46 protein-coding genes (1 of these 46 running past the window's edge) are annotated in these 57,671 nt (G+C 41.3%); 22 read left to right on the plus strand and 24 right to left on the minus strand.

Translation table 11 applies throughout. The features are described from left to right. Positions 1-139 precede the first annotated feature (139 nt). Entirely contained in the window at positions 140-1,918 is a 1,779-nt protein-coding gene (locus K1X76_06170) for a hypothetical protein (protein MBX7148654.1), read from the minus strand. A 368-nt stretch (positions 1,919-2,286) separates the two neighbouring features. Here K1X76_06170 and K1X76_06175 point away from each other — a divergent pair, with 368 nt between their 5' ends. The 3 genes from K1X76_06175 to K1X76_06185 all read left to right on the plus strand — a co-directional run bounded on the left by K1X76_06175 (position 2,287) and on the right by K1X76_06185 (position 4,463). After that, on the plus strand, positions 2,287-2,850 hold the full coding sequence (locus K1X76_06175; GenBank protein MBX7148655.1) for a hypothetical protein: 564 nt from the start codon (positions 2,287-2,289) through the stop codon (positions 2,848-2,850). Between the two features lie 85 nt (positions 2,851-2,935). Beyond that, the gene (locus K1X76_06180) at positions 2,936-3,151 is read left to right on the plus strand and encodes a hypothetical protein (protein MBX7148656.1); all 216 of its coding nucleotides are present in this window, start codon (positions 2,936-2,938) and stop codon (positions 3,149-3,151) included. A 127-nt stretch (positions 3,152-3,278) separates the two neighbouring features. After that, positions 3,279-4,463, plus strand: a complete 1,185-nt coding sequence (locus K1X76_06185; protein MBX7148657.1) for a S8 family serine peptidase — start codon at positions 3,279-3,281, stop codon at positions 4,461-4,463. Positions 4,464-4,496: 33 nt separating this feature from the next. Here the strand turns inward: K1X76_06185 and K1X76_06190 are convergent, their stop codons facing one another. Beyond that, the gene (locus K1X76_06190; GenBank protein ID MBX7148658.1) at positions 4,497-6,644 is read right to left on the minus strand and encodes a hypothetical protein; all 2,148 of its coding nucleotides are present in this window, start codon (positions 6,642-6,644) and stop codon (positions 4,497-4,499) included. Positions 6,645-6,946: 302 nt separating this feature from the next. On the opposite strand from K1X76_06190, the gene K1X76_06195 reads away from it, so the two are divergent. Continuing rightward, positions 6,947-7,240: a DUF4258 domain-containing protein gene (locus K1X76_06195; protein ID MBX7148659.1), complete on the plus strand. Its 294-nt coding sequence runs from the start codon at positions 6,947-6,949 to the stop codon at positions 7,238-7,240. After that, positions 7,237-7,512: an antitoxin gene (locus K1X76_06200; protein ID MBX7148660.1), complete on the plus strand. Its 276-nt coding sequence runs from the start codon at positions 7,237-7,239 to the stop codon at positions 7,510-7,512. The genes K1X76_06195 and K1X76_06200 overlap by 4 nt, the downstream gene beginning before the upstream one ends. A 109-nt stretch (positions 7,513-7,621) precedes the next feature. Here the strand turns inward: K1X76_06200 and K1X76_06205 are convergent, their stop codons facing one another. Together K1X76_06205 and K1X76_06210 are read right to left on the minus strand one after the other, a co-directional pair. After that, the gene (locus tag K1X76_06205; GenBank protein MBX7148661.1) at positions 7,622-8,356 is read right to left on the minus strand and encodes a hypothetical protein; all 735 of its coding nucleotides are present in this window, start codon (positions 8,354-8,356) and stop codon (positions 7,622-7,624) included. A 1-nt stretch (position 8,357) separates the two neighbouring features. Then, positions 8,358-9,017, minus strand: coding sequence for an L-2-amino-thiazoline-4-carboxylic acid hydrolase (locus tag K1X76_06210; protein ID MBX7148662.1), 660 nt, complete (start codon positions 9,015-9,017; stop codon positions 8,358-8,360). A 129-nt stretch (positions 9,018-9,146) separates the two neighbouring features. On the opposite strand from K1X76_06210, the gene K1X76_06215 reads away from it, so the two are divergent. Genes K1X76_06215 through K1X76_06225 form a run of 3 tightly spaced genes read left to right on the plus strand, consistent with a single transcriptional unit; the run spans position 9,147 to position 14,173 of the window. After that, positions 9,147-13,118, plus strand: a complete 3,972-nt coding sequence (locus K1X76_06215) for an FG-GAP-like repeat-containing protein (GenBank protein MBX7148663.1) — start codon at positions 9,147-9,149, stop codon at positions 13,116-13,118. 2 nt (positions 13,119-13,120) lie between these two features. Then, positions 13,121-13,606, plus strand: coding sequence for a hypothetical protein (locus K1X76_06220; protein MBX7148664.1), 486 nt, complete (start codon positions 13,121-13,123; stop codon positions 13,604-13,606). A 33-nt stretch (positions 13,607-13,639) separates the two neighbouring features. Continuing rightward, positions 13,640-14,173: a hypothetical protein gene (locus K1X76_06225; GenBank protein MBX7148665.1), complete on the plus strand. Its 534-nt coding sequence runs from the start codon at positions 13,640-13,642 to the stop codon at positions 14,171-14,173. Between the two features lie 9 nt (positions 14,174-14,182). Here the strand turns inward: K1X76_06225 and K1X76_06230 are convergent, their stop codons facing one another. Beyond that, complete coding sequence (locus K1X76_06230; protein ID MBX7148666.1) at positions 14,183-14,794, minus strand: TetR/AcrR family transcriptional regulator; 612 nt, start codon at positions 14,792-14,794, stop codon at positions 14,183-14,185. 239 nt (positions 14,795-15,033) lie between these two features. On the opposite strand from K1X76_06230, the gene K1X76_06235 reads away from it, so the two are divergent. The 3 genes from K1X76_06235 to K1X76_06245 all read left to right on the plus strand — a co-directional run bounded on the left by K1X76_06235 (position 15,034) and on the right by K1X76_06245 (position 20,044). Beyond that, entirely contained in the window at positions 15,034-16,425 is a 1,392-nt protein-coding gene (locus K1X76_06235) for a hypothetical protein (protein ID MBX7148667.1), read from the plus strand. A 108-nt stretch (positions 16,426-16,533) separates the two neighbouring features. Beyond that, positions 16,534-18,000, plus strand: coding sequence for a hypothetical protein (locus tag K1X76_06240; protein ID MBX7148668.1), 1,467 nt, complete (start codon positions 16,534-16,536; stop codon positions 17,998-18,000). 22 nt (positions 18,001-18,022) lie between these two features. Continuing rightward, positions 18,023-20,044 (plus strand): DUF4215 domain-containing protein, encoded by a 2,022-nt coding sequence (locus tag K1X76_06245; protein ID MBX7148669.1) that lies wholly within the window; start codon positions 18,023-18,025, stop codon positions 20,042-20,044. Positions 20,045-20,049: 5 nt separating this feature from the next. Here K1X76_06245 and K1X76_06250 read toward each other — a convergent pair whose 3' ends face one another. The 11 genes from K1X76_06250 to K1X76_06300 form a co-directional block, all read right to left on the minus strand. Next, positions 20,050-21,900 (minus strand): hypothetical protein, encoded by a 1,851-nt coding sequence (locus K1X76_06250; GenBank protein ID MBX7148670.1) that lies wholly within the window; start codon positions 21,898-21,900, stop codon positions 20,050-20,052. Then, on the minus strand, positions 21,897-27,449 hold the full coding sequence (locus K1X76_06255) for an FG-GAP-like repeat-containing protein (protein ID MBX7148671.1): 5,553 nt from the start codon (positions 27,447-27,449) through the stop codon (positions 21,897-21,899). The genes K1X76_06250 and K1X76_06255 overlap by 4 nt, the downstream gene beginning before the upstream one ends. 190 nt (positions 27,450-27,639) lie before the next feature. Next, positions 27,640-28,347 (minus strand): type 1 glutamine amidotransferase, encoded by a 708-nt coding sequence (locus K1X76_06260; protein ID MBX7148672.1) that lies wholly within the window; start codon positions 28,345-28,347, stop codon positions 27,640-27,642. Between the two features lie 185 nt (positions 28,348-28,532). Then, the gene (locus tag K1X76_06265) at positions 28,533-29,954 is read right to left on the minus strand and encodes an FAD-binding oxidoreductase (GenBank protein ID MBX7148673.1); all 1,422 of its coding nucleotides are present in this window, start codon (positions 29,952-29,954) and stop codon (positions 28,533-28,535) included. A 30-nt stretch (positions 29,955-29,984) separates the two neighbouring features. Next, positions 29,985-31,484: a SpoVR family protein gene (locus K1X76_06270; protein MBX7148674.1), complete on the minus strand. Its 1,500-nt coding sequence runs from the start codon at positions 31,482-31,484 to the stop codon at positions 29,985-29,987. After that, the gene (locus K1X76_06275; protein ID MBX7148675.1) at positions 31,481-32,587 is read right to left on the minus strand and encodes a DUF444 family protein; all 1,107 of its coding nucleotides are present in this window, start codon (positions 32,585-32,587) and stop codon (positions 31,481-31,483) included. The genes K1X76_06270 and K1X76_06275 overlap by 4 nt, the downstream gene beginning before the upstream one ends. Positions 32,588-32,623: 36 nt before the next feature. Continuing rightward, positions 32,624-34,699: a serine protein kinase gene (locus tag K1X76_06280; GenBank protein MBX7148676.1), complete on the minus strand. Its 2,076-nt coding sequence runs from the start codon at positions 34,697-34,699 to the stop codon at positions 32,624-32,626. 232 nt (positions 34,700-34,931) lie between these two features. After that, complete coding sequence (locus tag K1X76_06285) at positions 34,932-35,765, minus strand: MlaD family protein (GenBank protein MBX7148677.1); 834 nt, start codon at positions 35,763-35,765, stop codon at positions 34,932-34,934. 48 nt (positions 35,766-35,813) lie between these two features. Further along, positions 35,814-36,572 carry an ABC transporter ATP-binding protein gene (locus tag K1X76_06290; GenBank protein MBX7148678.1) on the minus strand — a complete coding sequence of 253 codons (759 nt, stop codon included), beginning with the start codon at positions 36,570-36,572 and terminating at the stop codon, positions 35,814-35,816. Positions 36,573-36,647: 75 nt separating this feature from the next. After that, the gene (locus K1X76_06295) at positions 36,648-37,445 is read right to left on the minus strand and encodes an ABC transporter permease (GenBank protein MBX7148679.1); all 798 of its coding nucleotides are present in this window, start codon (positions 37,443-37,445) and stop codon (positions 36,648-36,650) included. Further along, the gene (locus K1X76_06300; GenBank protein MBX7148680.1) at positions 37,445-37,987 is read right to left on the minus strand and encodes a hypothetical protein; all 543 of its coding nucleotides are present in this window, start codon (positions 37,985-37,987) and stop codon (positions 37,445-37,447) included. The genes K1X76_06295 and K1X76_06300 overlap by 1 nt, the downstream gene beginning before the upstream one ends. 42 nt (positions 37,988-38,029) lie before the next feature. On the opposite strand from K1X76_06300, the gene K1X76_06305 reads away from it, so the two are divergent. Both K1X76_06305 and K1X76_06310 read left to right on the plus strand, forming a co-directional pair. Further along, entirely contained in the window at positions 38,030-38,626 is a 597-nt protein-coding gene (locus K1X76_06305) for a Maf family protein (GenBank protein ID MBX7148681.1), read from the plus strand. After that, positions 38,616-39,521, plus strand: coding sequence for a metallophosphoesterase (locus tag K1X76_06310; GenBank protein MBX7148682.1), 906 nt, complete (start codon positions 38,616-38,618; stop codon positions 39,519-39,521). Before K1X76_06305 ends, K1X76_06310 begins: the two co-directional genes overlap by 11 nt. Here K1X76_06310 and K1X76_06315 read toward each other — a convergent pair. The 5 genes from K1X76_06315 to K1X76_06335 form a co-directional block, all read right to left on the minus strand. Further along, a complete protein-coding gene (locus K1X76_06315; protein ID MBX7148683.1) occupies positions 39,496-40,332 on the minus strand; it encodes a DMT family transporter in 837 nt (278 codons plus the stop codon). The two genes, K1X76_06310 and K1X76_06315, sit on opposite strands and share 26 nt — an antisense overlap. Before the next feature lie 42 nt (positions 40,333-40,374). Then, a complete protein-coding gene (locus K1X76_06320; GenBank protein ID MBX7148684.1) occupies positions 40,375-40,986 on the minus strand; it encodes a hypothetical protein in 612 nt (203 codons plus the stop codon). Between the two features lie 116 nt (positions 40,987-41,102). Continuing rightward, entirely contained in the window at positions 41,103-42,320 is a 1,218-nt protein-coding gene (locus tag K1X76_06325; GenBank protein ID MBX7148685.1) for a hypothetical protein, read from the minus strand. 83 nt (positions 42,321-42,403) lie between these two features. Next, positions 42,404-44,098 (minus strand): hypothetical protein, encoded by a 1,695-nt coding sequence (locus K1X76_06330; GenBank protein MBX7148686.1) that lies wholly within the window; start codon positions 44,096-44,098, stop codon positions 42,404-42,406. 243 nt (positions 44,099-44,341) lie between these two features. After that, positions 44,342-44,479 carry a hypothetical protein gene (locus K1X76_06335; protein MBX7148687.1) on the minus strand — a complete coding sequence of 46 codons (138 nt, stop codon included), beginning with the start codon at positions 44,477-44,479 and terminating at the stop codon, positions 44,342-44,344. 160 nt (positions 44,480-44,639) lie between these two features. On the opposite strand from K1X76_06335, the gene K1X76_06340 reads away from it, so the two are divergent. From K1X76_06340 to K1X76_06360, 5 genes are read left to right on the plus strand one after another with little or no spacing between them, the layout of a single operon-like run. Then, complete coding sequence (locus K1X76_06340) at positions 44,640-45,320, plus strand: response regulator transcription factor (protein ID MBX7148688.1); 681 nt, start codon at positions 44,640-44,642, stop codon at positions 45,318-45,320. Between the two features lie 31 nt (positions 45,321-45,351). Then, positions 45,352-46,698, plus strand: a complete 1,347-nt coding sequence (locus K1X76_06345; GenBank protein ID MBX7148689.1) for a HAMP domain-containing histidine kinase — start codon at positions 45,352-45,354, stop codon at positions 46,696-46,698. A 21-nt stretch (positions 46,699-46,719) separates the two neighbouring features. Next, positions 46,720-48,078: an MBL fold metallo-hydrolase gene (locus tag K1X76_06350; GenBank protein MBX7148690.1), complete on the plus strand. Its 1,359-nt coding sequence runs from the start codon at positions 46,720-46,722 to the stop codon at positions 48,076-48,078. After that, positions 48,075-49,577, plus strand: coding sequence for a thymidine phosphorylase family protein (locus tag K1X76_06355; GenBank protein MBX7148691.1), 1,503 nt, complete (start codon positions 48,075-48,077; stop codon positions 49,575-49,577). The genes K1X76_06350 and K1X76_06355 overlap by 4 nt, the downstream gene beginning before the upstream one ends. Before the next feature lie 6 nt (positions 49,578-49,583). After that, complete coding sequence (locus K1X76_06360; GenBank protein MBX7148692.1) at positions 49,584-50,438, plus strand: ribose-phosphate diphosphokinase; 855 nt, start codon at positions 49,584-49,586, stop codon at positions 50,436-50,438. Here the strand turns inward: K1X76_06360 and K1X76_06365 are convergent. Beyond that, positions 50,393-50,704: a cyclic nucleotide-binding domain-containing protein gene (locus tag K1X76_06365; protein ID MBX7148693.1), complete on the minus strand. Its 312-nt coding sequence runs from the start codon at positions 50,702-50,704 to the stop codon at positions 50,393-50,395. The two genes, K1X76_06360 and K1X76_06365, sit on opposite strands and share 46 nt — an antisense overlap. A 125-nt stretch (positions 50,705-50,829) precedes the next feature. Here K1X76_06365 and K1X76_06370 point away from each other — a divergent pair, with 125 nt between their 5' ends. Both K1X76_06370 and greB read left to right on the plus strand, forming a co-directional pair. Beyond that, on the plus strand, positions 50,830-51,534 hold the full coding sequence (locus K1X76_06370) for a Crp/Fnr family transcriptional regulator (protein ID MBX7148694.1): 705 nt from the start codon (positions 50,830-50,832) through the stop codon (positions 51,532-51,534). Positions 51,535-51,538: 4 nt separating this feature from the next. Then, positions 51,539-52,096, plus strand: coding sequence for a transcription elongation factor GreB (gene greB, locus K1X76_06375; protein MBX7148695.1), 558 nt, complete (start codon positions 51,539-51,541; stop codon positions 52,094-52,096). Here the strand turns inward: greB and K1X76_06380 are convergent. Both K1X76_06380 and K1X76_06385 read right to left on the minus strand, forming a co-directional pair. Continuing rightward, entirely contained in the window at positions 52,082-53,881 is a 1,800-nt protein-coding gene (locus K1X76_06380; protein ID MBX7148696.1) for a DUF4215 domain-containing protein, read from the minus strand. The two genes, greB and K1X76_06380, sit on opposite strands and share 15 nt — an antisense overlap. A 59-nt stretch (positions 53,882-53,940) precedes the next feature. After that, positions 53,941-54,078, minus strand: a complete 138-nt coding sequence (locus K1X76_06385; GenBank protein ID MBX7148697.1) for a hypothetical protein — start codon at positions 54,076-54,078, stop codon at positions 53,941-53,943. A gap of 230 nt (positions 54,079-54,308) precedes the next feature. Between K1X76_06385 and K1X76_06390 the strand changes: the two genes are divergently transcribed. Then, positions 54,309-56,807 carry a hypothetical protein gene (locus K1X76_06390; GenBank protein ID MBX7148698.1) on the plus strand — a complete coding sequence of 833 codons (2,499 nt, stop codon included), beginning with the start codon at positions 54,309-54,311 and terminating at the stop codon, positions 56,805-56,807. Between the two features lie 238 nt (positions 56,808-57,045). Then, positions 57,046-57,671, plus strand: the beginning of a protein-coding gene (locus K1X76_06395) for a S8 family serine peptidase (GenBank protein ID MBX7148699.1). 3,070 nt of this gene lie beyond the right edge of the window; 626 of the gene's 3,696 nt are visible here — the first part of the coding sequence; the start codon lies at positions 57,046-57,048; its stop codon lies beyond the right edge, outside the window.

Here is a 57,671-nt window from a genome sequence, read left to right on the forward strand (position 1 = left end):
TTACGCCCCGCATTATGGGCAAGGAAGTTTACGTTTCTCCGGCTGACATTTCGAGCTCTACCAATAACGCTGTAGAAAAAGAAATTATTAACACATCTACTACCAACAAAAAAGCCTCCCACAAATACGATAGGTAATTTTAATAGTTGGTAACAGTCATGTTAATCATGCTTTTGGTTGAATAAACAACCGTATCATCATCCAAAGTAAACTTGGCCCTAAAAGCCGTTGGGCCATGGTCACTATCTACAAAAGTAGGATCAACACAATCGCTGTAGAAATTATTAGCTTCTAAAAAAACGTCGTTATTCAGTGTAATTTCGTTATCGGTGGCATCTACGCAACCCACTTCGTGAGGCGATGCAAAATCGCCATCAATAAAGTGCACACATTCCAAACATATTTGCACGGTGTTTTCTGGAAAATGACGGAACGTTCCCACAATATTGGCATCATTACTTAAATCCATACTTACCGCGCCAAAGGGAATTTGATTATAAATCTCGGTGTAAAAAATTGAACTGTTGTTATAAACAAGATCACCAAAAGAAGGCAGTAAATAGTCGTCTACATTGATATATCCCAGCTGATTGTAGCCATTAACCGGGAGCACGTAATAAAAAGCATCTTCTTCTTCCGAAAATTCGGGTTTACTACCCGGTCCAAAATAAATAATTTCGTTTTGATAGCTTGAATCTAGCGGGATTAAACCTATTAAATGCTCGGCACCATCACCAGGATCTAGTTCTACCACAATATAGGTTTCGGCCGTGTTAATATCAAAACTCACTACGTTAAAATTACCGGCCAGTATTTCAATGTCGTCATAAAAGCCAATATAGTCGCTATCGAGATGAATAGCGCATAAGCCCGTATTACCAGAAGAGGCAATGGTACATTCGTAAAACCACGAGTAACTCGAAAAAACATATTCAAACTCCGCATCTTCCTGGATATCGTGCTCGGCATAGTTGGTAAAAACATCGTTTACACTTTCGCTAACCGTAAGATCGGTAATATCGCCTGGGGTATTTAAGCTAATAATACCAAACACATGATCGCCGTTTTCTTTTTCGGCGGAGTAATAAAGAGCGCCATCTACTAACCACGAAAGTTCGATATTCGTTATATTATCTCCACTAAGTGTAAACGAGTAATCCTCGAGGGTTGCTACGTTAACAAGAATTACTTTTAAATTAACCGGATTGTTTTCATCGGCATAAATAATCGATGCCAGATAATCACCATCGGGACTTGCTTCTAAAATACGGTTATCAGGGAAAATGGTGCCGGTACTAAGCGTTTGAGTGGTTCCATCTTCGGCTACTAAAACAATTTCCTGGGTTACACTATCGAGCCCCACTAAAAAGCCATCGATAGTCGAAAGATGAGTAAGTTGATTTTCTAAACTAATAACATCTTCATTAAACGATCCATCGTTATTCACCGAAACTAATACCGGGTTATTATCGCTATCCACACCCGACATATAAACCTTGTTATTAAAGCGCGTTATTTTCCCGGATGAGATGGTGTAAGCGCGTGTAGTATCCGATGTAGAGGCATTGCTATTGGTGATAAAAACAGAAAACGGGCGCTCACCCATAATGGGATCATACGCACCTACCACAAAATAAACAGGTTCGGTTACAACACTACAAGAGCTATTGGTACAAGTAGTAACCGCAACAGGTACATCTTCCAATTCCTCAGGCACGGTAAAATTAAAAGTGCCCGTCACCGTTTGCGTGCTTTGCAGTTCGCCGTTATAAATAAAGGCTACCTTTTCGGTGGCCGTAGTATCGATAAAACTGCCGGTAACAGTTCCAATATTGCCGCCACTTTCTTCTTCTTCAAATTCAAACGAGTCTTTATCAACAACCACTTCACCCTTGGCAATGGGGATAGGAATATCCACGGGTGCCCCTTCAATTAAACTGCCCGTCCCCACCCCAGAACCAGTAGCCCCTCCACAGGATATCTGCAAACCCAGAATAAGTAATATTGCCGCACAAGCTTTTATAGCGCCCTTTTTCATCATTAGAGATATATTTAAGCAAGAGACATGCCAATATTTGACGCGCTGGATAACTTATAAGTAATTGAATTTAAACACTTTTATTTAATATAAACGGGGATGGGTGCCAAAACAAATATATCAAATTAAGAATCGCGCATTTTTTGCCTAGCAAGACAAAGAATCAAATAATAAATTATCCAAGCAACTTTTTTATGATAAACCCGATAATACTCTTAGTAGCTTAACTTTCTTAAAGAGGAGTGTTTATGAAATTACCATCCATAACTGCAAATTTTGTTCGGGCCGACAACAGATACATCGTTTACCAAGCCGACATTGATGGCGACGGCAAACAAGATGAAATGCGGGCGCATGTAGACAAATGGGATGAAAACGGAAAACCTGTTATTTCAAAACTTCAAATTGATTTAAACATTACAATGCCCATTGTAGCAAATCCTTATACCGACTACGAAGTAACGGCAGATAACGTTACTAACATTTTCATTCCAGATCGTATCACAATCGATAATACCGCTTCCAGTTTAGATACCCAATCAACGTACTCCTGCAGAGAAAATTTAGGACAGCCTCTAAAAGAAGGCACATTGAGCAATCCCAAATGGCGCGGAACGTTTGGCACACAAAATAATTGGACCCAACAAGTAACTATTGATGGCGAGTCACGCTTCATCCCCTCCAATTTTAAAATATTTCTATCCAGAGCCAAATTATTGGATGGCACGATGCGAACAAATGTTGAAGGAAATCAAGTAGAGGTAGGTCCGGTACTCAATAGCGACCAATTAGGCACTTGTAACAATAAATGATCCCTATAAGCTATCATGGATTGGCTTTATAGATAAAACTCTCACTCGTTCTTGCGGAATACGGGAGGAATATGGCTGTGACGCTATGAGTGATGCCATAAACAATAATGATGATTTAAGAACGTATTGCGAATTATCGGCCAGCTGGTATTCGGGTTGGGAAATTTCATTGCATCACGGCTATGATGTTTGGAGCATACGGGAAGCGAATTATAAACGCTACATGGATGCATACAATTCTCTTTATGGTATGTGCGAATGTCCTACCGAAGAAACTGGCGAGTACGACACAAGTAGATAATTTTGAAACTGCGGTTCAAAGATTGGTAGATTCGTATCAGATTTATTGTGGGGATTTGGAGAGTGTTGAATAGCAGGGGGCCACTATTTTTGGTTTATTATTACAAGTAGCCAGCTGTGTATCGTCATTGTGGAATAATAACGATAACAATACACCTGCGCACACTCCGCCCCCATCATCACCTCAGCTGACTGTAAGAAAGCAAGAATCAGCCGAAGATAAACTCGAAGGAAAACTGACCGTTTATAATGATAAATTAGACAAAAAAAAATTAAAAGAGGAACTCACCGATAATAACGATGTTTATTTACCCGCAGCTTTTAAAACCAGCCGAGACTATTTGGTAAGCCATGTTGGTAAAGCAACGCAATCGTTTAAGAATCTTTTAACATGGGCTCAAGGCAACAGTACGGCAGCAACTATTAGAGATAAAATTTCTGAAACCGGCAAAGGGGTAAATATTGTATTAATTGAGACGGATGATAATCATGCAAGCCACGTACAAAACATCATCAATGGCCCTGACGGCTTGGCTCCAGACGCAAATGTTACAAAAGAATATATTCATTATGAAGCGGAAGAAAATGTAACCGACACTGTTACTCAATTATTGCAAGCTATTAAATCTTCACTTGAGCGACAACTTGAATCACAAAATCATATTATCAATATATCGCTCAACCCTGCACCCGGCATGTTTCTTTCCAAAAAACTTAATGATAAAAATGATAATTACAGAGAAGAGTTTACTTCTTTGTGCCAACAAGAAACAAATGAACTTGAGCATGATAAAAACTATCAGACAGCTTTAACCGAATATCAACTTATCACGAAAAAACTTGCCCAAACAAATAAAAATATAGTGATTGCTTATGGAAATAACAAAACAGTTTATCGTGATTTAGATTATTGTTTTTATAACCCGCTAACGCAAAGCCGGCATGTCATCTCTGTTACAGCTTCTGGGAATAACAATACACCGCTTAATTATACTGATGATGGCATTTGGCCATTGGCATTGAATGGAAATGAAGCGTGGCCACCAACAGTAGCAGCACACGGGCATCAGGTACCCCTTTACGATAATAACAGAACCGTGTTTGATGCCGATTCAGGCACATCCTACAGCGCCCCTTTTGTAAGTGCTGCCTTGGCATTGGCGCTTGAAAAGAACCCTCACTTAAGCTCACAACAACTACGAACCATTATAGCAACTACAGCACATCCAATTAAAAAATATCCCAATACACTACAAGGCGCGGGTGTTGTTGATATTATAGCAGTAGCTCAAAATCATAAAGCAGGGCCGTAGCCCCGCTTTATGATAGAATTATCATGTATGTATTTAATGTAGTTCTTGGGTTGTATTTTGCGCAGGGGCTATATTCCCGCCTGTGGTTACAAATCCAATATCACTATCTTCCCCATTTGAGCGGCACTGATCACTGTATGCTTTTGCCAACCCTTCATCACCGCTAAATTTAGCACCGCCTGGTTTATTACCGCCACCAGTATTAGCCGAATCAGGAGAACTTTGAAGATGACCCGTTTCACTATTACGATACCCATCTTTACGAGTTTGGGTCTTGCCAGAGTCAGAAAACTCATTATTTATGTCGGTAACAAAAGTAGTGTAACCAGCATCATTCCAAGTGCCAGGTATATAATTATATCCTTCTGGTAAAAATGAATTAACCTCAGCAGGTGACGAAGCAGAACTGGGCAACAAATTATAGGTTACACGGGCCTGCTCAAACTCTTCTCCGTACGCATTGATATAACTAGAACTTCCACCTGAAACCACAGTTAGCTCTCCATTAGAGCTCGCAACTACATCACCAGCAACTTGACCACCTATGACTGCACCTCCTGAGCTCCCCCCTGTAAAGGTAGCTTGAATGGTAAATTGCACCACATTTCCCTGTCCATCCTTGGCATCAACACGCACGGCGGCTTCAGTCCTTACGGCAACTCTTTCGGGTCTGACTTCAATTCTGGCTTGTTCTTCGGCCCGTGGATTTGATGAGAAATATTTGTACATCTCATAGGCACCGTCAAGTGCCCCTCCTGTTAGAATATTCCCTACAGTCCAAGCTGTGCCACCCTCAGCATTAGTGGCCATTCCTAATTGCATGGCCATTTCCAAACAACTGGCCTCGGCATCTTCTTCATTTATACCTTCTCCCATATCCTTATTATCAACCATTTGAGAAATCGGCCCACAAGGTTGGTTTATCTCACCAACAATTGTTTCGGCAGAACATTCACCATCAATACAAACAACATCCGTACAAACAGTGCCTGGCACCTCATAACCTGATACATTGGATCTTCTGTCTTGCGCATTACTATCGTCGGCATTTTTAAATAATTCTGCTAAATCTGGATTGTTTCTGTATTCTTCCACAAGTCCTATATCCCGTGCGAAATAAAGTTTGAATTTTTCGGTTGTTGTTGTTTTAGAATATTTGTCACCCGATACGCCAACATTTGCCTTTGCTACCTTCGGCACCCATCGTGTTTCGATTGTCTTCAAAAAATGTACCGGGGCAAAAATCTGCACCAAGTTACCTTGTTCATTTTCAGCTTTGCCGTTATAAACAGCTTTTTGCGCATTTTCGGTAACGTACTTTTCTAACACTTCATAACCTTCCTTAACTGGTTTTGTGGAACTTACATTCTTTCCCACAGGCTTTGTTATATCCAAAGTATAAGTTTTTTTGTTAGTATGAATCAGTCCATTACCATCTGTAACAGGCTCAAGGTTTTCTTCCGCAACGGTTATTGCTTTAACCACCCACTTATAACTCGAAGGAATACTGACATTTTTTCCAACAATACCATTGCGATTTACGCCCGCGCTATTAGAAGTAACTCCTGCAACAGTTTCTACAGCATATTCTGTAACAACAGTTTTAGTATCCGATTCCTTTTGCGGCTTATAACCCCAAACAGATTCCGTTTTACTAAGTACTTTATACCCATTTTTTTGAGGCCAGCTACCATCGTTTGCCGCCTGTTTTGTTTTAGAAATAGTCCAGTAAGTTAGCTTTTTTTCCAGCTTATACCCTGCATCGTCAGTACGATTGATACTTTCACTTTCTTCAATTACAACAGTATCATCATTCGCTAACTGATTAATATTACCAACCGCTCTACTTTTTTTACCTTGAGTCATGAGCGTCTGAAAAAAAGCGCTATCACGGCAAGCGCCATCAAAATAAAGCTCATTAAACAAACAAAGGTTTTCCTGATCTTTGGGAACCAAATATATTATGGTACCACCATCTTTTTCCTCTGTTCTTACCGTCACCATATCAGAATTCATTTTTTCAAGCGCCTGCTGCGTATTTTGAACGGCAGCATCGATCTGAGCTTTATTTTCTTCTAAAACACCTGTACTCCCCTTCCCCGCATAACTCACCGGTGAAATTAACATCATGCTAATAGCCAACACATTGGCAACGTGCTTTATCATATAAATCTCCTTCAATTGTTAATGCGGGACCTTTCCCGTAAAAAATGCCTTTTATGCAATCGCCCCTCATGCCCAAAAAGTTTTGAACATAATGCAATTTATTTACCCCCAATGTTGCGTAACAGAGTTGAGTTAAAGCAATAAATATGCCAACGGGGCAATTTTATAAGCACTTCTAATGATTAGCTTTTATGATAATACGAGGGGGGGGCTGGGTGTATACATACCCCTTGTTGGGTAGAAAGTTCTTTTTAAAGTGAGAGGAGTTGTGAATAAATGTGTGTTGCTAATAGGCATACAATGTACTAAATTTAGACATGCAAGAAGCGCTTGAATTTGAATTTGATCCTGAAAAGAATGCTTTTCTCAAGGAGGAACGCGGGATCAGTTTTGAGGAAATTATTTTATTGATATCGGAAGGCCATTTAATGGATGTGCTGGAGCATCACAATCAAACTCAATATCCTGGCCAGAAAATATATGTGGTGGATGTTAATGGCTATGTTTGCCTGGTTCCCTTTGTAAGAACAGAACACAAGATTTTTTTAAAAACCATTTATCCCAGTCGCAAGGCCACAAAAGAGTATTTAAAACCCGGGAGGAAATCATGAATACAAAAAATAATGATGATGAAAAAAATGTTTTAGATGCCTTTTACAAGGGTAAACTCAAAAAAACAAAAAACGCATCCAAAGAAATGGATATGGCTGTTAAAGCAGCAGATAACTATCTTACCAAAGATACGCGTATCAACATCCGCCTCTCCGCCCCCGATTTAAAACTACTAAAACGCAGAGCCGCCGAAGAAGGCTTGCCCTACCAAACCCTCATTGCCAGTGTTTTGCATAAATTTGTAACCGGCCGACTGAGAAATACCATATAAAAAGATATTTTCTTCTCCGCCCTTTTCAATACCAGGACTATACTCCTAAATATCGTCGAAAATAAGGATTATGTTCCATAGACTCATGAACATGCCAAAATTTAACAGCTCATTTTTGCAACACCTTCACCAATTCGCTTTCAAATTTTATCGCCAAATCGGCCATCACTTGCCGTTGCATTTTCACTGTATCGGTTCCTTTGTAATCTTGGTTGTAACCCCCAAAATTGTATTTCATCTCGTCGTTGCTGGATATATTAAATTGAAAACTGGCCACCCACTTACCGGCCTTAATATCGTAAACCGAAACCTGTGAGCTGATGCTGCCTTTTGTATATTCTTTTTCGCTGATTACTTGTGGACGTATTGTTGCAGAAACATCCACCAACACAGCATATTGCAAAGTAGCCAGAGCATTTAAGTCGTCATGCTTATCCAAAATATCCACTTGCGACGATTGAGCATTTAATGGCTTGGCCAAACTAGTGGCACCAGCAGAAATCAACCAATCCGATACATTTCTTTCACTTAAAGCATCAGCCAGCGGCAACAATTTGCCATTTAATGTAGACACCACAATGGCATTCGCTGTGTTTCCTCTCCAGCGGCCGGCAGTTAACGAAAAGCTATCATACGTCTGCATTCCAGTTGGAATAGTACTGGTTAACCCCGATGAAACAGGCGGCAATTTTTCGATAGCGGCAATCGTTTGAGTTGCTTGCGAGGTATAGCTTTCAATTTCTAATAATAATTTTTGTCTATATTGTTCTTCTTCATTAGGGCCACAAGCTACAGCTAGCAACACTACAATAGGAAAAATAATTTTTTTAAAGTTAACGTTCATTTCACACCTCTATCCTTTCAAATCTAAAATTACAGGGCTTTTGATTAATGGCCAATGTTTGCGTGCGTGTATATTTTATACCCAACTCTTTAAAATATTCGGGAAAAGCCAAATCATCCGAATAACAATTGGGGATACAACCCTCGGGAATTTCAAAAACACGCGCAAGCTCAAGCCACGCACACCAGTTTACATGAAACTCAATTGCGTTATCTGTCTTCTCTGCAAAATGCATTTTAAAACAGCCCGCTTTTATGTTGGCGTTGGCTCCTACCTCAAAATACTCGCTAAAAACTTTTAACGGATCCTCAAATTTTTTGACAGTTTCTATTTCTGGAAAACATAACAACAGCGCTTCGCGCGCGGTTTCATCCATAATTTTTTTACAAATAACAATCGCTCGCTCGGTTCCTACCGTGCGGCTTAAAGCTCTAAACAGGGTAAGATACTCGGTTTGAGTTTTTAAAAAAGTGGGATTGTTTAAACCGTTTTTTAACGCCGGTGATAAATCTATTTTTTTAGCAAAACGAGTAGCCCGAATAAGCTCAATAACAAACTTGAATTTCTCAAACCCTTTAAGCCCCTGCATCACAATGGCCTTGCCTTTGGAGCGCATCTTCTTTTTTAGCTCTTTGGGCCAATAGCTTTCCGCATCACTCATAGCCACACCATAATGTTTTAAGTCGGATATTTTCATTTTGAGAACATATATATTTATTTTGACGTTTGTGACAAGCGATACCTTAAAATGTAATTATAAATCAATTGCTTATAAATTATCCAACTGGGCATGTTATTTGCATCTCTCTCCAGAATGATGCGGATAAAGATAACATTGGTCCTTATAGCTCTACTCATTTCGTCACAATCTATTGCAGCCCCTGTATTAAACACAAACACCAGTTTTTTAATTATCTCCCATCCTCAATTTTTGGACGCAGCCCAAAAACTGGCTTTGTGGAAAAATCAAAAAGGAATTAACACACAAGTTTTTTCACTCAATCAAACAGGTTCAAGCACCAGCGATATCAAATCGTTTATACAATCAAGCGCTCAGTCTAGCAGTATTAAGTATGTTTTACTGATGGGCGATTCGGAATTTATTCCAACTTTCTTTTTAGATAACCCCTGCAATCCGAATATTCCTGGAGACTGCGAAGAAGAATCGGTTGAAACCGAAGTCTCTGATAGTGTTGTTCAAAAGAAGATTGCTACCGATCACCCCTATTCACGATTAGATAGCGATAACACACAAGCTCCACAATTAGCCGTAGGACGAATATCGGTAGACACCTTGGATGAAGCCAACACCGTCGTCGATAAAATTATTGATTACGAAAAAACTCCATCATCCGTTACCACTTATTACCAAAACACAACCCTGGCTGGTTACTTTGAAGACAATAATACCAATGGGATCGATTCAAAACCCTACATTAAAATTTTGGAACAAATTTATACCCTCTTTACCCAAAATAATTATGACGTTACACGCCTCTACACTTATAGCAAAACCCTACACCCCGGCATTATTCTTAAATACGAAAACGGAACTCCATTGCCCGATTACTTACAGCCCGTATGGGAAAACAATCAAAACATAGGCTTTAACTGGGAGGCTGATAGACAAGACGTAGCCAGTGAAATAAACGCGGGGCTCTTTTTATACGTATATCGCGATCACGGAGGAGGCTCGGTTTGGAGCGCACAAGATTTTTACAACGTAGACGCCAATAAACTATTAAACGGCAATGTTGATTCTAACGACAAAGAAGAGGACATGCTGCCTGTTATTTTCAGCTTAGCATGCCTAACCGGACGTTTTGATAACGAATCAAGCTATTACAACTTACCCGATAAAGAAAGTTTAGCTGAAACACTTCTACTGAATCCTAAAGGTGGTGCAGCGAGTATTATTGCCAGCAGTCGCTCTAACGCTTCCAGTATTAACAACTCACTTTTAAACGGGCTTATTGATTATTATTGGGATGACATGAACACATCGATATCTGCCGGCAAAAAGAAATATTTGGGTGATGCCTTGCTATATGCCAAGCAGAATCTGATCGGGTCGAATAGCGTAAAACTGCGTTCCACGTTTACCTATTATCTGTTGGGAGATCCCACACTAGACATGCTCACAAGCCGCCCCAGACTTTTTAGAGTCAGTGCATCCATCAATAATAATATACTTACCATTACTCCGGGAGTTGTGGCGCAGAATACTTTTTTAAGCATTACTCAAAACAGCAAGGTTTTAGCTACAAGCGGCCCGGTTAATATTAATAACAGAGCCCCCTCACTTAGCGTAAGCCTGTCCGACATTGAGACCTCCAAAAATTGGTCGTTTACATTAACAGCTCCCAATTTTAGACCCTACATTGTAAACGTTAAGGCAGGTGGTCAATATCCCACCGAAAACGAAATTGCTTATTGTCACGATAACGGACCTTTTTATACTGATGCAGACGGCGATGGTTTTTATTCAACTGATGGGATAACAACATGTAACCAACCACATGGTAGCGTAAAAAAAACGCCGACACTTCAAACAGGTGATTGTAATGATCAAAACAATCAACTGAATCCCAATCAGCCAGAAATTTGTAACGATCAATTGGATAACAACTGCAACGGCGGCATTGATGAAGGATGCAATAAGTTTGAAATAACTTATGGCGTACTTAATACTGTATTAGATCAAACTAACGTTATTGGCGCTCGGCACACAATTTCTACCGACATTGAGGAGAACGGTACAAACGATTATCTTTCTGGCACAAACTGGGGAATCTCACATCACAACAATAGTGGACTGGACTGGGATTCATTACAATTAGTCGATTCCTATTTTAACGGGCTTGACTATGGAAACAATCGTCTTGCCATAACCGACTTAGACAACGATAAATTGCTCGATTTATTTGTAGGCCTCAATCGTTTTAAGCAAAGCTCATTGGGCACAACAATTTTTGATTACCAAGAAATCCTTAACATAACTGAATTAGAGGGCACTAATGCAGCCATCACCTTTGCTGATATCGACAATAATAAATTAATCGATATGATCGTTGGCACAAATGATGGAACCATATATTTTTACGAGCAATCAAACGACGATCCCTTTTATTTTTCTGCAAAAGCGCCACCTGTAACATACAACTTTAGTGGAGACATTACTCCTGTTATTACCGATGTCGATAACGATGGCTTACTCGATTTATTGTTAGGCTCTGGCCAGGGTATATCCCAATATGAGCAAGCATCTCCAAAAAGTTATGAGTGGATTTACATGGGAGAAAATTTTGCAAACTATAAAGCAAATATTAAAACAACACTCAGCAAAGCCGATTTAAATGATGATGGATCACCTGAGTACCTTGCTGGCTCAGCAGGGCTTATGGGTTTTGAAGTTATTACCTTTTGCGATAAAGCCGACGCCAATGCCTGCGGATTATGCGGCGATGTCCCTATCGAAACATGCAATGGCATTGATGATGACTGCGATGGAAATATAGACGACGGTATTACCTGCCCGTATTGTGGCGATGGAAGTGTGAATCAGGATTTTGAAGAATGTGATGGTACAAGCGGACTTACAAATTCAAACTATACGTGCACAACGAGTTGTACCGAAACCTGTGCTCCAGGAAAAATTCAAACATCAGCATACCCTCTCGCTTGTGCTACTCCTACATGTGGTGATCGTATTGTAACAGCTCCCGAACAGTGTGAAACAACAATCACACGCTTAGGCTCTAATCAGCTTTGCACATCCTGCCAAATAACCTGCGCCAGCAATTATCATATGGAAGGCAGCACTTGTGTGCGCAATCCCTATTGTGGCGACAGCGTTATCAATCAAACCAGCGAACAATGCGATGGCACAGCAGGATTAGGACCCAATATGCAATGTAATAATTGCATTAAAAGCTGTGTAAGCGGCACTAATTTTGTAAATGGAGAGTGCGTAGCACCAACACCAGAACCTACTCCAACTCCCGAACCAACACCGGTAATAACACCAGAACCTACACCGCAACCAGAGCCAGAGCCTACTCCAACGCCAGAACCGACACCAACGCCCGAGGCTACTCCAACACCGGATCCGGTTCCGTCAGACAACTCAAACCCATCTGACTCGTCTGACGTGTCCGACTCGTCAGAAGCCCCCACACCCTGCGAAGAGCTAAACATCCAAGCCCAAAATGAGCCCGATAATTTTTACCCCATGCCCTATACACCACAAAATTTATCGACTGAAAGTACCTTTGTAATTTACACTTGCGAACTGACAAGTGGCAGCTACTGGACTCTTTTAAGCTCTGTTTTAAATTGTGACACTTGTCAAAGTCTCACCATAACATTGCCGTTGCCAGTAGAAGAGCCAAATGAAACACCAATACCTGTAATAGATGAAATTCCAGCACCAGAACAAAATACCCCCACAGCTGCCCCGGAATCAACAATAGAAGAAACTAACAATCCAACAACAGAAATGAATCCTGACCCAACGCCACTCAGCGAACCATCAGAATTTCATAACGAGAAAACCGAAATAGCCATTGAACAACCCATTGAAATAGAACAAACTGGGGTTACCGAAGAAGGTGCAGATAGCACAACCGAATCGCATGACAACACACAACCTCAAACTCCTAACAACACAGATAATCAGGAAGGATCGGATACCGGCAACAACGAAACCACAGACCCCGCCTCTTCCGGCTCTGTTGGGGGGTGTTCGTTAAGAACGCGCTAAGTATGAATTATTACCACATAACAATGGGCAGCATTTCTCTTTTGTCTTTTATTGGCGTACTCTATTTTTCGATATTTTCAAAAAATAGAGATCCTCATCAGGCAACAGATGAGAAAATTTTTTTATTAAGAGACGAAAACTTTGGCCCCAGACGTTCAAAAATAGTTTACTTTAAAGGTAAAAATATAGGCTTTACACAAAACTGGTCATCAGACCCTGTGGCGTTGGCATATTATACTCTTAAAGGCCATCCCACTGCCAAAAACAGAACCTGGCAATTTATTTGTGGCCTTACTTGCGGATTCAGCTTGATTGAATTTCTTAATAAAGATTCTGCAGCCTTAACTCTTTTTATTTATTTCTGCCTCGTGTTTTTTGTTTTTATTTTTAGTAAAAGCTATTTTAAAGCCTGGAAGCACATCAAGAACGGCACCCTGCCTCCCATGGATGAGAGAGATAAAAATAGTTATATATCTGATGAATCATGATATTTAAAACCGGATACACCCAATGACATTTTTATGAAAACAACCGATGCAAAAATTAAATTCCGCTATTTTATTTTGTTTATGCTCAACCTTTTATTTTTAACATTGCCATCAGGTTGCAGTGGTATATCCACTGGCTTTCCTCTTATTTTTTCAACAAACACTTCATTAATACTCGTAGACTTTCTTTTTTGCTCAGGATTTTTGGCAGCCCTCTATTTTTATTTTAAAAGGCAAAATTTTTTAATGGATCGCTTGAAGTATCAAGCTTTGCTCTTAGTATTTTTCTTATTCATCATTCAAAATATTTACACCATTATCCGTTACAATATAGCAGGGCTGGATATCATATCTGTTGATTGTTTTATTATTTACATGCCCGCTCTTTTTTTAATGATGGGACTACAATCACTAATTCACTCAAAATGGCTCGATTCTTTTATAAATAATCACAATGATATAGTTTCAACATGCAGCGTTGTTATCCAACTTGTTCTTTATTATTATGCTTTTTACGGAATTATTGTTTTATATCGACATATTAAGAATAAGAAACTTGCTTCTTAATTGCTACTACTAGGCAGTTAAATACTTTTGAAAATGCTTAAAGAAAAAGCCCAGAAGCTGCGACCTAATACCATCCACATCAAGTTTAGGATCGAGCGAAATGCGCAAACTAATGCCATCCATCAAACAATAAAGTATCATCGGTAAAATTTCGAGATCTTCTTTATCAAGCTTGATAGAAGCCCCTTCTTTTTCCACAAACTTTTTACACACATCGCCATATTCAGCGTAGTTATCGATAAGGTTTTGGGAGTTATCGGGATTATTTTTATTGTACGACCATACTTCCATTAAAAACATGGTAAGGTTTTCAATTTCTTTGCGAGAAGGCAGCGCCACATTAAACACTTCCAAAATTTTTTGCGGCGGCGGGATATCTTTATTCATCAAGTTTAAAAACTTGGCCTTTTCACGGTCCATCACAAACTTCATGGTTTCTTTAATGAGGCGGTCTTTACTTTTAAAATAGTAATTGAGAAGCCCCTTACTAAGCTTAGCTTCCACCGATATCTTTTCTAGGGTTAATTCTGATACTGGCCTATGGCTTAAAAAGCGGTAAACCGCCTCCATAATGCTCTTTTTACGCTCTGCTTCAAGTTTTGGATTTTTTGTTTTAGCCATACAGTTTATTGATATATTTCTATGATTTTACTTTGTTTTCCATAAATCTCAATAAAAAAAACAAGAAATATCATATATTTATCATTTAAACTTCAATAAATAAATTATCCAAGCAACTTATTTTTGATCTTGACGATAAGTAATTAATTGGTTAATGCGACAATACCGTCTCATAATTAAGTTATTTGGACGATTTTTATATAAGTCGTTAATTTACTTAAGAAAATTGTATATAAGCTATGCAACATAAATTTGTCCTTTTTCTTGCCTTCTTCTCTTTAGTGAGTACAACAGGCGCTTATGCTGATGATACTGGCTTTTTTACGGCTCAAAATTTAAGCGACCAATTTCAAAACCGGATTAGCGTTGGAAATGCTCATAGCTGTTTTATTAAAGATGATGGTGTTGCCAGTTGCTGGGGCAAAAATGATTTTATGTCTTTAGGCGACTCTTCCTATACACAAAGTTATTCTGCACGCCCCCGCCTTGTTCCACTTTACGACAATAGCGAATCTTATGTTTCAATAACAGCCGGTTTTTCTCACACGTGCGCAGTCACTTCTAACGGCCACGGACGCTGCTGGGGATATGATGCCTATGGCAATAACGGCAATGGTTTTAAAAACACTCTCTATAACGGCAAAAAATTTATTAACGCCGATACCGCCAAACCAGTTGTTTATTCATTTGAAAATAATGGCATCACACAAAACATAGAATTAACCGATATTTTACAACTTGGAGCAGGTAAAAATCACAACTGCGCAGTATTACACAATGGCGCTGTAGAATGTTGGGGCAATGCCAGCAATTGGGAACTTGGCAACAATGATAGTGGTACTAATAAAAATTATGCTGTTGCCGTTTTAGGTTATCATGGTCCCGGTGTTAATCTGCCCAATCCCGAATGTGCCAATACATGTAATCAAAGCTGCGTTATGCCCAATTATATGGGGCTCATGGTTGCCGGGACCAACATGAATACCTGCCTTGTTCGTTTGGATAATAAAATAGAATGTTGGGGAACAGAATCAAGCGATGCTCCTGTGAATGGCAACGATACCTATAGTGACGCTGTTCATTATCCTCAATCCCGTTTTGTACTTGATAGCATAACAAAAACACCCCTTGAAAAAGCTTTTTACGTAGCCGCCAGCAGTTTTCACGTATGTTCCGTAGTAGACGATGATATCCCTGGCGATAATGTTGGTTCTGTTTATTGCTGGGGCACTAACGACAATAGCCAGCTAGGAGACAACACAAAAACCGATCAAATCATGGCCGTAAAAGTAGCCGGCATCAGTAATGCCACCATGGTGGATTGCGGAGAAAAATTTAGCTGTGCTGTTACCACCGATGGAGAAGTTAAATGTTGGGGCTCGCAAATTGTTGGCCGTATGGGAAATGGCGTTTCAAGCGAAGCCGTGCAGTTTGTACCCTCCGCAGTAAAAACAGATGCTCAAACAAATTTATCAAATGCAGTTGAGGTTTCATTGGGTTTTGCCCATGCCTGCGCCTACACCAATAATAATGGCGTAAGTGATGTTTATTGCTGGGGCCAAAATACCAGCGGTCAATTAGGTAACGGCTCAACGGCTAATTCGTTGTACGCCAAGAAAGTAGCTTTTTAAAAGCTTCGCAGTACCCCTTCCATGGATCTGTCATGCCCAGACACAGATCCATTAATACCCGCGATGGGGAAGTTGCCCCTTCCCCATCGCAATTTTTTTGTGAATATTATGGAAAGTAATTTAGTAAATTTATATTTAAATGAAACCAGCTGGCCCGATACCACTAACATGGAGGATGTTTGTGATACACCTCCACTTTCTGATGCTCCCGCATATCCCAAACCATTAAGTGCTTTTGCACCGTCTCCTGTACCACCTGTTGTTGTTCCTGCTGCCAGAGAACTAGCAAAAGACGTCATTGCTATCCCTCCTGTTCGAACTGCAGTAAGCGCTTTAGGATTAAGTGTGCTTGTGGCCAATGGCCTGCGTTGTGAAACAAATCCTTCAGAATGTTATAATTTATATCGTAAACCTTCCTGGTCTTTTCAAATAAGCGGTGGCTTTAAACCCATACCACGCACCACCACTTATAACCATGATACCGATGAAATATTTGATTTAGGCACATGCCCTGAAGAAAAAACTGCAGACGATGATTTTACCACAACAACCGAACTTGGTTTTTCGCCATACGAAGAACAATACTTAGAAAGTCGCCCTACCCCTACTGTGGTAGACCCGGCCGAACCAAGTGCAGACCCCAACAAAAAACTGAGCCCTATAGTTATTCCTAAAACTCCAAGCCAAGAAAATGACGATGACAGTGATGCAGGCATTTCCATGAGTGCTGGCGATGATGATAATACGGCAGAAAATACGGATGTCACAGACCCCGATAAAAAAGTCGATGCTGTAGAATTACGTGAAGTCTTTAGCACAAAAATTTATTCAAAAAAGGGTTATTCTAAAGAAGAAATTATGGCCATGCCTGAGGCAGAACGCGCTATTTTCTACGCATGGTTTTTAGATTTATTAACCGAACCCGAGGAAGGTGCTACAAGTTTTGTTGTACCGTTTGCAGTAGATCAACATAAAACGCTTCCTCAACCCGCAGAAGACCCAAGCCATGAAGAGATCTTAAACAATCTCCATCATGCTGCACTGGGGCTATTAACCAGCACCGAACACCAAGGCTTACTTGATTCTTTAGATCAATTAACATTTTCCCCAAACATCATAAAAGAAACGGTTGACGATATTTTTCCTTTTAAAACAACAATAGTGGTAGATGGTGAAAAATTAGAAGTATTCACGCAATATAACCCCAACACCTCGTATGCCGTTTTAAAACCTAAATATCATTTGGCGCGAGTTATATTGAGAGATAACACATCGGTACTCCGTTTATATATTATTAACCCAGATGGGAGAAATAACCAACACGCCATAGCGCCATCACATTTTTTTCGCGAAGCAGGACGCAAAGCAACATTTCAAGGCATAGCTGCGGGTTATTTTGTTGAACCTGCAGGAACACTTATTTTGGATGGAGGAAGTGAATTTTTTCCTACAGAAAAGCGAGGCTATACCCCAAATCGGCAGTACGCTTTGCTCTCACAACCTCATGAACCTTGCGGTTTAGAATATGCCTTAGCAATTTTAGAAAAATTCTTTAAACAGGTTTCTATAAATTAAAAAAATTACAACAGGAGCCCCAATGAAATTATGTACTCGTTTATGTACCCTCTTCCTTTTATCCTTTACATTTGTGACCACAGCTTTTGCGGATGAGGTGGGAACCAACGATTTTCGCATCAGCGATATGGGCACAAATGGTGTTGCTGGCATTACAGCCATGGCCCCCTCTATTGCTTATAATTCTACAGACAATGAATACATTGTCATTTGGGTAGGCGATGATAACACAGCCCCTTTAGTTGTAGGTGAGCATGAAGTATTTGGCCAACGCTTAGACGGTAACGGAAACGAAATTGGAAGTGATTTTCGTATTAGCGATATGGGGCCAAATGGTGATGTTGATTATGATGTACAAGGCGGGACACAAAAAAATCAACCCACAATAGTCTATAATTCAACCGATAACGAATACTTAGTTGTATGGAATGGCGAGGACAATACCGGAAGCCTTATTGATGGAGAACCAGAAATTTTTGGACAACGCTTAGATGCGGACGGCAATGAAATTGGCACTAACGATTTTAAAATAAGTACTATGGGTCCCGATGGTGATGGCAACTATTTTGCTTCTAGTGGGGCACATGCAAGCTATAATTCAACCAATAACGAATATTTAGTTGTATGGACCGGTGAAGATGATACGGCCCCTCTTGTGAATAACGAAGTTGAAGTATTTGGACAGCGCCTAGACACCGATGGTAATGAAATTGGCACCAACGATTTTCGCATTAGCGACATGGGTACAAACGGAACCACAAATCACGCCCCATTTGGAGATCCTCGCGTGACTTATAATAACACCGATAATGAGTACCTGGTTGTATGGTCAGGAGACGACAATACCGGAGCATTGGTCCAGGAAGCCTATGAAATATTTGGCCAACGCTTAGATACCGATGGCAATGAGATTGGCACCAATGATTTTCGGATTAGTGATATGGGCGAGCTGGATACAGATACAGCCTTTCAGGCTTTTTATCCTAATGTTACCTACAATCAAACGGATAATGAATATCTCGTTGTATGGTATGGAGATGACGAGCGCGACGACGTAACTGATGACGAGTATGAAATTTACGGTCAACTGCTAGATGCCGATGGTAATGAAATTGGTGATAATGACTTTAAAATTAGTGATGTAGGTCCCGATAGCTCTAATAACTATTTAGCACTTAGTCCCAATGCTTACTTTAACAGTTTAGATGATGAATATCTTGTTACCTGGGCAGCCGAAGATAATAACGGCGGCATGGTTGATGAGGAATATGAAATATTTGGCCAACGTTTAAATACCAACGGTGACGAAATAGGAGATAATGATTTCCGTATAAGTGATATGGGTCCCGACGGAGATGCTAATTATGATGCAACATATACACAATCTATTGCATTCAATATTACGCTCAATCAATACTTAGTAGTATGGAGCGGAGACGATAATACGGGAACATTAGTTGACGGTGAAATTGAAATATTTGGCCAAAGTCTTAATTTCCCTAATTGTGGCAATGGCGTTTTAGAAACTGATGAAAGCTGCGATGACGGCAATGATGACAATACCGATACTTGTTTAAACACTTGTGAAACAGCAAGCTGCGGTGACGGCTTTACACAAACAGGGGCTGAAGAGTGCGATGACGGCAATGACGACAATACCGATACTTGTTTGAACACTTGTGTAGCAGCAAGCTGCGGTGATGGGTTTATACAAACAGGCGTTGAAGAATGCGACAATGCGGGGGCTAATAGCGACACTATGGCAAACGCTTGCCGTACCACTTGTATAGAGGCATCCTGCGGCGACGATATCATCGACACCGGAGAAGAATGCGATGATGGCAATGCAACTAATGATGATGGCTGCGATAGTGTTTGCGCTACCGAAGATGCAGATAGTGGAGATGATAGTACCGGCAGTTCTTCAGCAGGCGGGTGTTCGCTAGAACAAAACTCATCACCCCCTTCATTAAATACTATCATGTTGGTGATACTAGTTATGGGAGCACTGCACCTTGCTACAAAACGCAAAGCTTTTAAATAGAGTGATTAAGGATTAGCTACAGTTGTTGTAATATAAAACGTAGAACTATACGCGGTATTTCCACCCGCTGTAATTTTACCACGGAATAAAACCGTATCGGACGCTAAACAATTGGCACTAAACGTATTCGCATCCGAAAACACATCGTTACTCAGCACAATTGTATTCCCATCAGGAGTACCGCAACCCATTTCGTGCGGGGTATCAAAATCCAAATTATTATCGTCGGCCGAACATTCGATGCAAATTTCGGTCACGTTATCGGGCAAGTTTTCAAAGCTAACTGAAAAGTTGGCATCCACGGCCACATCTACATCCAAACCCTCCCATGCATCGTAACTGGCCTCGGCCTGACGATCGAGCTCGAAACCTTCGTATTCAACATTTTCGGCTCGGGGCAATAAATAATTAGCTACCGATGTAAACGCCACCTGATAAGTATCGGATACAGGATACAAAGAATAAAAACCGGCATCATCAGGACTAAAAACATTATTGGTACCCAGCGATAAATAATTAACATCGTAGCTATCATCAGACGGGATAGGAATAAAACCCAGCACGTTATCTTCGGCCGAACTATCGCCTAAATCTACCTCGGCTATAATATGCGTTTCTTCGTCGTCGATAGTAAAATCTACAACATCGTATTCACCGGTAATAAGAACGTGATCTTCAAAGGGCGCCTGGCCTTCTATGGAACACAGCCCCACAAAACTTGAACCGCTGGGAATACACTGGTAAAAATATTCACCGTGGCTGGCCACATAAATCATTTTAGCGTTATCGGCTAAATCGTTTGTACTTAAACCCAAAAATGCCGCCATGGTGTTTGAAATAACACTATTAGGGTCGGAAATATCCACCTGAAACGCTTCAGTATTGCCGTTAGAAAGCTGAGCCACTACAAACAAAACTGTGTTATTAAGCCAATCAATTTTTACACTCTCTACATTGGCCGAAGCCCCTAAATCGGCTTCAAATTGATCTTCGGTTTCAAGATCAACAATCAACAAATTTTGATTAACAGGATTAAAAGGATCTTCAAAAACGGAAGTAGCTAAAAGACTGCTATCCGGGCTGATGGCCATGGAACGGTTACTGGGCAAAACAGTGCCTGTATCAATTATGGCCACGTTGCCATCCCCATCTACCAACACAATTTCATTTTCATCCTCATCAAAACCACTAATAAAATTTTGCCCCGGAACCGAAGTAAGATCGTAAAGGAGACTATCCAGTTCTATGGGCGACTCACTAAAAAGCCCGTTGGAATTAATAGACGTAATAACAGGATTTCCATCGGCATTTGTTGCCGATAAATAAATGCCGTCCGCCCCTTCTACCAAACCATTAGGCTGTATGGAAAAAGCGCGGGTCGTATCCGTCATGCTGGCACTTGAATTTGTTAAAAACACCGCAAAAGTGCGACGCCCCAGCAAAGGGTTAACAGGACCCACTTTAAAATAAACAGGTTCGGCAATCACATCGCAGCCCGAAACGCATACGCTCACCGCTACAGGTTTGCTTTCAATTTCCTGAGGCAAGGTGATGGTAAAATTACCCGTAACACTAAACTGCTGTTTTACTTCGCCATCATAAATAACAACTAACTCTTGCGTTGTGGTTTCATCAACCGCTGTGCCGCTTACCTCACCAATATTATCGACTGTTTCGGTATCGGTACCGGCAAAAGCCAGCGACGTAGGATCGACACTGGATACTCCTTTAGCAATAGGAAGCGGGATATCAATGGGAGCGCCTTCAAGTGAGGTAAGGCCTGACGATGTACCGGTAGCCCCGCCACAGGCACCTAAGGAAAGAAAGATGGCAACTAAATATATTTTGCGAATCATGCGTATTTTCTTTTAAAAAAGACTACAAACAATAATATTAAATACCATGATCCCCAAGAGAAGGAAACTTGTGAATTAAGCGAACATCCGCCACCGCCCTGAACATTATTATACAAGCTATTACCACCACCACTCTCTATTTGCCCCTGGCCATTAGCCGCACGAGAGATACTAAATACTAAAGTAGAAGTCTGCCCACCCTCTTCATCCGTCATTAAAATATCCAAAATACCATCGCCATCCACATCGGCCAGAGATAAACCACTAGCTCCTAACAGGCTCGACGAAGATGCCGCGTTAATACTGGTAAAACTTCCTGAAGAGGGATCGCTAATATCAATAACTGCCGACACATTGGGACCCCCAAAAATAATATAAATGGCACCACCATTGTTACTGCCGCCCATCGGGATAGCAATTACAACATCTTCGTAACCATCACCATTCACATCCCCCACACGGGTATGATAGGCAAAAAGACCATCGCAAAATACTCCATCTACCCGCACATCAGCATCATCGGCTGTTTTATCTTCTAAACTTTCGGCACCATAAAACACATACACATGGCAACCATCCATGCTGGATACCACTAAATCGTTTAAGTGATCGCCGTTAAAATCGCCAATATCACTCGAAAAATATTGGATGGAATTCGTAATGTTTGCATCGGCATTATCATCTAAATCAATATTGTCATCCCAATCATCAGCACCCTCAATGGCACGCACTTCTGCTTGCGATGGAATATCAACATCCAGCACAAGCCCTCTCATAATACTGGCACCAAGGCTCGCTTCCAATTCATTGGAATAATCTTCGGTATATTTACCACCCACATAAAACTCGGAATCGGTATCGCCGTTGGTATCTTCGGCTTCCATGAAAATATTTTCGGTTAACGGAACATTCTCACCTTCGGTTACAAGAGACACAAAACTTGCCAGGTCTTGAGTGTAAACCGAAATAATACGCATGCCAGGCGCATGAATGGCTATTTTATCGTCAAATAAAAGTATATGAGTACCAAAATAACTATTCTCACTTTGCCCTTCAAGAGTGGTAACACCACTCGGTAAATTCCAAGCATAAACCTTACCACTTAAAGTGCCATTGGGAATTCTATACACAATACCCTTGTTGTTATTGGCTGTAGGATCGGCAATAAAAACGGCATCGTCCGAAGTCTGATAAACAAGAGTTTCGCTTGTTAAGCCATAAAAAACGAAGTCATCAAAATCGATAGTATAAACACTGCCGCGCCCTGATACAGTTTTTACTTGTTCGGCAATTAAACTGCCACTGGATGTTACCTGGCCTGCTTTAATATTGCTATAGCGAGTAACACTATCATCACTTGTTGAAACACTCGATTTAACAACATCTACCACGTACGAATCGTTAGCACTCCTTGTAGTGCTCGATACCGTTAAATGAACAACAACCTGCCCGTTTGAATCGTTAAAACTAACAGTAGCTGTAGAAGCTGACGGGCTAGACAGAAGTGTACCTTGCCCTCTTACACTCCATTCATATGTAGAAGCATTGAGAACGCTCGCCGTATACGATTGAGTTGTACCACCTGCAGCAATTGCGGGGCCTGTAATACTGACTTCGGGGCGGCCCGTCTCTTCATCATCACCTTCATCGCCCTCATCGGCATCATCTCCCTCGTCATCATTATCACTTATAGCGGCAACCACGGTAGGAGCAGCCAAACCATTGTAACTTAAATCGAGGCTTGTTACTAAATGCGATAACGTCACATGATGATCACCTTCGTAAACAGAATCATCCACAGCCTCTACCGTTACTGTTTGAGGCGTACTCCAATTATTGCGTGTAAAACTTAAGGTAGTAGGCGAAACACAGGCCTGGGCATCATCCACCAAAACCGTTACATTCACGGTTGCCGAGGGACGCGCTGTGAGAACCACCAAATAAGTATCAGTCGTTCCATCTTCATCGATAACAGTTTCGGCATCCGATTCAAAAATACTTACAGATTTGGTTTCGTTATCGGAGATATTCACTATAAGACTACCAACACTAATTCCATTGTAATTGGTATCGGAGCTTGAAGCTGTATGGGTAATTGTGGATGATGCCGACCCTTCGGTAACCTCATCATCAACAGCTGTTACCGTCACACTTTGCGGGGTATCCCAGTTTCCGGAAGTAAAAGTGAGAGCTGAATCCGAAAGTGTTACTTGTGCATCATGCGTAAGAGTAACAGTAACGTTGTTTGTTGGCTCGGTAGAAAGTACAACCGTGTACGTATCGGTAGCACCACCTTCGGCCACAACCGTATTGCCGCTTGTATGAGCCACCGTCACACCCGCGGTATCGTTATCTACAATAGGATTTACAGTAATATTGGAAATAGTAATCCCATCATAAGTTCCATCACCGCTCGTAGCCGTATGTGTAATAGTTCCTGAGTGAGATCCTTCCATCACATCGTCATCAATAGCCGTAATGGTAACCGTTTGCGGTGTACTGTAATTAGCAGATGTAAAGATGAGGGACGAAGGCGAAGGCGTTAATTGCGATCCTCCCGACAGGTTAATTGTCACATCACTGGTGGGCTCGGTATTAAGAGCAATAGTATACGTATCGGTAACACCACCTTCGGTAACACTGCTCGATCCACCTGATTGGGTTAAGGTAACTCCCGCCGTATCATTATCGGTATTGCTCACGGTTAAATCGGCCACACTTAAATTATTGTAAAAGCTATCGGCCGATGAAGCATTGGCATTGTTTACATAATAAGTGATATTTCCATCTGCAATAGCATCATTCACACCCGTGATGGTTACCGTTTGTGGTACGTTCCAGTTTCCGGATGTAAACGTAAGAGACGATGGAGATACGGTTCCTTCGGTTGTATCACTAGAAGACACCCCTATTGTCACATCGGCTGTGGGTTCCGAATTAAGTACTACGGTATAAGTATCGGTACCACCGGCTTCGGTAGTGGTAGCCGTATTTTTACTTACTGTTGTGCCTGCTGTGTCATTATCATTGATGGTAGTGGTTTGCTGTTGCGTACCCGATTCGGTAGCATTATTCACAGTAGTAATATCTACAATCAAAGTTTCATCGTTTTCATCAATAGAATCGTTGATGGCTGTTGCCGTAAAAGATCCGGTAGTAGAACCCGCCGTAATGGTAACAATAAGACCCGACACAGTGTAATCGGTACCAACACCCCCTGTAGTTCCACTATAAGAAAAGTTAACCGTCACATCTTTTCCGGATGCAGCCGATAATGTTGCCGTAAAGGTGGCAGCGCCTCCCGCTTCTGAAATGCTGGAATTATCAAGGCCAAGAGTGACAGTAGGAGCGGCATCATCATCCGTAATGGTTACCGTTTGCTGCTGCGTACCACTCTCCGTACCATAGGTAACGCTAGCAATATCAACAATAACTGTTTCATTTTCTTCATCGGTAGTATCACCAGCGGCAGATATTGTAGCCGTGCCTGTTGTATCACCAGCAGGAATCGTAATGGTTGTAGAAGAAAGAGTATAATCGGTTCCCGATCCAGTGGCTGTACCACTCACACTTAAAGTTACAACCACATCCAAATTATTGGTGCCTGAGAGAGTTGCTGTAATATCCTGAGTACCACCAGTTTCGGAAATGCTGGCACCACCCGATAACGTTACCGAAGGGTTGGTATTATGACAGGTGGTAGTAAGGGTATAAGCGCTGCTGAATTGTGATGTGCCATTGGTGGCATCGGTAGCGGTAGCAACCAGTTTATTGCCAGCTAATTTATAACTGTTGTCTGTAATGGTATATGTCCATGCGCCGCCACCATCTGTTGTGGTTTCACCAATATAGGTTTGCCCTTCCTGATTATCGCTATCGGCATCAAAAACTTGCACCGTTGAATTAGCTGTAGCCGTACCAGTAAGAACCGTATCGGTTCCCGAACAAGAGTCGCCCGAAAAAACAGGAACCGGATTAAGAGCTTGTAAATCGGTATACAATGAAAGAGCAAGGCCGCTTGTGCTTCCGTTATTATAAATAGAATTTCTTAATACTTTTGTTCCGGTACTATTGGCATCTTCAACGGTAATACCGCTGTAAAACGAGCCCCCGTTATTGGCAATAATATTGGCTTTACCGGATGTTGTTCCACCAATGGTTGTTCCTGTTGCTGTGTTCCAAATATAAATACCTTCACGGGAATTTCCGCATGAACCTCCACCAGCTTTAATACCAATTCTGTTTCCCGCAATAGTTGTATTATCGCCGCCCCAGATATTAATACCAATAGACGACATGTTACAGATGACGTTTGCTTCTAGGACATCGCCGTCATCAGTACCAATACGTGTGCCCGAACCCACAACACCAACACCGTAGTTACCAGTTAATACGCTTGTACCATCAGCACCTATACCAATAGAGTTACCCGCAATAACGGCATTGTTGGCACCCGCATAAATCATGTCGTAGCTTACCGAGCCAGCGATGATATTTTTTTCATTGGCATCAGCCGTTCCATTGCCATCGGTACCAATACGCACGCCATTTCCGCCCGATGCAATATAAATGGCAAACATATCATTTTGCAAAACAGCGTTACCGGTAAGCGTTGTACCAATATAGTTACCGGCAATAACCGAGTTATCGCCGTTGGAACCTACAGAGATACCCTCTTGAGCACTTCCTGAAATAAGGTTTCCTTCATAAGCATCATAAGTTCCATCGCCATCGGTACCAATCATGGCACTTGGTGCCGCAACATTAATATTTTCGTAAGTATTGCCAAGATCGGTATCGCCATCTTTATCGGTTCCAAAAAAATTTCCGGCCACAGTTACAGCAGTACTCGACTCAATATGCAAACCCGCAACACTATTCCCCGCAATAATATTTCTTTCTCCGGCATCATTCGAGCCATCACCATCGGTACCAATAACACTGTTGGCACCCGACGATGGCATATAAATACCGGTTCCACTATTACCCAAAGCCGTATCGCCATCGGTATCAACACCAATATAGTTACCTTGAATTTTAACATTTGCAGCTGTTCCACTAATTTCAATACCATCGCTTCCAAAACGTACAATGCTTAAACCCATGACAGTAACATTACTGCCAGAAATGGTAAGACCGTTAGCACCAGCCCCGCTACCAGCACTGATACCATCTAACTTAATTAAAATTGTTGAATTGATAGCATTGGGAAAATCGTTTGTGCCAGCACTAGCACCCGATTGCGAATAACCATTAATGGTAATTGTACTTCCCGAAATGGTAGGCAGTGCCGAAGTGGGGGTAATGGTACACACACCACCGCATCCCGAGATATTAAAATCAATGGTATCGTTACCATCACCATTAGCAGCCGTAATAGCTTCTCTGAGCGAACAGTCGGCATCGCAAGTACCATCGTTGGTATCGGCGGTTTTGCTAACAGTGTAGGTGGTGGCAAACGATACAAGCGGAAATAATAGGAAAAGAAAAAAAAGCCCCCCTTTTAAGGCCTTTATGCCAGCTCTTCTATATGCTTTGTGCTGCATCATATATATGATACAGGAGCAAAAGTGGAGCCATACCGACAAAAAAACTGTCTACTTAAATTAATTTATAAATAATTGAATTTTAAATAAATTTTTAAACACTACTTAATAAAAACAACATGAGTGAGGTAAAAAAACACCCCTAAAGCGGCAATATTTATCCAATTATTTTATTTATTTGAGAAATGATCAATCAAATCATCTTTTCAAATGATTTAGCTAGGGCTTGGCATAAAAAATTGAGACGCCCTATATAAGTAGGGATGTTAGATAAAATATTTTTAGAATCAATCTGCGGCAAACAGGATAACTCTTCCTTATTCCCATTTTCATCTAGCCATTCGGCCACCATGGCAGCACTTACTTCCACATGAAACTGAAGGCCGTAAATATTTTTACCCAATCTAAAAGCCTGGTTTTGACACAAAGGTGACGACGCCAGCAACACAGCACCGTGTGGCAAATTAAAAGTATCGCCGTGCCACTGAAAAACAGTTTCAGTTTTTGAAAAAGAAGAAAACACAGCATCGGTTTCCCCCGCGGGGGTCAGATTTAGCGGGTACCAACCAATTTCTTTTTCTGTATTTTTTACCACCTTGGCCTCAAACGCCTTGGCAATCATTTGTGCGCCTAAACAAATACCCAAAACAGGTTTTCCCGCAGTATACGCCATACGAATCACTTGAGCTGCCTTGATAAGATGCGGAAACTCGGTGGTATCATACACACTCATAGGCCCACCCATCATAATGAGGGCATCGTAGTTAAAAGCACTATCATTATAACGAATGAGTTCTTGAGGATTAAAATACCGGAGCGTAAAACCTTGTGACAAAAAAGAGTTTTCCAAAACACCCAAATTTTCGTGCGGCACATTTTGAATAATGAATATCTTTTTCATCAACACCCCCATTTCCATCACATTCTTTCCTGGGGCTAAATTTTATTTTTTTCACTTTTTTTGTTCTTTGGCCTGTCCTGCCTTCATCAAGCACATCTCCTAAACAACGATAAAAGGCCGTCGAGGCGCATCAAGCATACCCAAAATAAAAAGCAGGCCTTTCAAAAAATGTGAAAAAAATAAAATTAAGCCCCAGGGAAAATATTCCCCCGACCGAGTAAAAAACTAGGATCCCATTTCTTTTTAAGAGCGAGCATTTTTTGCACCACAGACGCATTATGTTGAATCTCCAAATAATTATGATGAATTTTTCCAACACCATGTTCACCTGCAACCCCACCACCCAAGCCAACCGCCCGCCTGCACACATCTTCCACAAATTTTTCAATACGGGCTTTTTCAATATTATCGCGTGTTAAATAATTCCAGTGAGGATGGCCATTACCAATGTGAGCAAAAACTAAAAAAGGTATTTTTTGTTTTATACTCTCATCATAAATAGTGAGCATAAAATTTTTCATTTTATTTGGAGGAACCCACCAATCGGTAGAAATCTTTCCACCTCCCGTATCCAAAAACTTTCTATTCCGCTCATTCACCATCTGGGGAATATAGTGACGAAAAGCCCTAAGAGCTTCTTTTTCTTTGTCACTTTTGGCTACAAACAAATATTCTTCCCAACCCTTACAACCGTGCTCCTCATAAAAATTTTGAAGCACTTCAAGCCATAACGATAGTTTTTTATCGTAATCGGCTTCACTGATATATTCCTGCTTTACATATAAAAGAGATGTTGTCTTATCGGGGAATTGCGGGATTTCTTTCTGTTCACAAAAAATTTCAAATGCTCCGGGGCCAATCAGCTCAATAGCCCGCGGGTTTAACTGGTCACCCACACTTAGTTTTTCCACAGCGTTTAAAGTATCGTCAAAAGTTTTAAAGGGTATAAGAAGCGCAAAAAAACCAAAGGGGGGCTTGATGAGATCCACGGTAATTTGCGTGATAATTCCCAAAGTTCCCTCGGAACCAATAAGATAATCAATCTCCTCGCCATCCAAAAAATAACCTGCCTTATTTTTGGTGGTCATAGCAGGCATGGTTTTTCGCTTAAGCGTTTGAGTCTGTCCATCCGCCGTTACAATCTGTAACTCGCGGATGTAGCGACGTGTAGGCCCGTATAAAAAGCTATCTTCACCGGTGGCATTGGTAGCAACCGTTCCTCCTAATTGAGCTTCCTTATAACTGGTAGGATCGGGGGGATAAAAAAAACCGGCTTCTTCTACTTTCCTTTTAAGATCACCCAGTAAGATACCGGGCTCACAAATGGCAATAGGCGTTTTAGTAACGGGATCGGTAGCAATATCCAGCAAACAATCCATCTTTTCAAAAGCGAGTAAATATCCACTATCGGCCTGAGAAGCTCCCGTCATAGCCGTACGCGATCCGCAGGGAGTAATGGGAATTTTATGATGAAAACAATACCCTACAAAATCGGAAAGCCCTTTTACATCTTTAGCAAAATAAAGCCCATCCGGATTGCCCTTATAAACCGTACTGTCTTTATAGGTTAAGAGACGAGAATCGTCCTTGGACACTAAATTAAACATGGATTCTATCTACAAGATTGAGCTGTAAGGTCAAATACCATCTTTAGAATCACTTTCTGTGTGTTCCTTGCCATCAAAACGGAACAAACGGTGGCGATCGCCGGTTTGGGTATCAATAAGAACAGGACGTTTCCATACTACATACAAATTTTGCAATACTTCCTTTATGTAATCGGTGCGCAAACCAGCGCCATCGTAACGATGCTTTAATAAAAGCTCGGAACGGTTACTATGATTGGCATCTACCACCTCAATAACAGGCTGTCCAAAGTTAGTAAGCTGTTGCAATAATTTTTGTTTAATCACGCCAAATTCACGCGAAGCAATTTCATAAGTTTTTTTAGAAAGATTGTAGTCGAATGAAAACATTTTGTGCTGAGCACAAAATTCTGGAGTTAAAAACGTATCTATAAATGTGACATCATTATAAATTTTACGCACTTCAAAAATTTTTTCTCTGCCCAACCCCAAATTTTTATCCCACTTCTTTTTTTCCACCATATTATCGCACATATCGTATTCCAAACCAAAACGACCTTTATTCCAACGCTCTTCAATATCGCGGTAAATCTCAATGCCTATTTTATACGGGTTAAGTCTGCCTCCGCTCATAGCCACCGTACCCGAATGATGATCGGCAAAATCAATTACTTCAGAATCGTCCATAATTTTGTTTGTCATCATTTTGCTATGCCAATAACTGGCCCAACCTTCATTCATAATTTTGGTTTGGCCCTGAGGCGCAAAATAATATGCCTCGTCACGAATAATAGTTAAAACATCTCTTTGCCATTCTTCAATAGGGGCATAGTTAATAAGAAAGGCCATCACGTCACGCCAGGGCTCTAAGGGAAAAGTTAGTTTTTGATTTTCGTTCTTCTTAGAGGCCTTCTCACGTTGCTCATCTAAAAAATCTTTGGGATTAATAAAGTGCGTTAGATACGAACGATCTGTTTTAAGGCGCGCCACGTCATCATCGGGAGCCTCCTTGGCAATACTACCCGTGTCGTGTCGTTTAATGAGAGGCCCGTAAATATCAATTAAATTATCCAACGACAAACATACATCTATAAAGGCTTCCACCGGCTCATACCCGTATTTATCAATATAACGCATCACACGCGTTTTATGATTAGCCATGCCATCCATCATCTGGCGGTTGGTATGAGCAAAAAAGATATTATTTTTAAAAAAATCGCAATGACCATAAACATGCGCCATCACCAGTTTTTGATCCATGAGCGAATTACTATGCAGTAAATAGGCGTAACAAGGATCGTTATTAATCACCATTTCGTAAATTTTGGAAAGACCGTAGGCATAGCTTTTTGAAAGCTGCTCGTATTCCATACCAAAGCGCCAATGGGGATAACGATTGGGAAAACCACCGTAAGAGGCTACTTCGTTAATCTCTTTCCAATCAAGAATTTCAAAAATAACGGTATAAAAATCGAGCCCGTAATCGGAAGCAATTTTTTCAATACGATCACGCCAATGCTTTAATTCATCTGGAAGCTGTGTATTCCTCATTTGCCCTTTCCTAAAAAGGTTTTGATGGATTCCACAATTTTGTCGCGGCTTTCAATTTTAGAAGTGAGCATTTGCTCATTTTTTTCACCAAAGCGCGCATGTAAATCTTTTAAAAACTGCCCACTGCCGTATTCACTTTCTACTTGGCCGTAGCAAAATACGTTAACCAAAGGAAAAAACTCTTTTTCCATTAAATCCATACATTCCTGCGTGTCGCTAGCCGACCAGTTATCGCCGTCGGAAAAATGAAAAGGATAAATATTCCATTCGCTGGGGTCGTAATCGTCGTGAATCATCTTAAGTGCCAGCTTGTAAGCCGATGAAATAATGGTACCGCCTGATTCGCGCGTATGATAAAAGGTATTTTCATCCACCTCGCGCGCTACTGCATCGTGAATAATATAACGAGTTTCAATACCTTTGTATTGTGAGCGCAGCCAGGTATCGAGCCAAAACGATTCAATACGTACAATTTCTTTTTGTTCCTGCCCCATAGAACCCGACACATCCATCATATAAATAATCACAGCCTTGTTTTGTGGTTCCTTCACCACCTTAAAACTGCGGTAACGGCGATCTTCTCCGTAAGGAACAATCACAGGCTTTTGAAAATTATATTGCCCCGACACAATTTGACGTTTTAAAGCTTGCTTATAGGTACGTTTAAAATGGCGGAGTGATTCAGGCCCAGACGGGCGAATGCCACGGTATACATTTTTTTGAGAAACAATTTTATCGGAGTGTTTGGGTTTAATGCGCGGCAGTTCCAGTTCTTCGCCCAGCATTTGGGCAATTTCTTCGATGGAAACATCCACCTCTAAAATATGCTGACCGGCTTCACTACCCGCCTGCCCCTGCCCATCTTCCTCATCCCCTTGGATGGGAGTTCCCTCATCTCCGTCTCCCTGACCAATACCGCCCATTTCTTTATCGGAAAATTTAAAATGTGGGATATCAATATGCGGAACAGGAATGCTGATGAATTTTTTACCCTGCTTGCCAATCAGCTCACCATGCGAGATATATTTTCGCAAATCCCGCTTGATTTTGCCGCGGACAATTTCCTTAAAACGGTTATGGTCTTGTTCAATTTTTAAAACCATTCTTTTGCTCTACCTCTCCTCTTTATTTCTGCGTTGTTATTCTTTATTCCGAATATCTCCTCTCGCAAAAATAGAAGCCACGTAGTTTAACACGTCGGTGGCGCAGATATCGCAATAGCCATGGTTTTTAATAAGACGCGATTTCACCACGTCTATTTTTTCCTGGGTATCTTTATCCACCACACTCGACACAAGGCTGGTGAGTTTAATGGTGTCTTTTTGATCTTCAAAAAGTTTGAGTTCCAGAGCTTTATGTAAACGCTCGTTGGTTTTATAATCAAACTTCTTGCCCTCAAGCGAGAGAGCGCCAATATAGTTCATGATTTCACGTCTAAAATCATCTTTGCGCGTATCAGGAATATCAATTTTATCCTCAATGGATCGCATTAAACGTTCATCCGGCTCCTCATCTTGGCCGGTGTATTTGTTGCGCACTTTTTCTTTTTGCGTGTATGCCTTTACGTTATCTACGTAGTTAGCACACAAACGTGTAATCGCATCTTCATCGGCCGCAATAGCACGCTGAACCTCGTTTTTCACCATATCTTCGTATTCCGATTTTACAACGGATAAAAGATCGATATAGCGTTTTTTCTGATCTTCATCCGCAATAAGTGAATGGTGTTTTAAACCCGATTCCAGCTCGTTCATCACCATAAAGGGATTGACGCAGCCTTCTCCCAAATCGGATACCAAGGCATTGGAAATTTTATCCTGCACATAACGAGGCGATACACCCTCCATACCTTCACGCTTACTATCCTTGCGCAGTTCCTTCACGTTGTCTTCTGTATAACCCGGAAGCGTTTTGCCGTTATACAACTTCAATTTTTGCATAAGCGACAAATTGGCTTTTTTAGGTTCTTCTAAACGCGTGAGAATAGCCCACATAGAGGCCACTTCTAGCGTATGAGGAGCAATATGTTTGCCACGAATTTTCCCGGGCACATAATCTTTACTGTAAATCTTGCTTTCTTCAGATAACTTGGTGATGTACGGCACATCAATTTTAACCGTACGGTCACGCAGCGCTTCCATATACTCGTTATTTTGCAAGCGACGATACTCGGGCTCGTTCGTGTGCCCAATAATCACTTCGTCAATATCGGTTTGCGCAAACTTTTTGGGTTTTACCTTGTGCTCTTGGCTGGCGCCCAACAAATCATACAAAAAGGCTACATCAAGCTTGAGCACTTCTACAAATTCGATGATACCACGGTTAGCCACGTTAAATTCACCATCAAAGTTAAACGCACGCGGATCTGATTCGGAACCATACTCGGCAATTTTTCGATAATTTATATCACCGGTAAGCTCGGTAGAATCTTGGTTCTTTTCATCTTTAGGCTGAAAAGTACCAATACCAATGCGGTCTTGCTCGGAAAGAATTAATCGGTTTACTTCAATATGCTCCATCACTTTTTCCCAATTTCCCTCATAGGCACTAAAAAGAGAATTGTAATAAAAGCGACACATAGGGCACAAATCGCCCTCCACCACCAAACGTTCGTCGGACGACAATTTGTCGTTGGCGGTTTCCATAAATTTTTTGCGGGCTTTAATAGGAATTAAACGTAAAGGCTCTTCATGCATGGGGCATTTTACGCGGTCAACATTACCAAAAATAGCATTTACGGCATCGTTACCTTCACCCTTAACCCACGAATAAGTATACACGGCTCCTTCAGGAGTACGCGAATAACGCTCCAGACCTTTTTTAAGCAGACGGGCAATGGTAGATTTAGAACTGCCCACCGGACCGTGCAATAAAATAACGCGTTTTTCGGGGCCGTAATGCCTAGAGGCTGCCTTAAACACATTCACCAATTTCATAAGATGTAAATCGAGGCCGTAGATAGCGTCTTTACCCCCATCGATAGGATCTTCAAAAAAGTTATAATGAACAATCTTCTTTTTATGTTCTTTAAATTCAGATGAGCCGTACGAAATAATCATGTCGTATACGCGTTGAAACGACGTACGGGCTACTTTTGGATTTTTAGCAAAAATTTCTAGATAATCGTGTAACGTCCCCTTCCAGTGTAAATCTTTAAAATCGCGAATATCCTCAGACTGCTTAATAATTTCAATCAACCCCTTGGAATCGAGCATGAATGCCCCCTTTGGTTAAAATGGTCTTTCGCATTGAGACTCAGATATTGGTCCCACTCGAAAAACACGTTGTCCGAGATTATTTAAAAGAGCCGTTGGTGATGTTAAGGTAAGCCTTCGTAATGTTTATATTAAAATTGTAGCAGAGGTTTGGGAAACATGGCAACTTTTTACTTTATTTTTTTTGACGCGGTCCATCATGTGGAAAACTACAATTTACAAGGGTTTACGGTTAATTGCCTTTTTGAGGGGTATTTTTGGTCTCTAAAAGCTCCTCATCACGGGTGCGCATGGTCTCCCGGATAACCGCACGGATCAATTTATTGCGGTTGGCTTTGCCCAAGAGGGTTTTAATATCGTTAAACAAGCTAGCGTCATTTACAATAGCCCCAAGGGTTCCTTGGCCTTCATTAATTTTTTGAGTAATATCCCCCACATTTTGGGTGGTATCTTTCAAATTGGCGGCCACTTCCGTAATTTGCTTCATCATCTCCTTACCCTGAGTTCCATAGATAAGCTCGTTGGCAAAACCTTTTCCATCCTTAATTTCAAGGATCATCTCATTCAGGTTTTTAGTCAGGTTATTCACATTATCTACTATAGAAGCCATGGAATCACCTTTTTCCATCAAGGCATCCAAACCGGCCGACTTGCGCACCAACAACTCTTCTCCATCCTCTAAAGTAGGCTTGTCGGAACTACCCACACTAATCCATACCATTTTATCGCCCAAAAGCCCCTGGGTTTGGATAGAGGCCACCGAGTCTTGACGAATACGATCTTTATAATTGCTTAACACCTGCAAAACCAGCTTCACCTTTTTTTGAGATAAATTATCTTCAAAAATAATTTTTTTGACAGTCCCTACATGAATACCCGCCAACTGAACACCTGCACCCACACGCAAGCCGCTGATATTTTCAAAATGAGCATTAAGCGTATAGTTTGTTTCAAACATTCTATTTTCACTACCGAGCATAAACAACACCAGCATCAGCAAAATAACACCCACGCCTACAAACGCCCCTACCTGAAGTTCCATATTTTGCTGTTGCTTTTGAGACATAACTTTTTAGTACTGCGTTTATTAATTATTGGATGCTGTACAAGTACACTAGGCCTTACCTGCTTCCTCAATAATTCCAATATTACCTTCAATAAAATTTTTCACAATGGGATTTGTAGATTTTTTTACGTCATCAACAGTACCTACAAACTCAATTCGCTTGTTATGCAATAAAGCCATACGGTCCGAAATACGAAAAGCCGAGGCCATATCGTGCGTTACAGCAACTGACGTTACCTTTAAAACACTTTGCAGACTTCTAATAAGCTCGTCAATACGATTGGTGTTGGCCGGGTCTAAGCCAGTAGTGGGCTCATCGTATAAAATTACTTCCGGATTGGTAGCAATAGCCCTGGCCAAACCTACGCGCTTTTTCATCCCTCCCGACAAATCGGCAGGGAACATATCCTCAATACCCGGAAGGCCTACCAATTTTAATTTTTCTTTTACAAGCTCGGCTAATTTAGAATCGGGGTAATGAAAATGTTCTCGCAAGGGATAGGCCACGTTTTCAAAAACAGTAAGCGAATCAAACAGCGCAGCCCCCTGAAAAAGCATTCCAATTTGGGAACGCATTTTCATTAATTCGGGCTCTTCCATAGTCATAATATCTTTACCTTTAAAAAATACCTGACCTTCGTCGGGCTCCAACAAGCGTAACAACAGCTTTAAGGTAACACTTTTACCCGAACCGCTACCACCAATAATAGTAAGCGTTTCGCCGGCTTTAATAGATAAAGACAGGTCCTTTACAACCTCTTTATCGCCAAACGATTTACTAACATTTTTAAATTCGATAATGGACATTAACGCTGTAGCATAAGTGCCTGTAAACAATTTAATGTTTATCTTTTTTTGATAGAAATTAAATTATACATGCAACTAAAAAATTAAAAACATTTTGGTTAAAAAATAATCGGCTACAAATACCGCAACCGATGAGGCCACCACCGAGGCCGTGGTAGCATTACCTACCCCTTGCGTACCACGTGTTGCCTTAAGCCCGTGGTAACAAGAGAGCACCCCAATTAAAAAACCAAAAAAGAGGGTTTTGCTAATACCACTTAAAAAATCATCCACCTCTACCGTGCGAATAATTTGATCAATATAAAATTTTGGGCCCACTCCGGTTTCAAAAATAGTAATTATCATTCCTCCAAAAATGCCAACCACATCGGCCATAATGGTGAGTATGGGTGTCATGAGCGTTACCACCAATACTCGAGGAACCACTAGTTTAGAAACAGGATCAGCCCCCATAGCCTCTAATGCCAGCACCTGCTCGGTAACAGTCATGCTTCCTAACTCGGCGGCAATACCGCTCCCCACACGGGCTGCCACCATCAGCGAGGTTAACACAGGCCCCAATTCACGACAGATGGCCATACCAATAATTTGCCCTACATAAAGTTCTAGACCAAAACGCTTAAGCCCCACAATAAACTGGAGTGCCAGCACCATGCCGGTAAATATAGCAATAAGATTAGTGAGCGATAACGATTTAACCCCCACAAAATAAATCTGCTGCACCACCAAATTCCACTGCGTTTTTTTGGTAAAAAGGGTTTTAAGGGTATCAAAAGCCAAAAAAGTAACCCCGCCCATAAACAAAATTTGCGTAATAATACGACCACCCAACTGGGTGAGCATGTGTTCGGTTTTTTGTTTGAATGCTGCCATTAGCGAGGGCCCTGAATATAGGCAAAACCACTGTAAAAAATTTCAAAATCGTCAGTTCCTAAAGCATAACTATCGGGATCCGACACATACACAAAATCAAACACACACTGATTCATTTTTAGAGTTACCGTATCAAGCACCACCGTAAGCCCATCCACTTTACCTTGCACCACACGCCTTAGCGCATCACGGCCAGCTACGGTAATGGCATTAAGCTGACGTACTTTTTCTTCGGTCATCCCATACGATGTTTGACGCGCTAACGTTTCCAGAGGACCATCATCAAAGCTTTGTTTACAAAACGAACTCACACTAATAGAAGCCTCGCGTTGGGTATTTTTAAATAAAATAGCACGGTAGTTAAACGAATCTTTCTTCCAATTACTGCCCAGCTTACCAACCCTAAAGGAACCGCCCTCAGTTTGCACCAACCCATGCTTAAAACCCTTCACACTGCCGCGTTGATCCACACCGCCAAAACACGAAGTGATAAAAAGAGGGATAAGTAAAAAGACAACCTTAGACAAGTGCCGATAATCCATGATAATTGTGGATAAGATAACGAAATTAGCCCATTTAAACAAATGAATTTATTAAATCAAAAGCTTCCTTTAATTTTAGCCTCTGGTTCTCCTCGCAGGATAGAATTGTTAAAAAATGCAGGATTTGAGTTTACCATAGCACCGGCGGATATTGACGAAACCCCGCGCCCACGTGAGATGCCAATGGATGCAGCTTTACGATTAGCGATGGCCAAGGCACAAGCGGTAAGCGCCTCATTAACCAATCCATCTTTGGTGTTAGCCGCCGATACCCTCATTGCATTTCAGAACTCTATTATAGGCAAGCCAAATAGCCCAGAACATGCGTTTAGCCTGTTAAAACAATTACTGGGTACTTCTCATGAAGTGATTACCGGATTTTATTTGCTCAAAACCCACCCCAAACCCATACCTCTTCTTTGGGATGCCATCATTTCCAAAGTAAGTATGCGCAATGCTCAAGACGATGAAGAAATTTGGGATTATATTAAAACTGGTGAACCTATGGATAAGGCCGGTGCTTACGCTCTACAAGGTATAGGTCAAAAATTTGTGGAAAGCGTGGAAGGATCACACAATAATGTTATTGGACTTCCTATTGAAGCCATCCTACCGGTACTTAAACAATATGCCTCTTAAATTAAGGCTAAAAGAATTTTTTAGAACTCTACATCACCGCAAATGGGTGCGTGTTATTTTATATATTTTGATTAACGTGGGGCTACCAATAGTAGGCACTTATGCCAATTTTATAGAAGTCCGCCGCCTGTCTGTATCGCGCATACCCTTACCCATCAAAAAAAACCTGAAGCTCAAAATTGCTCAATTAAGCGATATCCATATGGGACCAACCAATAACTCGGTATCTTTTTTACAGCGGGCCATTCGCACTCTTAATAACCAAAAACCCGATATCATTTTACTTACCGGCGATTTTTTACAATGGGACATGAAATATTCAAAGGCCTTGGCCAATATACTTGCAAGTCTTAAGGCCCCACTGGGCGTATATGCAAGCCTTGGTAATCATGATTACGGGGTTTGCCATCCTGGAGAAGAACCGCATGATCCGGTAGATTTTAACCAGTTTATAGCCGACCTAAAAACAAAGGGAATTAAAACACTGCACAACCATGCGGTAGTTTTTGAAAACTATTCCACACCTTTTAATTTGGTAGGGCTTGGTGATTTATGGACCTCCTCTTTTAAACCAGAAGACGGATTTAAAAACATCAACCCTCACTACCCCACTATTTTAATGTCGCACAATCCCGATAGTTTTGAAGCACTCCAAAATTATCCTTTTGATTTGATGTTATCGGGGCATGTTCACGGCGGGCAAATTTCGTTTCCTTTTATTGGACCTTTGGTAGTCCCTGTTAAGCACCGGCACTTAAGACGGGGACTGCATGAAGTAGCAAAGGACAAATGGCTCTATACCAACAGGGGCTTGGGATACACGCTCAAGGCACGTTTTTTATCAATCCCAGAAATTGCTATTATAGATATTACAGGCTCTTTTCCATCCGCATGATAACAATACAAGTAATAATAACCACAACGCTTCCAGCAATAGAGTAAACGGAGGGCTTTTCATTCCATAACAACAGGCCTGATAGATACGACATGACCACGGCACTATAAGCCATGGGGGAAATTTTTGAAATTTTACCAAGGCCATAGGCTTTGGTAATGGTTAAAATAGCCCCCGTTCCCATCACACCGGCAGCAATTAAGAAAGATAAATCGTAGGGCGATGGCATAATTGCTTGTGTAAGCATAAAGGGTGTTGCAAAAAGAAAAGCCGCTATCACAAAAAATATGCCTACACGGAGAGGTTCTTCGCTTTTGGATAAAATATGAATGAGCACCAAATCGAGTGCTGTTAAAAAGCTGCCCAAAAGTGTTATAAAAGCCGACGGCCCAAATGTATCAAATTGCGGCGCCAAAATAATATACACCCCCGCCCATCCAATGAGTGTGAGAATTATAAGCAAAAACTTTGGTTTTTCTTTCAAAATAAAAAAATCGAGAACCACAATAAAAAGTGGGAAGGTCGTAAACAGAACCATCGATTCGCCAAGAGGTAATTTGGAAAGCGAATAAAAATTACACATCATGGAACCCGCTCCGGCCAGCGCTCTAATCAGCATAATTTTGGGGTTAGCAGGAATAAGCGAAACCTTGTAATACAACATGAGAAAAGCCAAACAGGAGATTGAAACCAGCGAACGAATCCACACAATTTCCATCACATGAAGAGAGGAGCTTACAAATTTAACGCACACAGCAAGAGCTGTAAAAAAGAACTCGCCTATTAAGATAAGAAGATACGGATTATTCACCCAAGTGAGGTACGTAAAGCGAGGGCAAAGATCAAGTTCATTTTACAACTGCAAATTAACACGCACACTCACATCACATTCTTGGCTAAGTGTTGTGTTTACCCACCACCATTTTTCTGAAGAAAATACACTCACCGTCTTTGTTTGTACTTTATCCCACTGACGGGCCAAAGCTAAACGCTGACTTTCCAATTCTTCAAGCTCATCATAAACAGATTCTTGCTCTCTTTCAAACTGGTTTACATAAGCCTGGCCAAAACGATCGCGAATATTGGTTACAAGGCGATGAGTTTGTTCTATGGCAGTGGTAATTTTTTCAAGGTCATCAGCGGCCTTTTTAAGGCTATTACAAGAATTATTCATGGGATGGTTAGATTCAAATACGGCCAAGTCATTGCGAATACCTGTTACCGCTGTAATCAACATTTGGGATCTTTCGGCAAATTTACCAGCAACTATCGCTTGCCACTCTTCTCTTGCCTGAGTCGCTCTTTCAAAAGTTACTGGAGCCCTGGTTGCCCTATCGTCTTGAACCACATCCTCATCATCTAAAATACCCTTAATACCGTTGTCCTTCACCACCTTATAAGAAGAAACATTATTAAATTTTTCTATGTCTGTACGGATATAAAGATAAGTAGAATTTGCGCCCATGTGGCTGGTAAAACAAATAAAACTAGGGCAGTCAATACGCGCTGCGTTACAATAAAAAACCCCGGGGCTTATGGCCACCGGGGGTTTTTATTTTAATGCACAACAAAAAACAGGTTTTACGAAGGCTGAACAGCACTCCAGCAATCGATATAATTCGAATCAACACTATTAATATTGTTACATTCGGTAACCGATTCCGCTTCAAAATCGATAATGAATTCTTCCGCACCGGTTGAATCGCAATCAAACACTTCATCACCGGTAAAAGCTGCGTTTGTAGCGGCATCTTCCTGGGTAATGGAATCGGGCAAGGTTACATCGGTAACATCAGCCAAAAAGTCGTTAGAATCAACAACAGCGGTTGTATCGCCATTCCAGCTTTCGGTGCCACTATCTTCATAGTCATCACCACCATGAGTTCCTGACATACTGTATTTGGCAGCGCCATCACCAATGGCAATGGTGGTCATAGCATCATCGTTTAATAACTCGGCAATGGCATAGGTATGATTAGAATAGGTTTCGGTATCTTCTCCGGAACTAAAACTACCATCTTCAGATGAAGCAATGGTTGCTGTATCAGGCCCTTGATCAAAAGTAGTTTCACCAAAGCCTTCTCCATCATTATCGACGGAATTAGATACATACTGGGTTACCATCGATTTGCTGGTAAATTCCAGGCTATCGTTCAACTCACCAGTAATGGTAGCCACCTGGTTCCCAGTACCATGTTCGTCATCCCAGGCCGATTTTGTGGTGATACTTAAACTGGTACCATTATTGTAATTAATATAATCGGTTTGGTTCCCTGCCGTACACGACCACATTTTAAAATCGGTAATTACATCGCCACTTTTAGTAACCTGCATTTTAACAACAAAATCTTCGCCAGGGCCTTCACCTTCAGGGGCATTTAAAAATGTCACAGCAAACGTATGAGCGTTACCATCATACAAATCGGCCGTTACACCACTATTGGCTTCGTTCTCCATAGAAGACTGCATGTAACAAAGCACCATGTCGGCAAACGACATATTTTTAAGAGATTGTTTAACACCTTGTGTTGTTAAACACATGGCCATGCTGCTATCAGAATCAAAAGAACTATCATCCACTTCACTTAACACTTTTCCCGATTCGGCAAAATCAGGCTGAATGGAGCGTCCTAAACTGCCGCTAATCGCTTCGGTAACAGCACTGGTGGCACGTGGCAAATCGCCGATATCACTAATACTGGCTCCTGTTGTACCAGAACCCGAGCCTGAGCTGCCGCAGGCAACCGAAAATAATAATCCCAAACAAGACAATGCCGATGCTATTTTTTTAGTCTTCATGATTTTCCTTTTTAGATATGAATTGAATAAATAAAATACCCCCCTAAGGCTTTAGCCCTAAGGGGGATTGAAATATTTTTTAATTACCCTTCAAGAGGCTGAATGCACATATGAAGGCTCTCATCACAACGCGGCGCATTCTCATACGATCCGCAGTCATCATCGGTAGCACAGGTGTAACCGCACACGCTAATATCCATTTCTTCAATAGCCACACAATCCACACCAGGGCCATAGGCGGTACAATCATCAACGGTGGCACACAAGCTGTTGCAGTACATTGCATCACCACCACGAGACGTACACCCTGCGCCATCTAAATCGGCAATAGCGCCACATTCCGAAACATCACTACATTCTTTGGTGTAGTCAGAATGAATCTGGTCAAATTCACCCATCAATTCATGACCACCGTCTTCCACTTGCTGTTCGCTACCCTGATCAAAACAAGGAACATTGGTTCTGTCAAAATCGGGCTCGGCACAATTTTCACTAACTGCTGCCATTAAGGCTGTGGCATCTTCAACGTCTGCAACTAAATCTGTAAATTCACTTTCAGATTCGCAATCCCATACTTCATCACCTTCAAAGGCAATAGTGGGTGCAGCATATTCATCAAGCTCAGTTGCATCAACTCCATCAAAGTATTCAACATCGTCGCTAGCAGCAATAAGCGAAATTAAATTTTCGCTATCATCTGTTGAATAGCTGAAACACTCGGTGCCACTGTTACTAAAGTTACAGTTCCCATCTTCATCTGCGGCTTCAATGAAATCGGTAGGCCAAGTTAAACTTTCAAAATCGGTGTCTTCACTAAATTCAACCCAGCAAATAGGATCTTCGCCATCAAATCCGCTGGCATCCAAATCGTCTTCAAACAACAATTGGCCAGCAAGCATTCCAGGATAGGAGCCAGTCGATGAAAATTTGGCACAACCTTCATCGGCATTGGTTTCGCCATAAGCCTGTGTTGTCCAGGTTCCCCATTCACTATCATCACCGCCCGACTGAAAAGCCGAACCCACAATATTTTTAAGTGTACCGTCATTTAAAGCTGAAACGCTAATGCTACCACCACCCCAGGGACCATTAAAAGAACCGGTCACACTGGCTTCATCGCCCACTTCAAAATCGGCAATATCTTTATCAGGTAAGTACGATTGAATTTGCTGACCAAAAGTACCAAAATCTTGTTCATCATGAATACCTTTTGAAAACACATCAAAACGGCCATCATCGGTTACAGCATAACGTGTATAATTGGTTTGGGTATAGGTATCTCCGTCGGCACTTTCACACACAAAAAGCTCAAGTTGATCGTTATTTAAACCAATCTTGACACGAATATTCATTCCAGAAGGACCTTCTTCTTCATCCTCAAGGTCAGAAAAATCCATAGAATAGAAGCCGTAAGTGTTTTCAGGAACTGTTAAACCCTGGGTAGTTTCCAGCGTTTCAATAATACATTTATCAAATTGTTGCTGTGTAACCTGCGCTTTTACTTCTTCAAGTTGCATGCGCATTTCACAACCAGCATACGAAAAACTGCCCACTTCACCAATCGTTCGTGCAAGAGATGGCGATACACTCGCATCTGAAGCTGCCGCTACATCCAAGGCATCGATATCAAAATCAGGAACTGTCGATAACGAACGAAGGTCGGCTGTTGTAGCGCCTCCGTCTGTCGATCCTGACGACGATGACGAACCTCCGCCGCAAGCTGTTGAAAAAATTAAACTCGATGCAAAAACAAATGATAAAAGTTTCGATGGCTTCATATGAATAGATCCCCCCTTAAAAAGGCCTTGTTAAACATGTAAAGCCTGGGAATAGAGCAAATGATATGCCACTTAGGTTTTATTTTTTTATTTTGATTATCAATATGTTACAGACGTAGAGGGATGGTTCCAGAGGTAGGTTTTCACCCCCTCTATTTGGCTATTTCTTGTAAAACGTATTATTTTTTAAAGACTTATCTAAGATGTCAAAAATTGCCGGAGGGCGTCAAAATTTTCCACTTTTTAGCAAGGTTTGCATTCGCCATCTTCATCTTCACCGCACTTGCAGTTTTCTTCGTGAATGCTGGAACTTGCCTGAGATAAAACAGGTTGGGCTACCGAAGCGAGTAAAACTAACAGAATTAAAATTAGATTTTTCATACTTTCTTTGCTTACTGTAAAAAAAATCAATTCGTTTTGCCACCTCTAATTTCATTATTTTTTGATAACAAACCAAAGTGTGGAAGTAACAATTTTTTAATGTAATGCCAGTTGCAAAGAAGGCTTCTTTTTGGAACAGTGGGTATTGAAAGGACAACAAATGAAAATTATAGCCGTTGAAGACGAAGCCAAAGTTTTAAATTTTATTCAAAAATCTCTCTCACAAGGAGATATCACTGTAGACCCAGCTAAAAACATAGATGAACTCTACGGGTCTCTCCTCTCCGCAAAATATGATGTAATCATTCTAGACCGCCTTTTAAATGGTGTTGATTCACTCACTCACATTGCTGAAATCCGCAAAAAAGCGCCTGAATCAAAAATTTTAATTTTAAGCGCATTATCGGATGTAGACGAAAAAGTTAAAGGCCTCTCCGGTGGTGCCGATGATTATTTGGCCAAACCCTTTCATGTACAGGAACTATTAGCCCGCATCCGCGCCTTAACCCGCCGCGCTGGCGATACCCCCCAAAACAACAGCCTTACTTTTGAAGATATTAATGTACAGCTCGATACTCAGCGCGTAAGCCGCAGCGGTAAAAAAGTGGATTTAACCGCCAAAGAATACAAACTCCTTACGTTTTTGATGAAAAAGCCAAATCGGATTTTTTCTAAAGCCGAACTGATAAACCAAGTGTGGGAGCTTAATTTTTACCCCGAGAGCAATATCGTAGAGGTCGTTGTAAACCACCTTCGCAATAAAATTGATAAAGGTTTTGAAAAAACTCTCCTCCATAGCCGCAGAGGTACCGGTTACTGGATAGGCGAAAAAGATTTGTGACTTTTTTGCCAATTTGAGACAGTAGCAGTCCATGAAACTTTCTCTCCATTGGAAAATTACGCTGAACATGTGGATTGTAGCAGCCCTGTGCATACTCTTGGCTCAGAGCTTATCCACGTTCATCTATTATAAAAATCAGGAAATCAATATCGAGAATGAATTAGCGGGCACAACATCAACACTCATTGCTTTGGGAATATCTAATTATCACGGTTTGGAACGTTTTCAGGAGTTAGATGCCTTTGTGGACGAAATTTTAAAACTGGAAAAAGTACAAAAGGTGATTCAGGTTTATACCGGGCGCGGCAAAATGATGTTTTCGTCTCGCATGATGGGCAACGAAAAATTTAAAGAAGCCTTTCATACTCCCGCCAAACCATCTTTTAAAACCAATACTATTGAAGGTAAAAATTATAAGGTACTCGTTACTCCCTACATTGCACAATCTGGGAAACAATATTTCCTACTTGCAGCCATGAGACTCCCCTCTTTTAAGGGAATTTTTATTTCCACCCTGGACGAAAGCTTGATGCTGTTTATTCTTTTATCCGTTTTCGTTCTTTTTATCTCGCGCTACCTAGCAAGCCGCATGATTGAGCCCGTTAAAACTATCGCCCATCATTTAACCTTAATGGACCCGGCCAGCATGAAAGATTGGGAACCACTCATTGTCCCTAAAGCTGGTGATTATTTAAAAGATATCGTCAGTGGGGTTAATCACCTGTCGCGTCGCGTAAAAACAGCACTTTATACGGTAAGCCGCACCAATCGTTACCTGGCCCATGAACTACGAAACCCACTCGCTATCATTTTGGGCGAAGCCGAAATGGCCCTCATGCGCGACAAAATGACAGATGACGAATATAAAGCTGTGTTAAAGAGCTCGCTTGAAGAAATTGAGCGTATGAAAAATGTGATTGAAACGGTTTCTCGCCTCTCACTCAAACAACGCAACAGTTACAAACCTTCGCCGTGTGAATTAGTCAATTGGCTTAAAACAAATAAGCCCGCCTGGGATAAAATTTTGGGTGATGAATTGGTTACTCATTTCGAAACCGATCAGGCAGTCGTTGTTCTGGATCAAGATCTTCTATACCGCCTGGTGGACAATTTAATACGTAACATTAAAGTACATGGTCAAAGTAAAGCCAGTTTAACGTTAAATAAAACCGATAGCAAAGTAGAGCTTGTTGTTGAAGACGATGGACTAGGGATGTCAGACGAGCTTTTAAACGAGCTTAATACCGGACAATCGACAAATAGCAAAATTGGCATTGGTCTTTCTCTATGCTTGGAAATAGCCTCTATTTGCGGTTTTAAACTTATATTTAAAAATAAAACGACTGGTGGCCTTAAAACAACTATTGTGCTCGAGTAAGCTTGATAATATACCTCCATCATGAACCTTACTTTTTTGGGTGCCACCGGAACCGTTACCGGGTCCAGATATCTTATAAGTACAGGACGCAAAAATATTCTTGTCGATAGCGGTTTATTTCAAGGCTACAAACATTTGCGCCTGCGCAACTGGGATAAACCTCCTTTTAGTCCGCGCGATATTCATGCTCTTCTTTTAACCCATGCCCATATCGATCATTCGGGATACATTCCCGTTTTGGTTAAAAACGGCTTTAAGGGACCTATTTATTCCTCCATAGCAACACGCGATTTATGCAAAATTCTTTTGCCCGATTCGGGTTATTTACAGGAAGAAGAAGCTCACTACATTAACAAGCGCGGTTACTCCAAACACAAACCAGCTCTTGCACTTTACAACCGAGAAGACGCTGAAAAATGCCTGCATTTTTTTAAACCTGTTCCTGTAAATAAAAAAATCTCTCTTGGGGCCGATATGTCGTTTACTCTGAAGCCTGCAGGACATATTTTGGGCGCCAGCACCATCACGCTATCATCAAAAAATAAAACGATCGTTTTTTCTGGCGATTTAGGCAGACCACACGATCCTGTTACCAAACCGCCACTTCCTATTCACAAAACCGATTATTTAGTCATTGAATCGACCTATGGAAACCGTGTCCATGTTAAAACAGATATTTTAAACGAGCTGGGGCAACTGTTAAACAAAACACTCTCTCAAGGCGGAACAGTTATTATTCCTGCTTTTGCGGTAGGACGTACTCAACTTATTTTGTACTATCTGGCGCTTCTTAAAAAACACGGGCTACTACAAAATGTCCCCATTTACCTCAATAGCCCCATGGCCACAAACGTAACCGAAATTTTTTGCAAACATCACCGCGAGCACCGCTTAACTCTAGAAGATTGCGAAAACATGTGTCGTCATGTCACCTTAATTAATAATCCGGAGCAATCCAAAGCCATCAATTTTAAAACTGGCCCCATGATCATCATATCAGCCTCTGGAATGGCTACAGGGGGCCGAGTTGTTCACCACATTAAAGCCTTTGCTCCTAACCCTAAAAATCTTTTACTCTTTACCGGCTTTCAGGCTGGAGGCACCCGCGGGGCCTTAATTGTAAATGGGGCCAAAACAGTAAAAATTCACGGTGAAGTTGTCGATATCAATGCCCAGGTGGCTAATTTGGATAGTTTATCGGCACATGCCGATAGCGATGACATTATCTCGTGGCTAAAAAATTTTAAAAAGCCCCCCATTAAAACATTTATTACTCATGGCGAACCGGATGCTGCCGAGGCTTTGCGCCGGCGCATTTCCGACGAGCTAGGCTGGGAAGCCTGCGTGCCGCAATATGGAGACAAGGTAAAACTGGTATGAACAATACAAACTGCCTGCATATTAAACGACTTGGAATCGATACTTATCAGGATTCGGTCGTCTATATTCGCGCGTCCTCCGGCGTTTGCAGGTCCGAAGGTTTTGAAGCACACACACAGGTAAAATTATCGGCCCAGGGCAAGAGTATTGTTGCTACCTTAAACGTGGTGCACGATCATCTCTTTCAGGAAGATGAAATTGGTTTTTCAGAGGCGGCCTTTAAACGGATGGGGCTTCCCGAAAACACTTTGGTGGCCATCAGTCATGCCGAACAAGCATCCTCCATGGCTTACGTACGCGGAAAAGTTTACGGCAACAAATTATCGTCACCCGCCATGCATGCCATTGTTGCCGATATTGTCGGCGGCAAATATACCGACATTCAACTATCTTCATTTATTACAGCGTGCGCCACCGGCAATTTGGATATTGATGAAATTACACACTTAACCCGTGCCATGATTGATACAGGCGAAACCGTATCGTGGGAATCTCCCATCGTTGTCGATAAACACAGTGTGGGTGGGCTACCCGGCAATCGCATTACCCCAATTGTAGTTTCTCTTGTTACTTGCCATGGGCTAACCATGCCTAAAACATCATCACGCGCCATCACCTCTCCTTCGGGCACGGCCGATACCATGGAAGTAATCACACCGATTAATTTAGACACCAAAAAAATGAAACAGGTGGTGCACGATACCGGCGGCTGTTTTATTTGGGGAGGGCATGTGCGTTTTAGCCCGGCCGACGACATTTTAATTAGAGTAGAACGTGTTTTAGATCTGGATAGCGAAGGCCAGATGATTGCCTCAGTACTTTCTAAAAAGAAAGCAGCAGGTTCTACACATGTGGTTATCGATATGCCACTTGGCCCCACAGCCAAGGTGCGCGACATGCAAACCGCACGGCTTTTAGAACGTTTTTTTATCGATGTCGGCTTAAAAATAGGACTAACAGTAGAAGTGATTATTACCGATGGCGTAGAACCCGTAGGATACGGCATAGGGCCCGCCCTGGAAGCACACGATATTTTAGCCGTGCTCCAAAACCACAACAACGCCCCTGCCGATTTAACTGAAAAGTCTCTTGTCTTTGCCGGAAAAATTTTGGAAATGGCAAAAGTATGCCTTAAGGGTGAAGGTATTGAAGTATGCCGTAACACTTTAAAATCGGGAAAAGCTTTTCAAAAATTTATTAAAATCTGTAATGAGCAAGGGGGCTTTTGCCCACCCGCAATTGCGCCCATACAACATCCTGTTTTAGCCACTGCCAGCGGAACCCTTACTGCATTTAATAACCGGAAACTGGCCATGATTGCCAAGCTTGCGGGTGCACCCAAAGCGCCTTTAGCGGGTGTTAAACTGCACAAAAAATTGGGAGATATTGTAGAAAAAAACGATGTTTTGTATACACTCCATTCCGAAACTCCGGGAGAATTAGCGTATGTTCTTTCTTATATCCAAACTAATGAAAGTGTTGTCACCATTACACCGTAAAATTTTATGATTTTATCTTATCCTCAAAATTATCCGCTCTCTCAAAATTTATCGCAGCTTACGGGCAATAACCTTGTGAACTGGAAAATTCATACTTTTCCGGACGGGGAAAATCTGGTGACCCTACCAGATAACATTCCGGAAAAAATTTATCTTGTGTGCGATTTATCGCATCCCAATAGCAAAATACTCGATCTCCTTTTTTTAAGCGATGCTCTTAAACTAAACGGAGCCAGTCACATTACACTTGTAGCCCCCTATTTGCCCTACATGAGGCAAGATACTGTATTTCATAAGGGCGAACTGGTTACATCCAAAGCTTTTGCAAAACTCATCTCAAGCTATTTTGACAAACTCATTACAATCGACGCTCATTTGCACCGCTTTAAAAAATTGGAAGAAATATATTCTATTCCCTGCATCAATCTGGAAGCAGCAACACTCATTGGAAAGTGGATTAAAAACAATGTAAAAAACCCGCTCATCGTGGGGCCCGACGCCGAAAGTTTGCAGTGGGTTGAAAAGGCCTCAAAAGAGGCACAAGCCCCCTTTGTGGTATGCGAAAAAAACCGTTTGGGTGATAACGAAGTAAAAATTACAATTAGCGGGCTTGATGCCTATAAAAATTTAAATCCCGTTTTAGTGGATGATATTATTTCATCGGCCCACACTTTAATTGAAGCATCACGTGTGTTAAAAAATGCCGGTTTTAAAAAGGTGGGCGCCGTGGCTACTCATGCTTTATTTTCGGAAAATGCCTTTCAATTATGCATAAGTGAACAAATAACACCGCTTGTAACTGCCAATACTATTGCTCATTCTACTAATGAAGTAAATGTGGCCTCACTGATCCCCATATGATTCAAAACAACCTTACGTGGAATAAAAATAGCTTCAACCTTATCTATAGCTTCTGCCGTAACACAATATAACGAACCATCTATTACATGCTCAAACCCCAACCAAACGGGCGCATCCATCATTTTTTGCTTTCTTCTTGGCGCTTTTTTTAATAAGACTTTCCCCGATAAAATAAAAAATGCACCGTTAGGCTCATGGCCCTCGTAAAATAAAATCTGGCCAGCGCGGAATGTTAACTTTAATCCGTTCTTAACCATTTTTTCCATGGTCGATGCTGAAGCCGCCGTGTTATAGGGGTTTATAGAACAATACGGGCAAAACACTTTACCTCCATTGTATTTTTTATACAAAGGAGTAGGCCGTTTAAAAATGATCTGTATCAGTATTTTTTATGAAAACAAACACCCTTTGCCAAAACTGTAACACCCGCGAAAAGAGTATTTTTTGTGATTTATCGCATGAACATTTAAAAGAAATGGACAGCGTTAAAACCACCAATACCTACAAAGCGCATCAGGCTATTTTTTATGAGGGCAACCGTCCTTACGGGCTCTATTGTGTATCCAGTGGCAAGGTAAAACTTTATAAAATGGATGCTGACGGCAATCAAAAGATTGTGCGCATTGCAGGCCCTGGCGATATTTTGGGTTACCGCTGTTTATTATCGGATGAACCCTACACCGCTACAGCCGAAACTATTGAAGAAGCTAAAATCTGTTTTGTAGATAAAACGACCTTTACCGATATTATTGAAGCCGACCCCAAAACAACCCATAATCTTTTAAAAACTCTCTCCATCGAACTGCGTCAGGCTGAGCAAGAAAGCTTTAATGTAGTACATAAGAGTGTGCGAGAACGCGTTGCAGAACTTTTACTTATTTTTAACAAACGTTTTGGCCAAAAAGTAAAAGATGGTTTTCTACTCGACATTTCATTATCGCGCCAGGAATTAGCCGATTGTGTGGGTACCACTCAAGAATCTGTGATCCGTACCTTAAGCGACTTTAAAAAAGAAGAACTGATAAGCGAAAGTGGCAAACAAATTATCATTACCGATGTAGAAAATTTAATCGACGCAGCCAACCTTCCCGAATAATTTTATGTCGAAAGCTTTTACCAAAGAAGACGACAAGCAAGATGATGATAGCGGCGACATCAATGCGCCTCCTATCCCTAAAGGCTCAAAGAATTACATCACACCTCAAGGTTTTAAAAAATTAAAGGATGAATTGCACGACCTCTTAACAGTGAAGCGCCCCGAATTAACGGCCATCATAAACTGGGCCGCTAGTAATGGCGATAGAAGTGAAAATGCCGATTATATTTACGGCAAAAGACGCTTAAGAGAAGTGGATAAAAGAATTCGTTTTTTGGAAAAACGGATTGAAGCGGCGGAAGTGACAGATCCCACACAGAATAAATCAACCAAAGTATTTTTTGGAGCCACCGTGACAATTGAAGACGAAAACGGTGAACAAAAAACTTATTCCATTGTAGGTATTGACGAAACGGATTTTAAAAAAAACAGGATCAGCTGGATATCCCCCATGGCCACTTCCCTATTAACCAGGGAAGTGGGCCATTTAGTGAGTGTTAAAACTCCGGGAGGAATAAAAGAGTACGAAATTATCTCGATAACCTACCTACCCCTTGATTGATTTCCTTGCTGCCACCAGAATTCCGGCCAAAACAAACACCATCATCAGTGATGACATCAAATTCGTTTGGGACGCATTTAAGCTGCAACCACCTCCACCACTACCAGCATTACCGATGGTCCCCGAATCAGCCTCTAAAGTGCAAGTACTGCTGCAATCATCACCGTCGGTGGTATTACCATCATCACATTCCTCGCTATCGGCTTTGGTACCATCACCACAAACAACGGCAGGGGCTACTTCTTCAATACACAACGCACTACAACCATCACCATCGCTAGTATTACCATCATCACATTCCTCGCTATCGGCTTTGGTACCATCACCACAAACAGCGGCAGGGGCTACTTCTTCAATACACAACGCACTACAACCATCACCATTGGTAGCATTGCTATCATCACATTCTTCGGTGCCGGCAAGCACACCATCTCCGCAAATAGGTTCATCCACTGCGCACACGCTACTACAACCATCGTTATTGATGAGATTACCATCATCACAAACTTCGGTGCTGGATTGATCGATCACACCGTTGCCGCAAACAGGAAAGTTTAAAAGCTGGCCGAAGATTTCAAACTCGTTATTAGCAAGAGGAGCTACATCATCATCACCACGCCAAACCGTCACGTACGTATTATTTTCCGGTAAATATCCAGCTACAGGCCAATTCCCCATATACAATGCAGAACCATACCCACCCATATCCGATACGGCAAAGTTGTTATCAATTTTGGTTCCGTTGGCCGCCATTCTTTGGGCAAATATTTCTATTTCGTCTGCTGTCGTGCTATAGGGCGCTTGCCGTGTAGCTCCATACCAAACCACCAGATATTCATTGGCAATAGAATTATAAACAATCGAGGGATGATGTGCCGAAGCATCGGTGTTGTCATCCCTACCACTGTTACTGATTCTCACATCATCCATCATGGTTCTATTTCCATTCACATCCAAGATTTGTCCAAAGACTTCAAGTTTACCATTTCCAACATCGTCATCTTCTCCGTACCAAACTACAAAAAATTGTTGATTGACGGGATTAAAAGCAACAACCGGGTATTTCGCACCATAAGCTCGATTATTACCCGGACCCATTTGGCTAATTTGAAAATCGTTATTGCCGGTTTGCACACCGCTTGCCGTTAAAAACTGACCATAGGCTTGATAGTCGATTTGATTAGCTGGAATGCCGTCGGCATGAGCCGCATCATCCGCCCAAACAACCAGGTACCGATTATTAATGGAATCATATTCAATAGAAGGACCAAAAGCGTTATTCCCACGGACATTACTAATCTGAAAATCATTATCGCCAATTTCTCCAGCTACGGCATTTAAACGCTGAGCAAAAATATGTGTTTGAGCATTTGCCGTCAGTCTTGCTGTCCACACAACCAAAAATTCATTTTCGACAGAATTATAAGCTACAGATATCGTCGACTCATATAATTCAACATTTCGCCCCACTTCTTTCATGCTACTTATTTTTAAACGTGACCCTACCAAAGAACCGTCAATTCCAACAAGTTGGGCATAAACCTCGAATTCTTCATCAACTAAAGAGCCTGTGTTATCATCCGAAACCCACACCACCAAAAATTGCTTGGTAGTGGTATTATAGGATACGGCCACTGCCTCTGGTCTGTAAGGTGAAGAAGCATTGGGCCCCATGCTGCTGATACGAAAATCGCTCACTACTGTGGCCCCGGTACCATCCAAAATATGTCCAAACACTTCATGTTCGTCATTGATACCAGTACCTTCCCCCACCCATGCAACCAAACATTTCGTTTCATAAGGTGCACATACAACCTCAGGCTGCGGAGTTGAAACAGTTAAATTTATATTTCCTTCCCCCCCCCCATCTGGCTAATCCTAAAATCATTAGCCCCAATCTCACCCGCAACGGCTTGGGTTAAAAAGATAAGATTCATTAAAACCGACAAAAAAACCGATAAAAACTGAATTCCCTTTTTCATAAAATCACTCCAATTATTAATAGTTCCTTTAAAAACGCCCGAGATTACTCTCAAGTGCACTATGTTAATTATCGCAAATTTATGAAGTAAGGTTGTTTAGAAAAATATACGAATGTGCAAAAACTGATAACAAACTGTCATCAGTTTTTGGCGGTAAATCAGCAACTTTTCCTTAAACATAACGATAATGACACAGTTTTTTATTCAAAGTTTTATCAGGAGCAGTCTGCATGAAAAAAACATTCCTATTTTTAATTATTTTTACTTTCTTATCTTTCATCAAAATTGATCATGTTTATGCACTCAATTGTCAGGTGGGTCAGGCTCCTTATACGAACATCCAATCCGCTATCAACGATACCAATTGTACTCATGTGGGTATTCCGATTGGAACTTATAATGAAACTCTCTCTATTAACCGGAGTGTAACTTTAATCGGAGAAAATCGTCAGCAGACAATTTTAACAGGAAGCAACGCTCATCGTATTATCCAGATTGCCTCTCAAACGCCGCCCCAAAGTATCATTACGATCAAAAACCTGACAATAACTGATGGCTACTCTGACTCAATGGGAGCAGGTGTTAGCTGCAGACCTTCGTTTCTCAATCCAGGCGATACGTTGTTGTTAAACCTGGAACGGGTGAATGTGATCAACAACAGAGGAGAATATGGTACCGGTGGACTTCATGCCGTTTCTTGCAATATTGACATCAAAAATTCTCTTTTTGAAAACAATGCTTCGGCTCAAAGTAACGGGGCCATTGATGTTGCCAATGCGGAATATACCAATATTGCAAAAAGTCGTTTTATCAATAATCAATCGGGAATGGGCAGCAGTGTCGAATTAAGCCGTACAGATAATATTACAATTCGTCGCTCACATTTTATTGACAACAATACAAATGAGTTTTTGGGTGCTAGTGGAGCCCTTTCCGTAGAAAGTTTTGAAAATGCCGAAATACAAAATAGCAATTTTATCAATAACGGTTCCAACCTTTCACAAGGTGGGGCCTTGTCTGTAAGAGCACTGGAAAACAGCCAAATCAGCATTAATAGAAGCGTTTTTGAAAACAACCATTCCGCCATTGGTGCTGCTATTTATACCTGGCCAAGCAGCCAACCTGTTTTTCCGGTTTTTAATATCAATAACAGCCGTTTTACCCGTAACCATTCCGAAGATTCGGGTGGTGCCCTGTATGTTTTTACAAACCAACTTGAAATTTCCAACAGCATCTTTGAAGCCAACAGGGGGTTTGGAGCATCAATCTGGACCGAATCTTATCCGCAAAGAACACAAAATATCAATATCAGCAACACCCGTTTTTTGGGTAATATCAGTACTGGTTCATACACATTTAGCGGCACCATATTTATCGGCGTAAAATCAAGCGGCTCACAGGTCAATCTTTCTCAAGTTGAAATGGATGCAAACCAAACAGAACAATGTGGCACACTTTGCATGAATATCAGTACCGGTGGCCTTCTTGATTTAACCGTGGAAGATAGCCATATAACCAATAATCAGGGCGGCTTGTCGGGCTTTTTCTTCATGAGCAATATTCTGGGAACCCCCACAGATGAAAGAGTGACAATACGTAATTCCGAATTTATCAATAATAGGGGACATGATTCAGGCGTGTTCGCAGTTCATGAAAAGATAAATCTCAATATCGAAGATTCAATATTTTTGCAGAATCATTCGGATACATACGGTAGCGTAATCCATTCCTGGCAAAGCAACAGTGTTTTTAATCTTAATCGTGTTACACTTTCCGATAACACACAAGCCGATGATGGCGCCATCTTCATCCTTGATAACGATTTGTCTCGTCTTCATACTTTTAATGCAGTGGAAGCCAATCACAATGTTTCATTGGTGAGCGGTGTTGGATTATTCAGTTTTTCAAACTTGTCGGCAAATATTACAAATTCTAACATTATAAACAATCAGGGCTTTATGGCCGGTGGGATCGATGCCACTAATGCCAATGTTAACATCATACAAACCAAACTGGATGACAACCAGGCCAGCCAAGGGTCGGGGGCGGTTAATGCTTACAACGCCAACATTACCCTGGACAAGGTAAGCATTAATAATCATACCAGTCAAAATAGTGCCTCCATCTCATTAAATGGTGGTAATCACCTCGTAAAAAAATCATCGATAACTAACAATAGCTCTTCCAGCCAAAATAGTTCGGGTGGTATTCATGTAACGAACGGGATACTGAATCTGCAAAATTCAACACTTTCTAATAATCAGGGGCCTCAAGGCGGGGCCCTTTTGTTGACAGCATCCAGCGCCACCATTGATCATGCCACTATTTTTAATAACACAAGTTCTCAGGGCGGAGCCGGGATTTTAAGCAACAACTCAAACGCTCTTGTTCGTAATTCGGTTATTGCCAACAATACGGGAGGCTCGTGTCTTGGCAATATCACGCAAGAACCTGATTTTAGCAGCGTCAATGATGATATGACCTGTACTAATTTTGCCTGGAATGACATGCCATTAAATCTCATTAATTTGTTGCCGTTAGCCCTTATGCCCAATGGAACAATGGCCCATATACCGGTGCCAACAAGCATCCTGATTGATAATGCCCAGGAGCTGTTAATTGAGGATCAGCTAGAATCCTTGCGTCCCCAGGATTTTCGTTGTGATCAAGACATAAACCCGGATATTGGCGCTATTGAGGTGCCTAGTAACTGTCCTGCTGCTCCCTAAGGATATTTACAAAAACCACCGCACCAGCTCTCAATTCGCATCTAATTTTCGCCATTTTTTTTGACTCTTTTAATTTCATTTTTCTCATTCTGATAAAAATATATTCATATTCTACAAAACCACTGGAAATAGTGGATAAAACCCTTGTGATCTTTGGATAAAAATTGGTCCAAGTTTTGCATTATTTCTAAGAGTGATCCTCAAGTCTAAAAAAACGATCTTCCTGATTTTAAGCTCTTTGGTCATTTTCTGGCAGCATCCAGCAACAGCCCAAACAAACACGGCTGTTGGCATTAAAAAAAGTGAAGAGTTTTATATTGAAGTACCCACGCATGACATTGAGGATATAAAAAATGACCGGGCCTTTAAAACGCTTGTACAGCAGTTTGGAAAACCAACAATTACCAAAATTTTACCCGATATAAAGAATGGCGAGGAATACAAAAACTATCTGGATAAACTCCGCCACAAATTTCCCATACGGGCCCAACGGATGACGCCTCAAGAATCGACTCCCCTTTCCAAGATTTACAACTACTATCACCTGACATTTTCAAAACCTATAGATACCGCCCAGGCCGATTATATTTTAAGCATCTTGAAGCATCTTTCAAAAATATCTTTTGTGGAACTGGTACCTCATGAAAATTTGGATCTCGCTATCAATCCCGGCCTGCCAGGCCAACCCCAAATTCCATCTCAGCCCATAACTCCCATCCCAGTGCCTGGCAGCCCTCAAACACCCAACGATCCATTTTTTTCAAGCCAGGGAACATGGAACCAACCCTACACCGACATGTGGGGATTAAATAAAATAAACATGCCTCTGGCATGGTCGTACTCGCGTGGGCATCCTGATTTAAA

The organism is bacterium, assembly GCA_019695305.1.
In the GTDB taxonomy this organism is placed as follows: domain Bacteria; phylum UBA10199; class UBA10199; order UBA10199; family JAIBAG01; genus JAIBAG01.

Coding starts and splice junctions, on each gene's coding strand:
- K1X76_06175 (MBX7148655.1), top strand. CDS start 2,287: ATGAAATTACCATCCATAACTGCAAATTTTGTTCGGGCCGACAACAGA.
- K1X76_06180 (MBX7148656.1), top strand. CDS start 2,936: ATGAGTGATGCCATAAACAATAATGATGATTTAAGAACGTATTGCGAA.
- K1X76_06195 (MBX7148659.1), top strand. CDS start 6,947: ATGCAAGAAGCGCTTGAATTTGAATTTGATCCTGAAAAGAATGCTTTT.
- K1X76_06200 (MBX7148660.1), top strand. CDS start 7,237: ATGAATACAAAAAATAATGATGATGAAAAAAATGTTTTAGATGCCTTT.
- K1X76_06205 (MBX7148661.1), bottom strand. CDS start 8,356: ATGAACGTTAACTTTAAAAAAATTATTTTTCCTATTGTAGTGTTGCTA.
- K1X76_06210 (MBX7148662.1), bottom strand. CDS start 9,017: ATGAGTGATGCGGAAAGCTATTGGCCCAAAGAGCTAAAAAAGAAGATG.
- K1X76_06215 (MBX7148663.1), top strand. CDS start 9,147: ATGTTATTTGCATCTCTCTCCAGAATGATGCGGATAAAGATAACATTG.
- K1X76_06220 (MBX7148664.1), top strand. CDS start 13,121: ATGAATTATTACCACATAACAATGGGCAGCATTTCTCTTTTGTCTTTT.
- K1X76_06225 (MBX7148665.1), top strand. CDS start 13,640: ATGAAAACAACCGATGCAAAAATTAAATTCCGCTATTTTATTTTGTTT.
- K1X76_06230 (MBX7148666.1), bottom strand. CDS start 14,794: ATGGCTAAAACAAAAAATCCAAAACTTGAAGCAGAGCGTAAAAAGAGC.
- K1X76_06235 (MBX7148667.1), top strand. CDS start 15,034: ATGCAACATAAATTTGTCCTTTTTCTTGCCTTCTTCTCTTTAGTGAGT.
- K1X76_06240 (MBX7148668.1), top strand. CDS start 16,534: ATGGAAAGTAATTTAGTAAATTTATATTTAAATGAAACCAGCTGGCCC.
- K1X76_06245 (MBX7148669.1), top strand. CDS start 18,023: ATGAAATTATGTACTCGTTTATGTACCCTCTTCCTTTTATCCTTTACA.
- K1X76_06250 (MBX7148670.1), bottom strand. CDS start 21,900: ATGATTCGCAAAATATATTTAGTTGCCATCTTTCTTTCCTTAGGTGCC.
- K1X76_06255 (MBX7148671.1), bottom strand. CDS start 27,449: ATGATGCAGCACAAAGCATATAGAAGAGCTGGCATAAAGGCCTTAAAA.
- K1X76_06260 (MBX7148672.1), bottom strand. CDS start 28,347: ATGAAAAAGATATTCATTATTCAAAATGTGCCGCACGAAAATTTGGGT.
- K1X76_06265 (MBX7148673.1), bottom strand. CDS start 29,954: ATGTTTAATTTAGTGTCCAAGGACGATTCTCGTCTCTTAACCTATAAA.
- K1X76_06270 (MBX7148674.1), bottom strand. CDS start 31,484: ATGAGGAATACACAGCTTCCAGATGAATTAAAGCATTGGCGTGATCGT.
- K1X76_06275 (MBX7148675.1), bottom strand. CDS start 32,587: ATGGTTTTAAAAATTGAACAAGACCATAACCGTTTTAAGGAAATTGTC.
- K1X76_06280 (MBX7148676.1), bottom strand. CDS start 34,699: ATGCTCGATTCCAAGGGGTTGATTGAAATTATTAAGCAGTCTGAGGAT.
- K1X76_06285 (MBX7148677.1), bottom strand. CDS start 35,765: ATGTCTCAAAAGCAACAGCAAAATATGGAACTTCAGGTAGGGGCGTTT.
- K1X76_06290 (MBX7148678.1), bottom strand. CDS start 36,572: ATGTCCATTATCGAATTTAAAAATGTTAGTAAATCGTTTGGCGATAAA.
- K1X76_06295 (MBX7148679.1), bottom strand. CDS start 37,445: ATGGCAGCATTCAAACAAAAAACCGAACACATGCTCACCCAGTTGGGT.
- K1X76_06300 (MBX7148680.1), bottom strand. CDS start 37,987: ATGGATTATCGGCACTTGTCTAAGGTTGTCTTTTTACTTATCCCTCTT.
- K1X76_06305 (MBX7148681.1), top strand. CDS start 38,030: ATGAATTTATTAAATCAAAAGCTTCCTTTAATTTTAGCCTCTGGTTCT.
- K1X76_06310 (MBX7148682.1), top strand. CDS start 38,616: ATGCCTCTTAAATTAAGGCTAAAAGAATTTTTTAGAACTCTACATCAC.
- K1X76_06320 (MBX7148684.1), bottom strand. CDS start 40,986: ATGGGCGCAAATTCTACTTATCTTTATATCCGTACAGACATAGAAAAA.
- K1X76_06325 (MBX7148685.1), bottom strand. CDS start 42,320: ATGAAGACTAAAAAAATAGCATCGGCATTGTCTTGTTTGGGATTATTA.
- K1X76_06330 (MBX7148686.1), bottom strand. CDS start 44,098: ATGAAGCCATCGAAACTTTTATCATTTGTTTTTGCATCGAGTTTAATT.
- K1X76_06335 (MBX7148687.1), bottom strand. CDS start 44,479: ATGAAAAATCTAATTTTAATTCTGTTAGTTTTACTCGCTTCGGTAGCC.
- K1X76_06340 (MBX7148688.1), top strand. CDS start 44,640: ATGAAAATTATAGCCGTTGAAGACGAAGCCAAAGTTTTAAATTTTATT.
- K1X76_06345 (MBX7148689.1), top strand. CDS start 45,352: ATGAAACTTTCTCTCCATTGGAAAATTACGCTGAACATGTGGATTGTA.
- K1X76_06350 (MBX7148690.1), top strand. CDS start 46,720: ATGAACCTTACTTTTTTGGGTGCCACCGGAACCGTTACCGGGTCCAGA.
- K1X76_06355 (MBX7148691.1), top strand. CDS start 48,075: ATGAACAATACAAACTGCCTGCATATTAAACGACTTGGAATCGATACT.
- K1X76_06360 (MBX7148692.1), top strand. CDS start 49,584: ATGATTTTATCTTATCCTCAAAATTATCCGCTCTCTCAAAATTTATCG.
- K1X76_06365 (MBX7148693.1), bottom strand. CDS start 50,704: ATGGAAAAAATGGTTAAGAACGGATTAAAGTTAACATTCCGCGCTGGC.
- K1X76_06370 (MBX7148694.1), top strand. CDS start 50,830: ATGAAAACAAACACCCTTTGCCAAAACTGTAACACCCGCGAAAAGAGT.
- greB (MBX7148695.1), top strand. CDS start 51,539: ATGTCGAAAGCTTTTACCAAAGAAGACGACAAGCAAGATGATGATAGC.
- K1X76_06385 (MBX7148697.1), bottom strand. CDS start 54,078: ATGAAAAAGGGAATTCAGTTTTTATCGGTTTTTTTGTCGGTTTTAATG.
- K1X76_06390 (MBX7148698.1), top strand. CDS start 54,309: ATGAAAAAAACATTCCTATTTTTAATTATTTTTACTTTCTTATCTTTC.